Origin of the sequence: Actinomyces sp. oral taxon 448 str. F0400 (assembly GCF_000220835.1) — a bacterium.
GTDB lineage: Bacteria > Actinomycetota > Actinomycetes > Actinomycetales > Actinomycetaceae > Actinomyces.
This window is the reverse complement of record NZ_GL985606.1, coordinates 2355480-2413150: the sequence shown is the minus strand read 5'-3', so window position 1 is coordinate 2413150 and position 57671 is coordinate 2355480. Positions and strand designations below refer to the sequence as shown.

41 protein-coding genes, 1 CRISPR repeat array and 1 riboswitch (1 of these 43 only partly in view) are annotated in these 57671 nt (G+C 69.1%); of the genes, 20 read left to right on the top strand and 21 right to left on the bottom strand.

Annotated elements, in window-relative coordinates; genetic code table 11:
• From sucC to HMPREF9062_RS10180, 8 genes are all read left to right on the top strand, one after another.
• Positions 1 to 1066, top strand: partial view of an ADP-forming succinate--CoA ligase subunit beta gene (sucC, locus tag HMPREF9062_RS10215; protein ID WP_034254175.1) — the 3' portion only. It extends 128 nt beyond the left edge of the window; 1066 of the gene's 1194 nt are visible here — the last part of the coding sequence; its start codon lies off the left edge, out of view; its stop codon occupies positions 1064 to 1066.
• A 3-nt stretch (positions 1067 to 1069) separates the two neighbouring features.
• Positions 1070 to 2020, top strand: coding sequence for a succinate--CoA ligase subunit alpha (gene sucD / locus HMPREF9062_RS10210; protein WP_009750055.1), 951 nt, complete (start codon positions 1070 to 1072; stop codon positions 2018 to 2020).
• Positions 2017 to 3654: a cell division protein PerM gene (locus HMPREF9062_RS10205; RefSeq protein WP_216584418.1), complete on the top strand. Its 1638-nt coding sequence runs from the start codon at positions 2017 to 2019 to the stop codon at positions 3652 to 3654. Before sucD ends, HMPREF9062_RS10205 begins: the two co-directional genes overlap by 4 nt.
• A 90-nt stretch (positions 3655 to 3744) precedes the next feature.
• A riboswitch (ZMP/ZTP riboswitch) is annotated at positions 3745 to 3844 on the top strand.
• Positions 3814 to 5622, top strand: coding sequence for a bifunctional phosphoribosylaminoimidazolecarboxamide formyltransferase/IMP cyclohydrolase (purH, locus tag HMPREF9062_RS10200; RefSeq protein WP_009750053.1), 1809 nt, complete (start codon positions 3814 to 3816; stop codon positions 5620 to 5622). Its footprint overlaps the riboswitch before it by 31 nt.
• Positions 5623 to 5682: 60 nt before the next feature.
• Positions 5683 to 6075, top strand: coding sequence for a DUF3017 domain-containing protein (locus HMPREF9062_RS10195; protein ID WP_009750052.1), 393 nt, complete (start codon positions 5683 to 5685; stop codon positions 6073 to 6075).
• A 116-nt stretch (positions 6076 to 6191) separates the two neighbouring features.
• Entirely contained in the window at positions 6192 to 7532 is a 1341-nt protein-coding gene (locus HMPREF9062_RS10190; RefSeq protein WP_009750051.1) for a dicarboxylate/amino acid:cation symporter, read from the top strand.
• A 178-nt stretch (positions 7533 to 7710) separates the two neighbouring features.
• The gene (locus tag HMPREF9062_RS10185) at positions 7711 to 8700 is read left to right on the top strand and encodes a malate dehydrogenase (protein WP_009750050.1); all 990 of its coding nucleotides are present in this window, start codon (positions 7711 to 7713) and stop codon (positions 8698 to 8700) included.
• A gap of 173 nt (positions 8701 to 8873) precedes the next feature.
• Positions 8874 to 9164 carry a hypothetical protein gene (locus HMPREF9062_RS10180; protein WP_050795346.1) on the top strand — a complete coding sequence of 97 codons (291 nt, stop codon included), beginning with the start codon at positions 8874 to 8876 and terminating at the stop codon, positions 9162 to 9164.
• Between the two features lie 56 nt (positions 9165 to 9220).
• Here the strand turns inward: HMPREF9062_RS10180 and HMPREF9062_RS10175 are convergent, their stop codons facing one another.
• Positions 9221 to 9718, bottom strand: coding sequence for a hypothetical protein (locus HMPREF9062_RS10175; RefSeq protein ID WP_009750048.1), 498 nt, complete (start codon positions 9716 to 9718; stop codon positions 9221 to 9223).
• A 61-nt stretch (positions 9719 to 9779) separates the two neighbouring features.
• Between HMPREF9062_RS10175 and HMPREF9062_RS10170 the strand changes: the two genes are divergently transcribed.
• Positions 9780 to 10142 carry a GntR family transcriptional regulator gene (locus HMPREF9062_RS10170; RefSeq protein WP_034254169.1) on the top strand — a complete coding sequence of 121 codons (363 nt, stop codon included), beginning with the start codon at positions 9780 to 9782 and terminating at the stop codon, positions 10140 to 10142.
• A 17-nt stretch (positions 10143 to 10159) separates the two neighbouring features.
• On the opposite strand, the gene HMPREF9062_RS10165 is transcribed toward HMPREF9062_RS10170, so the two are convergent.
• On the bottom strand, positions 10160 to 11677 hold the full coding sequence (locus tag HMPREF9062_RS10165) for a hypothetical protein (protein ID WP_009750046.1): 1518 nt from the start codon (positions 11675 to 11677) through the stop codon (positions 10160 to 10162).
• A 339-nt stretch (positions 11678 to 12016) separates the two neighbouring features.
• On the opposite strand from HMPREF9062_RS10165, the gene HMPREF9062_RS10160 reads away from it, so the two are divergent.
• From HMPREF9062_RS10160 to HMPREF9062_RS10150, 3 genes are all read left to right on the top strand, one after another.
• Positions 12017 to 13453, top strand: a complete 1437-nt coding sequence (locus HMPREF9062_RS10160) for a hypothetical protein (RefSeq protein ID WP_009750045.1) — start codon at positions 12017 to 12019, stop codon at positions 13451 to 13453.
• Complete coding sequence (locus tag HMPREF9062_RS10155) at positions 13450 to 14457, top strand: hypothetical protein (protein ID WP_009750044.1); 1008 nt, start codon at positions 13450 to 13452, stop codon at positions 14455 to 14457. Before HMPREF9062_RS10160 ends, HMPREF9062_RS10155 begins: the two co-directional genes overlap by 4 nt.
• A gap of 114 nt (positions 14458 to 14571) precedes the next feature.
• Positions 14572 to 15519 carry a tetratricopeptide repeat protein gene (locus tag HMPREF9062_RS10150; protein WP_009750043.1) on the top strand — a complete coding sequence of 316 codons (948 nt, stop codon included), beginning with the start codon at positions 14572 to 14574 and terminating at the stop codon, positions 15517 to 15519.
• A gap of 117 nt (positions 15520 to 15636) precedes the next feature.
• Here the strand turns inward: HMPREF9062_RS10150 and HMPREF9062_RS10145 are convergent, their stop codons facing one another.
• From HMPREF9062_RS10145 to trpS, 7 genes are all read right to left on the bottom strand, one after another.
• Positions 15637 to 16722, bottom strand: a complete 1086-nt coding sequence (locus HMPREF9062_RS10145; protein ID WP_009750042.1) for a type IV toxin-antitoxin system AbiEi family antitoxin domain-containing protein — start codon at positions 16720 to 16722, stop codon at positions 15637 to 15639.
• Positions 16723 to 16967: 245 nt separating this feature from the next.
• A complete protein-coding gene (locus tag HMPREF9062_RS10140) occupies positions 16968 to 19343 on the bottom strand; it encodes a glycogen/starch/alpha-glucan phosphorylase (protein WP_034254165.1) in 2376 nt (791 codons plus the stop codon).
• 1105 nt (positions 19344 to 20448) lie between these two features.
• The gene (gene glgB, locus HMPREF9062_RS10135; protein WP_172634843.1) at positions 20449 to 22662 is read right to left on the bottom strand and encodes a 1,4-alpha-glucan branching protein GlgB; all 2214 of its coding nucleotides are present in this window, start codon (positions 22660 to 22662) and stop codon (positions 20449 to 20451) included.
• 96 nt (positions 22663 to 22758) lie between these two features.
• Positions 22759 to 24312: a 1,4-alpha-glucan-branching protein gene (locus HMPREF9062_RS10130; RefSeq protein WP_009750039.1), complete on the bottom strand. Its 1554-nt coding sequence runs from the start codon at positions 24310 to 24312 to the stop codon at positions 22759 to 22761.
• 10 nt (positions 24313 to 24322) lie between these two features.
• Complete coding sequence (gene treS, locus HMPREF9062_RS10125; protein ID WP_009750038.1) at positions 24323 to 26170, bottom strand: maltose alpha-D-glucosyltransferase; 1848 nt, start codon at positions 26168 to 26170, stop codon at positions 24323 to 24325.
• 108 nt (positions 26171 to 26278) lie between these two features.
• A complete protein-coding gene (locus tag HMPREF9062_RS10120) occupies positions 26279 to 28366 on the bottom strand; it encodes an alpha-1,4-glucan--maltose-1-phosphate maltosyltransferase (RefSeq protein WP_034254960.1) in 2088 nt (695 codons plus the stop codon).
• Positions 28367 to 28714: 348 nt separating this feature from the next.
• Positions 28715 to 29863: a tryptophan--tRNA ligase gene (trpS, locus tag HMPREF9062_RS10115; RefSeq protein ID WP_009750035.1), complete on the bottom strand. Its 1149-nt coding sequence runs from the start codon at positions 29861 to 29863 to the stop codon at positions 28715 to 28717.
• A gap of 146 nt (positions 29864 to 30009) precedes the next feature.
• Between trpS and HMPREF9062_RS10110 the strand changes: the two genes are divergently transcribed.
• Both HMPREF9062_RS10110 and HMPREF9062_RS10105 read left to right on the top strand, forming a co-directional pair.
• On the top strand, positions 30010 to 30918 hold the full coding sequence (locus tag HMPREF9062_RS10110) for an ABC transporter ATP-binding protein (protein WP_156790021.1): 909 nt from the start codon (positions 30010 to 30012) through the stop codon (positions 30916 to 30918).
• Positions 30915 to 33530 (top strand): ABC transporter permease, encoded by a 2616-nt coding sequence (locus tag HMPREF9062_RS10105; protein ID WP_009750033.1) that lies wholly within the window; start codon positions 30915 to 30917, stop codon positions 33528 to 33530. Before HMPREF9062_RS10110 ends, HMPREF9062_RS10105 begins: the two co-directional genes overlap by 4 nt.
• Before the next feature lie 41 nt (positions 33531 to 33571).
• On the opposite strand, the gene glgX is transcribed toward HMPREF9062_RS10105, so the two are convergent.
• Positions 33572 to 35893 (bottom strand): glycogen debranching protein GlgX, encoded by a 2322-nt coding sequence (gene glgX / locus HMPREF9062_RS10100; RefSeq protein WP_034254160.1) that lies wholly within the window; start codon positions 35891 to 35893, stop codon positions 33572 to 33574.
• Positions 35894 to 36077: 184 nt separating this feature from the next.
• Between glgX and HMPREF9062_RS10095 the strand changes: the two genes are divergently transcribed.
• The 3 genes from HMPREF9062_RS10095 to HMPREF9062_RS10085 all read left to right on the top strand — a co-directional run bounded on the left by HMPREF9062_RS10095 (position 36078) and on the right by HMPREF9062_RS10085 (position 38918).
• The gene (locus tag HMPREF9062_RS10095) at positions 36078 to 36863 is read left to right on the top strand and encodes an electron transfer flavoprotein subunit beta/FixA family protein (RefSeq protein ID WP_034254156.1); all 786 of its coding nucleotides are present in this window, start codon (positions 36078 to 36080) and stop codon (positions 36861 to 36863) included.
• A gap of 47 nt (positions 36864 to 36910) precedes the next feature.
• A complete protein-coding gene (locus tag HMPREF9062_RS10090) occupies positions 36911 to 37897 on the top strand; it encodes an electron transfer flavoprotein subunit alpha/FixB family protein (RefSeq protein ID WP_009750030.1) in 987 nt (328 codons plus the stop codon).
• 139 nt (positions 37898 to 38036) lie between these two features.
• Positions 38037 to 38918 carry a hypothetical protein gene (locus tag HMPREF9062_RS10085; RefSeq protein ID WP_009750029.1) on the top strand — a complete coding sequence of 294 codons (882 nt, stop codon included), beginning with the start codon at positions 38037 to 38039 and terminating at the stop codon, positions 38916 to 38918.
• Between the two features lie 102 nt (positions 38919 to 39020).
• On the opposite strand, the gene HMPREF9062_RS10080 is transcribed toward HMPREF9062_RS10085, so the two are convergent.
• On the bottom strand, positions 39021 to 39302 hold the full coding sequence (locus tag HMPREF9062_RS10080; protein WP_009750028.1) for a DUF1540 domain-containing protein: 282 nt from the start codon (positions 39300 to 39302) through the stop codon (positions 39021 to 39023).
• 484 nt (positions 39303 to 39786) lie between these two features.
• Between HMPREF9062_RS10080 and HMPREF9062_RS10075 the strand changes: the two genes are divergently transcribed.
• The 3 genes from HMPREF9062_RS10075 to HMPREF9062_RS10065 are packed head-to-tail and all read left to right on the top strand — an operon-like array spanning position 39787 to position 41767.
• A complete protein-coding gene (locus HMPREF9062_RS10075; RefSeq protein ID WP_009750027.1) occupies positions 39787 to 40173 on the top strand; it encodes a GntR family transcriptional regulator in 387 nt (128 codons plus the stop codon).
• Complete coding sequence (locus tag HMPREF9062_RS10070) at positions 40170 to 40946, top strand: ABC transporter ATP-binding protein (protein WP_009750026.1); 777 nt, start codon at positions 40170 to 40172, stop codon at positions 40944 to 40946. Before HMPREF9062_RS10075 ends, HMPREF9062_RS10070 begins: the two co-directional genes overlap by 4 nt.
• Entirely contained in the window at positions 40946 to 41767 is an 822-nt protein-coding gene (locus HMPREF9062_RS10065; RefSeq protein ID WP_009750025.1) for a hypothetical protein, read from the top strand. Before HMPREF9062_RS10070 ends, HMPREF9062_RS10065 begins: the two co-directional genes overlap by 1 nt.
• A 20-nt stretch (positions 41768 to 41787) precedes the next feature.
• On the opposite strand, the gene mnmA is transcribed toward HMPREF9062_RS10065, so the two are convergent.
• The 10 genes from mnmA to HMPREF9062_RS10015 all read right to left on the bottom strand — a co-directional run bounded on the left by mnmA (position 41788) and on the right by HMPREF9062_RS10015 (position 57669).
• Entirely contained in the window at positions 41788 to 42930 is a 1143-nt protein-coding gene (gene mnmA / locus HMPREF9062_RS10060; RefSeq protein WP_009750024.1) for a tRNA 2-thiouridine(34) synthase MnmA, read from the bottom strand.
• A gap of 488 nt (positions 42931 to 43418) precedes the next feature.
• Positions 43419 to 47171: a CRISPR direct-repeat array (repeat unit 28 nt; unit sequence GGATCATCCCCGCTCGCGCGGGGTTTAC).
• A gap of 56 nt (positions 47172 to 47227) precedes the next feature.
• Positions 47228 to 47626, bottom strand: coding sequence for a type I-E CRISPR-associated endoribonuclease Cas2e (gene cas2e, locus HMPREF9062_RS10055; protein ID WP_034254153.1), 399 nt, complete (start codon positions 47624 to 47626; stop codon positions 47228 to 47230).
• Positions 47620 to 48558 carry a type I-E CRISPR-associated endonuclease Cas1e gene (gene cas1e, locus HMPREF9062_RS10050; protein WP_009750019.1) on the bottom strand — a complete coding sequence of 313 codons (939 nt, stop codon included), beginning with the start codon at positions 48556 to 48558 and terminating at the stop codon, positions 47620 to 47622. Before cas1e ends, cas2e begins: the two co-directional genes overlap by 7 nt.
• A gap of 3 nt (positions 48559 to 48561) precedes the next feature.
• Positions 48562 to 49281, bottom strand: coding sequence for a type I-E CRISPR-associated protein Cas6/Cse3/CasE (locus HMPREF9062_RS10045; protein ID WP_009750018.1), 720 nt, complete (start codon positions 49279 to 49281; stop codon positions 48562 to 48564).
• Positions 49272 to 49994, bottom strand: a complete 723-nt coding sequence (gene cas5e / locus HMPREF9062_RS10040; RefSeq protein WP_009750017.1) for a type I-E CRISPR-associated protein Cas5/CasD — start codon at positions 49992 to 49994, stop codon at positions 49272 to 49274. Before cas5e ends, HMPREF9062_RS10045 begins: the two co-directional genes overlap by 10 nt.
• Positions 49994 to 51124, bottom strand: a complete 1131-nt coding sequence (gene cas7e / locus HMPREF9062_RS10035; protein WP_009750016.1) for a type I-E CRISPR-associated protein Cas7/Cse4/CasC — start codon at positions 51122 to 51124, stop codon at positions 49994 to 49996. Before cas7e ends, cas5e begins: the two co-directional genes overlap by 1 nt.
• A gap of 3 nt (positions 51125 to 51127) precedes the next feature.
• On the bottom strand, positions 51128 to 51826 hold the full coding sequence (gene casB / locus HMPREF9062_RS10030; protein ID WP_009750015.1) for a type I-E CRISPR-associated protein Cse2/CasB: 699 nt from the start codon (positions 51824 to 51826) through the stop codon (positions 51128 to 51130).
• Between the two features lie 40 nt (positions 51827 to 51866).
• Positions 51867 to 53501 carry a type I-E CRISPR-associated protein Cse1/CasA gene (gene casA, locus HMPREF9062_RS10025; protein WP_009750014.1) on the bottom strand — a complete coding sequence of 545 codons (1635 nt, stop codon included), beginning with the start codon at positions 53499 to 53501 and terminating at the stop codon, positions 51867 to 51869.
• Positions 53498 to 56485 carry a CRISPR-associated helicase/endonuclease Cas3 gene (locus HMPREF9062_RS10020; RefSeq protein ID WP_009750013.1) on the bottom strand — a complete coding sequence of 996 codons (2988 nt, stop codon included), beginning with the start codon at positions 56483 to 56485 and terminating at the stop codon, positions 53498 to 53500. The genes casA and HMPREF9062_RS10020 overlap by 4 nt, the downstream gene beginning before the upstream one ends.
• A 125-nt stretch (positions 56486 to 56610) precedes the next feature.
• Positions 56611 to 57669, bottom strand: coding sequence for a cysteine desulfurase family protein (locus tag HMPREF9062_RS10015; protein ID WP_009750012.1), 1059 nt, complete (start codon positions 57667 to 57669; stop codon positions 56611 to 56613).
• Positions 57670 to 57671 lie beyond the last annotated feature (2 nt).

Here is a 57671-nt window from a genome sequence, read left to right as displayed (position 1 = left end):
GTCGCTGGTCGTCGTCAAAGCCCAGGTCAAGACGGGCGGCCGCGGCAAGGCCGGCGGAGTCAAGCTCGCCCGCAGCGCCCTCGAGGCCGAGCGGCGGGCCCGCGAGATCCTCGGAATGAACATCAAAGGTCATACGGTGCGTACGGTCCTGATCTGCGCCGGCGCCGACATCGATTCCGAATTCTACGTCTCCATTCTCCTGGACCGCGCCGAGCGCCGCTATCTGGCCATGTGCTCGCGCGAAGGCGGCATGGACATCGAAACCCTCGCCGAGGAGCGTCCCGAGGCGCTCGCCCGCATCGCCGTCGACCCCCTGACCGGCATAACGGACGAAGTCGCCGCGGGCATCGTCGAGGCGGCCGGCTTCGAGCCCGGGCTCACCGCCGCCCGCATCGCCGACGTCATCACCCGGCTGTGGGAGGTCTTCACCGCCGAGGACGCCACCTTGGTGGAAGTCAACCCGCTGGCCGCCGCCGACGGCGCCATCCTGGCTCTGGACGGCAAGGTCTCTCTGGACGACAACGCCGCCTTCCGCCATCCCGAGCACGCCGCATTCAGAGACATCGCCGATGCGGATCCGCTGGAGGCCCGGGCCAGGGACGCGGGCCTGAACTACGTCCGCCTCGAGGGGCAGGTCGGGGTGCTCGGAAACGGTGCGGGACTGGTCATGTCCACTCTCGACGTCATCGCCGACGCCGGCGAGCACCACGGCGGCATGCGACCGGCCAACTTCCTCGACCTGGGCGGGGGGTCCTCCGCCCAGGTCATGGCCACCGGCCTGGAGGTGGTTGCCTCCGACCCGCAGGTGCACGCCATCCTCGTCAACGTCTTCGGCGGCATCACCTCCTGCGACACCGTCGCCGAGGGCATCGTCACCGCCGTCGACTCCCTGGAGGACGTCGACAAGCCCATCGTCGTGCGCCTGGACGGCAACAATGCCGATCTGGCCCGCCGGATCCTCGCGGAGGCGGCCCTGCCCGGCGTCACCGTCGTGGAGTCCATGGACGGCGCCGCCGACGTCGTCACCGAGATCGCCCACGACATCGTCACGAAGCTGGGAGCCTGAACCATGAGCATCTTCCTGACCGAGAACGACCGCGTCATCGTCCAGGGCATGACCGGTTCCGAAGGCCGCAGGCACACTCGGCGCATGCTCGGCGCCGGCACGAAGATCGTCGGCGGCGTCAACCCGCGCAAGGCCGGCACGAGTGTCGCCTTCGACGTCGAGCCCGCCGGCCCCGGGGCGCAGACCCTCGGCGTCGTCCCGGGCGCGGTCGAGGTCTCCGTCTACGGGACCGTCGCCGAAGCGGAGGAGGCCACCGGCGCTACCGTCTCGGTCCTCTTCGTCCCCCCGGCCTTCGCCAAGGACGCCATCATCGAGGCCGTTGACGCGCGGCTGCGCCTGGTCGTCGTCATCACCGAGGGAATCCCGGTGGCGGACACCGCTCGCGCGTGCGCCTACGCCGCCTCCCGCGGCGTGCGGGTCATCGGCCCCAACTGCCCCGGCATCATCTCCCCAGCCCGTTCCAACGTCGGCATCACCCCGCCTGACATCACCGGCCCCGGCCCCATCGGCCTGGTTTCGAAATCGGGCACGCTGACCTACCAGCTCATGCACGAGTTGCGCGACCTCGGCTTCACCACCTGCGTCGGCATCGGCGGCGATCCGATCGTCGGCACCACCCATATCGACGCCCTCGCCGCCTTCGAGGCGGACCCGGACACCGAGCTGGTCGTCATGATCGGGGAGATCGGGGGAGATGCGGAGGAGCGCGCCGCCGCCTACATCCGTTCCTCCGTGACCAAACCCGTCGTGGCCTACGTGGCCGGTTTCACCGCCCCGGAGGGGAGGACCATGGGGCACGCCGGCGCCATCGTCTCCGGATCTTCCGGCACCGCCCGGGCCAAGAAGGCGGCCCTGGAGGCCGCGGGCGTTCGCGTTGGACGCACACCCGCTGAGACCGCCTCCCTCGCCCGCGGGCTGTACCGGGAGATTGCCGGCGCGGCGGAGCGGGCGTGAGCACAGGCGGTAACCCGGCACGGCTGAGACGAGTGGTCTCGGCCTCGGAGGGCGGTCCCCCCGCCCGTACCGGCAGGCGGTACCGGGCGGTTCCCACCGACTGGCCCTTCGCCGTACGCGCCGGGGTCGAGTCCGTTCTGGCGGGCTGGCTCCTCGTCGTCGTCCCGACTCTCGCCGTCTATGTCTCGACCTCCTCCATGGACGCCGCCGCGGCCCTGTCGGTGGGCGCCGCTGTGCGCGCCGGCACCGCCCTGTGGGCTCTGGGGCTGGGAGGGACCTGGGGGAGCGCGGCGAGCCCCGACGGTGTCCTCGGGTTGCCGCTGCTGGGACTGACCGTCCTCCAGGCACTCATCACCCGGTGGTCGGTGCGTCGTTCGCGGCTCGCCGGCCTGCTGTCGGGCCTATGGACGGTCCTGGCCGCGGTGGTGACCGCCGCTCTCGTTGTCGTGGCCGCCGGGCCGCCGGGCTCCCGCCTGTGGACGGCCGTGCTCGGTCTTGGCGGGCTAACGGCGTTCATCGCCGTCGGCCGCCTTCAGCGCTCGGGACGGGGTCGGCGGGATGTGGACCGGTGGTGGGCGCGCCGCCCGTGCTGGACGGACCCCGCGCTCGCACTCGTGCGCAGCACTTTCCTCGCCCTGGTCGTGCTGGTCGCCGCCGTCACCGTGGTCGCCGTCGTCGAAGGCGCGGGACGCGTCGGACGACTTCACGACGCACTGTCGGCCGGAGGGATTCTGGCGTCTCTCGGGCTCATCGCACTGCAGGCCTGCTGGGCGCCGACCATGCTCGTATGGGCGCTGGCGTGGCTCGCCGGTCCCGGCTTCGCAGTGGGCGCCGGCACCCTGTTCTCGCCCGACTCCGTTGTGACGGGGCCGGTCCCCGCCATGCCGCTGCTGGGTTTGCTGCCCACCGCGCCGCTGGGGACCGTCGGCCTCTACCTGCCCCTGGTCATCACGGCCGGCACCATGGTCGCCTCCTGGCCCCGGCGCCGGCGTCTGGCCGTGCTCGGGCTTGGCGAGGCCGTTATCGCCGCGCTCGTCGCGACCGCAGTGGTGACGCTGGGCTGCTTGGCGCTGGCGCTGGCGGCGTCCGGGCCTGTCGGCCCGGGCCGGATGACGCAGGTCGGTCCTCACTGGGGGCATCTGTGCCTCTTCATCGCTCTGGAGATCGGTGTCGGGCTCGTCGCCGTCGCGGTGATCTCCCACCCGGGCACCCGTCGGTTGGCCGTTCGAGGGACCCGGGCGAGTGCCGGCGTCGCCCGCGGTCTGCATGAGGACGCCGGGGATGCCGGGGCCGGTGCGAAAGCCCGTGGCGACACCGACCGGTGGGAGACGACCGATCGCGAGCGGAACGGACGGGGCGAGCCCACTGAGCGGAACGGACAGCAGAGGGAGAACGTCGGCCATCGGGTGCCGCGGCGCGGGACGGAAGCCGGAACAGCTCCGCTCGCCCGGGACTCCGGCGTCGAACCGGCACCGGTGACCGAGGAGGTGTCCGCGCCCGAGTCGATTCCCGCCGGTTCCGCCGCCGGGCGGGGGCTCTTCGTCGGCTGGCGTGAGCGCGCCTCCCGCGAGCGGGCCGAGGATGAGGCGTCGGATGCGCCCGGCGCCTGCGACGCCCCCGATCGGGAGGATTGACGGGGGAGCGGCCGCCCGGCCGGAGGAGCTGACGGTTCGGATCTGACAGCGCGGCCCGCGCCTCCCGACGACGCAGGCCGCGGCTACACTGGAGGCGGTCGCGACTGGCGAGGGTGGGCAACCACCGGGGAGCGGCCACGGATCATGAACAGGTCATGAATGAGGGACGTCGCCCGCCTGGGCGTCCCCGGACCGATCGCATCAGGAGCGCCAGTGGCCACCCAGACCCAGTTCGCCGTCCCCGCCCAGCACGTTTCCACCGAGGGACTGACCGGCCCCGACCGGGTCGCCGTGCACCGGGCGCTGATCTCCGTCTATGACAAGACCGGGTTGATCGACCTGGCCCGCTCCCTCGTCGACGCCGGTGTCGAGATCATCTCCACCGGTTCAACCGCCGCCGCCATCACGGCCGCGGACCTGCCGGTCACCTCTGTGGAGGAGGTCACCGGTTTCCCCGAGTGCCTCGAGGGGCGTGTCAAGACCCTCCATCCTCGCATCCACGCCGGGATTCTCGCCGATCGTCGCAAGGCCGAGCACATGAGCCGGCTCGCCGAGCTGGACGCGCCCCCGATCGACCTCGTCGTCGTCAACCTCTACCCCTTCGCCGATACGGTCGCTTCCAGTGCCCCCTTCGACGCCTGCATCGAGCAGATCGACATTGGCGGGCCCTCCATGGTCCGGGCGGCCGCTAAGAATCACCCGGCAGTGGCCGTCGTCACCGATCCGGATGCCTACGACGAGGTCGCCGGGGCCGTCGCCGCCGGCGGCTTCACCCTCGCCCAGCGCCGCGCCCTGGCCGCCCGGGCCTTCGCCCGCACCGCCGCCTACGACGCTGCAGTGGCCACCTGGTTCGCCGGCCAGATCGAGGAGGATGATGCGGCCGGCGCCGGGGAGGCCGGGGCCGACCGGGCCGCGCCGCCCGTCTACGTCGGCGTCGGCTACGAACGCCTGGCCGGCCTGCGCTACGGGGAGAACCCCCACCAGGCCGCCGCCGTCTACACGACTTACGGGCGGAGCGGGGGGGTGGCGAACGCCCGGCAGCTGCACGGCAAAGCCATGAGTTACAACAACTACACCGACACCGACGCCGCGCTCCGGGCCGCCTACGACCACGGTGACGCGGTGACGGTCGCCGTCGTCAAGCACGCCAACCCGTGCGGGATCGCCGTGGCCGCCTGCGGGGACGTCGCCGAGGCCCACCGTAAGGCTCATGCCTGCGATCCCGTGTCCGCCTACGGCGGCGTCATCGCCACCAACGCGACGGTGACGGCGGCCATGGCCCGTCAGATCGAGTCGATCTTCACCGAGGTCGTCGCCGCCCCGGCCTTCGATGACGAGGCCGTGGAGATCCTGTCCGCCAAGAAGAATCTGCGCCTGCTCCTCGTTGATCCTCCGAGTGCGGGCGGCTACGAGATCAGGCAGGTGACCGGCGGCGCCGTCATCCAGGAGCGCGACGCCTACCAGGCCGGCGACGCTGACCCCGCCACCTGGCGGCTGGTCTCCGGCCGGGCCGCGGACGCGAGGACCCTGGCGGATCTGCGCTTCGCCTGGCTGTCCGTGCGCGCCGTCCGTTCGAACGCCGTCCTGCTCGCCTCCGACGGTGCGACCGTGGGCGTCGGCATGGGGCAGGTCAACCGCGTCGACTCCTGCCGGCTGGCCGTCGAACGGGCCAACACCCTGGGACTGCGCTCGGCGGGCGACGCCTCCGACGCCGGCGGGCAGCAGGAGGACGAGGGCGCCGACGCCGGCGAGCTCCTCCCCGCCGCACCGCCCGAGCGGGCGCGTGGCGCCGTGGCCGCCTCCGATGCCTTCTTCCCCTTCGCCGATGGTCTGCAGGTCCTCGTCGACGCGGGCGTCAGGGCCGTCGTTCAGCCCGGCGGCTCCATCCGCGACGGCGAGGTCATCGAAGCGGCGAAGTCCGGTGGAATGACCATGTACTTGACCGGCAACCGCCACTTCGCCCATTGATCCGACATTCGGCTGATCCCGCCGTCGGCGGCGCCCTGCGACCGCTCGCGGCCCGCTACGATGACGGTCGTGAGTCAGGATCAGACCGTGCGGGGGACCCGGGGCGAGAGCCAGCACGAGGTGCGAACTCCGCCGCACGGCGCCTGGGTCCAGCCGGGGCTCGTGGGGGCTCGCCCCGCACCCGAGCACAAGGAGCCCTACCGAACGCTCTCAGTCCTGAGCGTGGCAGTCGGGCTGATCGTGGTGCCCGTGATCTCCCTGCTGGGCCACCGGCGTCTGGCGATCATCTGCCTCGGCACCGGTGTGCTGCTGCTCGCACTCCTGCGCCTGCAACGGCCCGACGGCACTTGGATAGCGGCTCGCGGGCGATTCTTCGACGTCGTCTTCGGCACTCTGCTCGCCGTCGCCCTATTCGCCTTGACCTACTACGCGGACCTGCCGCGGGTCGTCTGAGAGCCGGCTCGCGGGTCGGCTCTTGATACGTCAGCCGCTCGTCATCCGTCCTATGGCATGCTGCGGCGCAGTGGGCGGTACCCAGCCGCCCGCCCTCCGGGCCGAAAGGCAGTTCTGTGTCACACCTCCGCAAGGCGCTCTCAGCCAGCGGCATCCTCGTGTGGGTGCTCGCCGCGATCATTCTCGCTCTCGTCCTGGGCAGCACCAGGATCGGTGGAAGTCCTCTCGTCCCGCAGGCCGTCGGCCGCATCTTCGCCACCTTCTCGGGCCTGTTCAGCCAGTTCCTGTCCTTCTCCATCCCGTTGATCATCATCGGTCTGGTGACTCCGGCCATCGCCGACCTCGGCCGGGGCGCGGGAAGGTGGCTCGGAATCACTACCGCCATCGCTTACGCGTCGACGCTCTTCTCCGGCTTCCTCACTTACGGCGTGTGCGCCGCGCTCCTGCCCGATCTTCTCTCGGGCACGGCCCTGTCCGACGTCGAGAAGCCGGGCAGCGCGTTGGAGACGTACTTCAGTATCGAGATGCCGGCGCCGGTGGAGGTCATGACGGCTCTGCTGCTGTCCTTCATCCTCGGTATCGGCCTGTCGATGGTGCCCCGCGGGGTCCTGCGCAAGGGGTTCGTCGAGTTCCGCGCGATCATCACCAGACTCATCGAGCGAATCATCATCCCTCTGCTGCCGCTGCACATCTTCGGCATCTTCCTCAACCTCACGTACACGGGCGAGGCCTGGTCGGTGATGCACGCCCTCCTGCGAGTGGTGGTCGTCGTCCTGGTTCTGGAAGTCGTCATCCTCTCGGTCCAGTACGTCGTGGCCGGTATGGTCGGTGGCAGGAATCCCGTCAGGGCGCTGGTCACCATGGCGCCCGCCTACCTGACCGCGTTGGGCACGTCCTCGTCCGCCGCGACGATTCCCGTGACGCTGGCGCAGACCAGAAGGAACGGCGTGTCGGAGGCGGTCGCCTCCTTCACCGTCCCGCTGTGCGCCACCATCCACCTGGCCGGCTCGACCTCGAAGATCTTCTCCTTTGCCTTCGCGATCGTGCTCACCCAGGAACTGTCCGTCTCGACCGTGCAGTGGGTCGGTTTCATCTTCATGCTCGGCATCACCATGGTCGCTGCCCCGGGCGTTCCCGGCGGGGCCATCATGGCGGCCACGGGCCTGTTGTCGTCCATGCTCGGTTTCGACGACGCTCAGGTCGCCCTCATGATCGCCACCTACATCGCCATGGACTCCTTCGGCACCGCCACCAATGTCACCGGCGATGGAGCCATCGCTATCATCATCGATCGTCTCGCGGGCGGGCGGCTCGGTGCCGACGGCGATCCGGAGAACGCCCGCGAGCTGTCCTTCGACGGCATGGCGTATCTCGACCGGGTCGGTGTCGACGGTCTTGTGAGCCCCGAGGAGCTGACCGCCTCCGCCGAGTCCGCCGGTTCCGAGGCTGCGAGCTGAGCGCGGGGCTCCGGCGAGCGGGGGACGGGCCCCGCCCGACCGCACGATCGCTCTATGATGCGTATTACATCAATGACGAACCCATCGTCCCGGGTCGTCACCGGCCCCTCGCCGTAGGCTCGTCCCATGGGCTGCACCGCTCGCGGTCCCATTGACACGTCGTCCCGAAGGAGACTCCATGGCCAACGCCCCCGTCACCGTCACCGTCACCGGTGCCGCCGGCAATATCGGTTACGCACTGCTCTTCCGCATCGCCTCGGGCTCCCTGCTCGGGCCGGACCAGAGGATCAATCTGCGTCTGCTTGAGATCCCGCAGGCCGTCAAGGCAGCCGAGGGCACCGCCATGGAGCTGTTCGACTCCGCCTTCCCGACCTTGGGCGGCGTCGACATCTTCGACGATCCCGAGCGGGCCTTCGAAGGTGCCAATATCGCCTTCCTCGTCGGCTCGATGCCTCGCAAGGCCGGTATGGAGCGCTCCGACCTGCTGAGCGCTAATGGCGGTATCTTCGGCCCTCAGGGCGAGGCCATCAACGCCGCCGCCGCGGACGACATCAAGGTTCTCGTCGTCGGCAACCCTGCCAATACGAACGCGCTCATCGCCGCGTCGCATGCGGGGGACGTCCCGGCTTCCCGTTTCAGCGCGATGACCCGCCTGGACCACAACCGCGCTCTGGCTCAGCTCGCCGCCAAGGCCGGCTGCCACGTCACCGACATTGACAAGGTCACCGTGTGGGGCAATCACTCCTCCACCCAGTACCCCGACCTCACGCAGGCCACCGTCAACGGGGCTCCCATCCCCGAGATCCTCGCCGACAGGACCTGGGTCGAGGAGGACTTCATCCCCACGGTCGCGGGGCGCGGCGCCGCCGTCATCGCCGCTCGCGGTGCGTCGTCGGCCGCCTCGGCCGCTTCGGCCGCCGTCGACCATGTCCGTGACTGGTGCCTCGGCGTCAAGGGCAGCACGTGGACGTCGGCCTCCATCATGTCTGACGGCTCCTACGGGGTGCCCGAAGGCATCATCTCCTCCTTCCCCTGCACCTGCGAGGGCGGGGAGTGGAGGATTGTCCAGGGCCTGGATATCGACGACTTCTCCCGCGCCAGGATCGACGCCTCCGCGGCCGAGCTCCTGGAGGAGAGGAAGACCGTGGCCGGGATGGGTCTGATCTAGGGCCCTGGGATCCCGTACCGCCCGCGCCCGCAGTCATCGGCCTGCGCCGTCGCGGGGGTGCTGGCCTCCGGTGCTGACGAGCTCGGATGCGTGAGGCTTCCTCCGGGGAGCTCCGGGGAAGCCTGACGTTCCGGCTGCGTCCTGCCGCCGGCCGGCGACGATACAGTCTGCTCATGGCACGACGCAGTTCCAAACGTCCCTACAGCGCTGCGCACCGCCCGCTTGACCTGGGACGGCTGAGCTCGGTGCCGCGAACCCAGACCGGTCCGGGCGGAGCCGACTTCACCGTGCGGCGCCTGCGCGGCGGAGCCAAGACGTACACCTGTCCGGGGTGCAATCGGAGCATTCCGCCGGGTACGCCGCACGTTGTCGCCTGGTCCAACGAGTCGCTCTTCGGGGCGGACCGCGGCCTGGAGGATCGCCGCCACTGGCACACCTCCTGCTGGGAGCGTCGCTTGTGGTGACCGCGAGGACGAGCCCCGTGCGCTGTCGAGTGCGCGCCACCGGGCGAAGCCTCCATCTACACGAGGGGCGCGGGCGAACGCTCCTCCCAGCCCGGCAGCAGCCGGTCCAATGCGGAGCGCAGTGGGAGGACGTCGCCATCCCGCCCGCCCTCACCGATCGTCATGGGGACGGGCTCGCTGGGCGGGGTCGTCCCCCTCAGCCGCTCCTTGAGCCCCAGTGGCTGCGATAGCACGTAGAACCCGCCTTCAACATCGATGGCGACGGTCTTATCGGCACGCAAGTACCACCCGCGCAGCGGTGTGCGCGCGCTGCCGCCGCCATAACCTTGGACGCGCAGAGGCACCGGCGCCAGCCCTTCAGCACGGGCCACCCGGATGAAGAGCCTGACGATGCGCTCTGCGCGCCGATGCTCGGCCTCCTGCTTCTCATGCAGGAGCCGCGCTCGCTCGGCGGCGGCCTCCCGGCGCCGGACGGCCCAGTCGTCGGCGCCGGGGAAGGGCGGCGACGAGCGGGAGACGGCCGGTGGATCGGGCGACTGAGACGACGCGGACATGGACTCAGCCTGCGGTCCGTCTCAAGATGCGGGAATGAGTGATGGGGAGCACACTAGAGACATGTCCGTCCCCATTCGTCCGCGCATCAATCTGGACTCCGATTCGGCCAGACCGGTCTTCGCCCAGATCTGCGCAGCGATCCGTGAGGACGTCACCTCGGGACGATTGGCCGCGGGCGCGCGCCTGCCGACGACACGCGCCCTGGCAGCCGATCTCGACGTCGCCGTCAACACAGTGGCCAAGGCCTATCGCGAGCTGGAGCTCGAAGGAGTGCTCGAAGGACGTGGTCGCCACGGCACTTACGTCATGGATCTCGCTGACACTGCGGCCAAGAGGGAGACTGTGCGCTTCGTGGCGACTATGCGCAACCTGGGCATGACCCGGGGCGAGACACTCGCGCTCGTGCGTCGCGCCTGGTCGTAGCCGACGGAGCCGACGATTCACCGGCGGTTGCGGCCGCCCAGACTGAGCAGATTCTCCTCGGCGGGCTGCTGCTCGGAGTTGTCGCCGGCGTCCTTCACCTCCTCCGGGCTGACGGGGCTGGCGGCCTCCTCCGCACTCTGCGCTCTCGCGGGCGAGTCCGCACTGCCGGCGCTGCCGGCACTGTCCGCGCTGCCGGAGGAGGCGGCCTCGGGCAGGCCGGCGGCCTGCGGCACACCGGTCGCCAGCGCCGCGTTGATGACGTCGGAGAACTCGGGAGCCTGCGGTATGACGTTGCCGAGCACGCCGCGCATCTCCTCCAGGTAGCTGGCCACGGAGTCCCGCTGCCGCTCGAGCTCCTTGATCTGACGGGCGATCGTGGTCTTCTCGACCTCGGCGTCGGCACGAGCGTCCTCGACGAGAGCACTCGCCTCGAGACGAGCCTGGTTCACAGTGTCCTCGGCCAGCCGCGTGGCCTCGTCCTGGCGAGCGCGTGCCGCCTCGTCCGTCTCGGCGCGAACCGTCTCAGCGCGGGCCAGGGCCTCTTCGAGGCGGGCTTCGGCCTGCTCGGCCTGCTCCTGGGCCTGCCGGTTCATCTCCTCGATCCGCTGACGTGCGGCCTCATGGGCGGCCGAATCCTCCTCAGCGGCCGTCTCGTGGGCGGCGGCGATCTCGAGAAGCGCCTGCTGCCGCAGCTCCGTGGCCTCCGCTCGCGCCGCCTCGGCCTCGGCCGTGCTCGAGCGCCGCAGGGACTCCGCCTCGTCGCGAGCCGCCGACAGCAGGGTCTCCGCTTCCGTGCGGGCTTTCTCCACTGCGACGCGAGCCTCTTCGGCGGCCGTCGCCGTCACCGAGTCGGCCTGCTCCCGGGAGGAGCGCCGCAGGGCCTCGGCCTCCTCCGCGGCGGCCTCCTTGGTGGTGTTCGCCTCCCGCTCGGCGGTCACGGTGAGTTCCACGGCGGTTTTCTTGGCGGTGGCCACGGTCAGTTGCGCCTCGCGTTCCGCGGCCGAGCGAGCCTCGGTCATGCTCGCGTTCGCGTCGGAGGTGATCTGCTCCGCCTTGCGCTGGGCGGAGGAGATGAGCTCGTCCGCCCGGGCCTGCGCATTGGCCAGGAGCGTGGAGGCCTCGGACTCCGAGTGGGAGCGCAGCTCGGCGGCCTCCCGTCGAGCGTCGGCGACCATCGTGGCGGCCTCGGAGGAGCTGCGTTCGGACAGGTGGGTGGCGTTGGCCCGCGTGCGGGCCAGGAGCGCGTCGGCCTCCGCGTTGGCCTTGGACAGCACGGAGGTGCTCTGCTCCTCCGCGCTGCGCAGAAGCTGCTCGATGCGCGAGCCGAGCCCGGCGTAGGTGGGTTTGTCGGCCTCGCGCAGACGACGCTGGGCGTCGGCGAGCTCGCCGGCGAGCGTCATCGCCCGCTGGTCGAGGCTGGCGACCTCACGGCGGGCGTCTCCCAGCTGGCGGGTTAGGGCCTTGATGCGCTGATCGACTTGGGTGCGATCGTATCCTCGCATGGTGATGGCGAACTCGTCGGATCCCTCAGCCACGTCTCTCCTCCTTCTGGCGGGCCGCTGCGGCCCGCAGTGGGACAAGAGTATCCGCGACAGCCCCTTTCGCGCCTGGGTCCTGAGGGCCTGATGACGGGGAAGCAGCGGGAGGAGGCGCTGAGCATATGCGGTCGACGACGTCGCAGCGGCGCGCCGCGCCGGGATGTGGTTCTTCCGCTCAGGGCGCAGGACCTGTGATATTCGACGGGGCCGCTCGCACGGATCGGACGGGCGTGCGATTCTGGGCGGTACACGCGTCTGGCCGCCGTGGAGTGCGGCGTCGGTCGCGTCAGCCGGTGACAGCGGCGCCATGTCCACGATCTTGAGGAGAGTCACGTCGTGAACCGACGGATCCTGAGTGCGATTATCGCCGTTCTCGGCCTGATCGTCATCGCTCTGGCAGTCTGCTCCGCCACCGTGTGGCGGCCCAGCTCGACCGCCCAGGCGACCCTCCCCGCGAAGCCCGAGCAGAACTACGTCGTCACGCGACCAGGCGTTCTCGGCCTGGTCGACTCCGATGTCACGATCACCGCGACGGCCGGCGACGCCGATCCCGTGTTCATCGCGGTGGGTCATTCGTCCGATGTCTCGGCGTGGCTGGCCAACGACCCTTACGTGTCCGTCACCGGCCTGACCGATTGGGACACGCTGGAGGCCTCCGATGTTACGACCAGGTGCGGTGACGAGGCTGAGCCGACGACGTCGCCCGCCCCCGGCGGATCGGCCGAGCCCACCGTCGCACCGAGCACGGACGCGAACGGCTGCACCGTTCTGGAGGCGTCCAACGCCGATCCGACCAGTTCCGACTTGTGGCTGACCACGGCGTCGGGCACCGGATCGACGACTCTCGACCTGAACACCGCGGATCCGGACCTGGTTGTCCTGGCCGCCACCGACGGGTCCTCGCCCGCCCCCGACCTCTCGATGTCCTGGCCGCGCACGGTCTCCACCCCGCGGCTCGTCCCCGGGCTGATCGGCGGCGGCGTCCTGCTGCTCATCGGCGTCTTCCTCTTCCTCATTGACATTCAGATGCGCCGGGCGGATCAGCAGAGGCGCGCTCGCTCCGCCGAGCGGGCCGCGCGGCTGGCGCAGGCCGACGGAGTCGTCACCGCCGGATTCCCGCAGATCAGCGATCCGAATCGCGCGCTCTCACGCCGGGAGATGCGGGAGAAGGAACGGGCCGAGGCCGCCGGGGAGGAGTGGGTCGACCCACGCACGGGCCGGGTCTACCTCGACGGCGTCGAGGCCCCCGATGTGCCGCAGGCGCCCGCCTCCGATCAGGCGGGGGAGTACCCCGATATGGGCTATAACGGGTATTCCTCCGGGTATTCCGACGATCCGAACGGCGCATCCGGTGAGACCGAGGCATTCTATGGCGCCGCCGCGCCCGAATCGGCAGCCTACTGGACGACGCAGGGGGCGCAGGACGTGTCCCCCTATGCGCCTGCCGAACAGGAGACGCAAACGTTCTCGAATTTCGCTTATTCGGGCTACGACTACGGTTACGGGGACGGTCAGGTCCAGGCCGGTTACGGGGACGGCCAGGGTGAGGATCGGCAGGATGAGACGCAGGCGTTGTCCGGGCCGGCCTATTCCGAATCGGCCTATTCGGGTTACGGAGACGGAGACGGACAGGCCCAGCAGGAGCAGGCCTTCTCCCTCCCGGCCCGGGCGCAGAATTGGACGGTGGAGCCCCAGCGACAGTCCGACGAGCAAGGGGCCGACGATGTGAGCGACGACGCGTCCACGAGTCCCGATGACGAGGAGCACGCATGATGACCAGCCGCCGAGCCCTTCTCACCTCTGCTGCGGCGACCGCCGTCAGCGCCGCCCTCGCCGCGTGTTCGCGGGACGCCCCCCCGTCGCTCGAGGCCACCGGGACCTCGACGGCTCAGCCGGTCCTGGACAGCGAACGTCTCACGGCCGTCCTCGAGCGGATTCAGAGCGGCATGGACGCGGCCGATGCCCAGAAGAAGACCGAACTGTTGAACGGGTATCTCACCGGGCCGGCCGCTCGCGTGCGGACCGAGGAGTACGCAGTCGCCACAGCGACTAACGACGACACCGAGATCGACCACTTCACGACCGACAGCCAGGCCGGAACCGTGGGCCTGACCACCGATTTCCCGCGCATCGCCCTGACGCTCACCGAGGCCGACGAGACCAACGTGCCCTATCTGCTGGCTCTGACCCAGGGCACTGCGCGCGAGAACTTCGAGCTGTGGGCCTGGGTGCGGCTGTTCCCCGGCGTCGAGGTGCCCTCCACGAATACGGCCTCGGTGGGCAGCGCGCAGGTCGACGCCGATGCCGACGGGCTGGTCGCCACGCCGCAGGAAGTTCTGAATGCTTACATCGACGCCCTGAACAATCCCGACGGGGACAACGGCAAAGCGTTCGCGGATGAGGAGCTGCGCCGATACATCGCCGCACGCCGTAGCCTGGACGTCTCCGCCGCCGGCGAGGTGTCGGTGACCGCTAGCCCCGGCGGTGACGGCTTCCGCGGACTGCGGACGACTGACAACGGGGCCATCGTGTTCACGACGCTCACTTTCGACGTCCTGTACAAGCGCACGGTCGCCCGTTCCAAGTACAATGTGCAGGAGCAGGTCGCCGCCATGCTGGGGGAGAACACCGACGTTGTCGGCACAGTCACAGCCTCCCACGAGGCTGTTGTCGCATTCTCGATTCCGGTCGCCGCCTCCGGCTCCCAGGCAGTCACCCTGGGCACGGTGCACGTGCTGACGTCGGTCACCCGGGACGATTCCCAGTCGCCGGACTGAATTCCGCGGGCCTCACCGGCCGGGCCTCGCCAGCGCCCCCGGTACGCTTCATCTCGCCCCGTATTCGTCACCACTTCGATCCACCATCGGGCTTCTGCCCGGGAAAGGCACCTCATGAGCATGTTCGGCGCCGTGGACCTGTCCACACTCGCACCTCGGAAGGATGCTGCCGCGGGAGGCGCATCGGGTTCTGGAACGGGAGCGGGAGAGACGGCGGCCTCCGGCTCGGCAGCGGGATCCGTCGTTTCGGCGCCGCTGGTCGTTGACGTCGACGCCGCGTCACTGCGCGATGTCGCCGAGCTCTCCACCCGAGTACCGGTCGTGGTCGTTCTTCACACGTCGCGCTCCCAGGCCTCCACGGAGCTCGCCGGGCAGCTTGAGACCCTCGCTCGGGAGTATGCGGGCCGTTTCGAGCTGGCACGTGTGGACGTCGATGCCGCCGCCGAGGTCGCCCAGGCTCTTCAGGCCGCGGCAGTACCGACGGTTATCGCTCTGATCGCGGGGCAGCCGGTGCCGCTGTTCCAGGGGTCGGTTCCCGTCGACCAGCTGCGCCAGCTGCTCGACCAGGTGCTCGAGTTGGCCGCCCGCAACGGCGTTTCCGGGCGCCTCGCGTCGGAGGTCGAGTCGGAGCCGGACGAACCCGAGGAGGAGACCGAGGTGGAGCGCCAGGCCCGTGAGGCCATGGAGCGAGGCGACTACGCCGCCGCCGAGGAGGTCTACGACCACGCCATCGCGCAGAGTCCGGCGGATGCCGACCTCAAGGCGGCTCGCAACCAGATCCGTATGCTCGGACGCATGGATGGTGAGGACCCCCGCGCCCTGCTCGCCGCCGCGGACGCACCGGATGCGAGCGTTGAGGAGCAGGTGGCGGGGGCGGATGCGGCCCTGGCGCTCGGGGACGTCAACGCTGCGCTGGGCCGTGGTCTGGAAGCCGTCCGCTCTCACGCCGGCGAGGAGCGGGAGACCGCGCGCATGCGGCTGCTCGAGCTCTTCGACGTCATCGGCTCCTCCACCCCCGAGGTGGCGAGAGCCCGCCGGCAGCTGGCGGCGTTGCTCTTCTGACCGGCGACGGCGCCGGACGAGCGCTCGCCCGGCGCCGTCGCCGACGGGGCGGTCCGGGCGCGCGATGCGACCGACCCGAATGTGCAACGGCGTCGGCGGGGGGGGGGAAGGGCCAGGTCAGGGGCGCGAGGTGCGCTTCTCGCGTCTGGTTCGCAGGACGGTGACCGGCCTGGTTTCACAAACTGATTGCGGCAGGGCTTCACGCAGGTGCTCGGCTAGAACACCGGGCGCGCGGAGCTCGTCCGGTGCGACGCGGGAAATGGAGAAGCCGACATCGCGGATCGCATCCTCGCGCCCGCCCTGCTGCTGCAGGATCGTTTCGGAATTCATGCGGTACTTCATCGTGTCGTCGACCTCGAGGATGTGCCTGGCGGTCAGCCAGCCCAGATCGGCGTAGAAGCGCACTCCCATCGCGTCGACGGGCAGCTGCGGCGCCATGGCGCCGATTCCGCCGACCAGGCACTGCCTGCGCGCTTCACTCTCCCACGGGGACTGACTCCAGGGCGTCGCCGCCGCCAGGATCGCGCGTGCGCGCCGAAGGCCGCGCTCCCTGCGTCGTCCATCCAGCCGCTCCAGGACGAGCTCGCGCGTGGCGGCGGCCAGACCATCGATCTGCTCGCGTCGGTCCCACGGCCTGGCGCTCGCACTGGCTCCGACGGCGACCGCGATCAGTGAATCCACCACTGCCAGACCACGATCGGGCTCCAGGAACCGTGCGCAGTCCTCCATCGTGCGCTCGAGGCTGGTCACGCGCATGCCGCGGATCTCGACGATGTCGGCCTGCGGCACCGGGTACCTGTGACGTGCGACGGCGCGCTGGGCGAGCCTGCGGCGACGATCGACTCTACCGGGAGCGTCGAACGGCGGCTGGTCGGCCTCACCCAGCTTCATCCCGCCCGCGTTCCACCCCACGACGAGATGAACCGTGCGGTGCGGAGTCAACGGCGTGGCGCCATGCAGGACAGCGGCGGATTCCAGACACACGACGCCGTTGATGGATTCGCTGCGCAGCTGATCGAGAAGCGCGCGGTGGGCCTCGCTGACGAAGGCCCGGGCCTCGATGCCGTCGGGACGCGGCAGGTAGAGGTTGCGGCGCACCCGGACGATGCGCCCGCTGTCCAGTGCGGCGCGCAGCTCGGCGGGGGTGAGGTCGGTGCCTCGGATCCAAGGATGCTGTGGATGTGATGGCGTCGGGTCATCCATGGCGCCAGAGTGCGTCGAGATCAGGAGTTAATGCCAGAGATAGAGACCCTTGTGGATAAAATATCCGCCTCAGTGAGGAGTATACGCCAGTTTCTACCGATCTCGGTGAATTTTTCACCCGATCTCGATGGCGGCGAGAGATGGGGAAAGAAGAACTGAATGTGTGCGGGAGTGCAGACGTCGGCGGCCCGGTCCCGAGCTGGGACCGGGCCGCCGACGCGAGCCGTGAACCGAGTGCGGTCGGGTCAGGCGATCGGTTCGGGTCGGATATTCCAGACCCTCGCGTAGTCGTTGATCGTGCGGTCGGAGGAGAAGCGGCCCGAGCCGGTGATGTTGACCCACACCTTGCGCTGCCAGGCGCGCTGGTCGGCGTAGTCGGCGGCCATCCGGTCCCTGGTCTCGCGGTAGGCGGCGAAGTCGCCCAGCACGTAGTAGACGTCGGCGGGTTCGTGGGTCGTCTCCAGGAGGCTGCGGCGCAGGTCGGCGAACCAGCCGGAGCCGTTGTCGTCCAGGGTGCCGTCGGTGAAGGCGTCCAGGACGCGTCTGAGACCGGGGACGGTCTCGTAGGCGGCACGTGGGTCATAGGTCGCGCGCAGGGCGGGGAGCTCGTCCTCGGTGGCGCCGAAAATGTAGGCGTTCTCGGACCCCACGGCGTCGAGGATCTCGACGTTCGCACCGTCGAGCGTGCCCAGGGTCAGGGCGCCGTTCATCATGAATTTCATGTTGGACGTGCCCGAGGCCTCCTTGCCGGCCATCGAGATCTGCTCGGAGATGTCGGCGGCCGGGATGATGTGCTCGGCGGGGGAGACGTTGTAGTTATGGACGAAGACAACCTTGAGCGTCCTGGAGACCACCGGATCGTTGTTGACCAGCTCGGCCACCGTGTTGATCAGTTTGATGATCGCCTTGGCGCGAATGTACCCGGGGGCGGCTTTAGCACCGAAAATGAAAACGCGCGGCGGGACCTCCAGCGACGGGTCGTCCTTCATCCGGAAGTACAGGTCCAGGATGTAGATCGCGTTGAGCAGTTGGCGCTTGTACTCATGAAGGCGCTTGATCTGGACGTCGAAAATCGCGTCGGGGCTGATCTCGATGCCCTCGCGCTCGGCCGTCCAGGCGGCGAAGTCGACCTTGTTGGCGTGCTTGACCTCTGTCAGGCGGTCCAGGAGAACAGCGCCGTCAGCGCCGTCGACGGCGCCGGTGAAGTCTCCGAGCACGGTCAGGTCGCGCACCCAGGCGTCCGAACCGGTGACGTCGTCGAGCAGGGCGGACAGCCGCGGGTTGCACTGACGCAGCCAGCGGCGCGGGGTCACGCCGTTGGTCTTGTTGTTGAAGCGCTCGGGCCAGATGGCGTACCAGTCCTTGAGGGTGTCGCGCTTGAGGATATCAGTGTGCAGAGCCGCGACTCCGTTGATCGAGTAGGAGGCGTAGCAGGCGATCCAGGCCATACGGACCTTGTCGCCGCTGATGGGGGCGATGTAGTCGATAACGTCCTGCCCGATGCCGCGCTCGGTCAGCTCGAGGCGGAAGCGGCGGTCGATCTCGCGGACGATCTCCAGGATGCGCGGGAAGAGGCGTTCGAAAATCGACACCTCCCAGGTCTCCAGGGCCTCGGCGAGCACCGTGTGATTGGTGTAGGCGAAAGTCTTGGAGACCACCGCCCAGGCGTCCTCCCACCCCAGGCCGTGCTCGTCCATGAGCAGGCGCATGAGTTCGGGGATGGCGAGCACCGGGTGGGTGTCGTTGAGTTGGACGGAGTTGAAGTCGGCGAAGCCGGTGAGATCCTCGCCATGGTGGGCGACATAGTTGTCGATGATCTCTTGCAGAGAGGCCGAGCAGAAGAAGTACTGCTGACGCACCCGCAACACTTTTCCCTCGTAGGTGGTGTCGTTGGGGTAGAGGACGCGGGAGATGTCCGCGGTGCGCTCGCGCTCGACGATGGCGTCGGTGAAGTGCTGGGAGTTGAAGGCGTCGTAGTCGAACTCCTCGACGCTCTCGGCCCTCCACAGGCGCAGCGTGTTGACGTTGCGCGTGCCGTAGCCGGTGATCGGCATGTCGTAGGGGATGGCGCGCACGATCAGGTCGTTGTAGCGGACGAGCCGCTGGGCCTCCTCGCGGCGGATGACGAAGGGGTAGCCCTCCTCCATCCACGGGTCCGGGTGCTCGGTCTGGAAGCCGTTCTCGAACAGCTGCTTGAACAGGCCGTAGCGGTAGAGGATGCCGTAGCCGGCGACCGGCAGCTCAAGGGTGGCGCATGAATCCAGGAAGCAGGCGGCCAGGCGTCCGAGGCCGCCGTTGCCCAGAGCGGCGTCTGGCTCCTGCTCGAGAATGTCGGTGAGATTCTGGCCGAAGGCGTTCACCGCCTGGCGGGCCTGCTCGACCAGGCCGAGGTTGGTGAGGTTGTTCAGAAGTGCGCGTCCCATGAGGAATTCGGCGGAGAAATAGTGCTCCATCCGGCCCGCGCGGTACTTCTGCTCGGTGGCGTGCCAATTATCGGCAACGGCGTCGACGACGGCCGCGGACAGGCCCTGCCACACCTCCATCTCGGTGGAGGCCGCGGCGGAGCGGCCGGAGACCGCCCGCACCTGGGAGGGTACGGTGGAAACCAGGTTCTGCGTCATTCTTCTTCCCCTGTCGGGCTTCGGAGCGGCGTGCAAGATCTTGCACAGGATTTCGGCGGGCATTCGGGAAGACGGGGCGCGAAACTGGGCGTCGAACCCGTCTGCCCCAGTGCGTACACTGCGAGGATACCCAAGCCCGTGGTGCGGCGCCTGGGGAGCGGATGTCGCACACGGCACGATTCGGTGTTCATGCGCTCCGACGGAGGTCGGCGGGGGCGCGGCGGGCGGGCACGGGCATCGATGTCGCCCCTCGTCGCCCGCTGGTTCGGAGGCGGGTCGGCCCGAGTTCGGAGGCGGTGCGGACGAAGTGGACCAGGCGGCGCTGCCGGGCCGCCTCGAAAAGGACGGCCCGGACCCGGCGCAGATGCCGGAGTGGACGACATCGGTGACCGATACCATGCCGGTGAGGTCGCTCGGTGGGAGCACCTTTACTCCGCGCCCGCAGGGGGAGCGCGGATGCGTCCGTCGAGTCCGTGGCCCGGGCGACCCCGGGCCCGTGTTCGAATCTCCCGGCGGCCTCGGCCGGAGCCCGACCGACAGCCGCATCGCCGTGCCAGGGCTCGCCTCGTGGCGTCCGTCGCCATGGAACCGCCTGCTGTCACCGCGGAGTCCCCAGTGATGTAAGTGATGTGACGGCCGCCCGCAGACTGGCCTGCACCGAAGCCTGGAACGACCCGATTCGGGATAATGCGCGCCTTGTACCAGGACGCCGACGATCAGGGCGACTTTGAGGACTTGATTCCGGCCAGTACGGATGACAGTATCTCTGCAACGAGCACGGCTACATTGAATGCAGCTCATCTCAAATACAGCCGGTGAGCGCCTGTACGAACCTGATTCCTTCACTAGAAACCGTGAGAATTGCAGTGGAGGCCGGTCGGGTCCTGGCGATGATCCGGGACTTCCTGAAAATCGATGAGAGGTTCGACTTCTTCGACTTCCTGGCGGTCACCCCGATGGGGATCCAGGGGTGACTCCTACGCGGGCGCGCAGGCCGAGGCGGCGGGCTCCCTGCACAAGGCCGAGTTCATCCGCATCGAGAAACCCCGGCAGGACGCATCGACTGAGCCCGTCGCTTCGCGGCCCGAGTGGCCTCCGGCCCGCCTCAGTCCTGAGAGGGGCGCAGGAAGACGGCGCCGAGCGGGGGCACGCGCAGCCGCACCGAAGCCGGGCGGCCGTTCCACGGCAGCTCCTCGGCTTCGACGTGCCCCAGATTGACCACGCCGGAGCCGCCGTACTCGGGGGCGTCGGTGTTGATGACCTCGTCCCAACCGCCGGCGAACGGCAGGCCGACCCGGTATCCCTCATGCGGAGTGCCGGCGAAGTTAATGACCGCGACCATCAAGTCGGCGCGTCCGTCGGGGCCGGTGCCCTTGCGCAAGTAGGACAGGACGTTGTGATCGCCGTCGCCCGCCTCGATCCATTCGAAGCCCCGATGGGAGAAATCGTCCGCCCACAGTGCCGGGGACTCGGTGTAGAAGCGGTTGAGGTCACTGACCAGCTTGAGCAACTCCTGATGGCCCGGGTCATCCAGGATCCACCAGTCCAGCGAGTTCTCCGCATTCCACTCGGCGCCCTGGCCGAACTCCTGACCCATGAACAGCAGCTGCTTGCCCGGGTGAGACCACTGGTAGGCGTACAGGGCGCGCAGCCCCGCCAGCTCCTGCCAGGGGTCGCCGGGCATCTTCGACAGCAGGGACCCCTTGCCGTGGACGACCTCGTCGTGGCTCATCGGCAGGACGAACTGTTCGGAGAAGGCGTACACCAGGGAGAAGGTCAACTCCCCGTGGTGATAGCGGCGGTTGATGGGCTCTTCCGCCAGGTAGCGCAGGGTGTCATTCATCCACCCCATGTTCCACTTCAATCCGAAACCGAGGCCGCCGTACTCGGTGGGAGCCGTCACGCCCGGCCAGGCGGTGGACTCTTCGGCGATCATGACCGTGCCCGGATTCTTCCGGTAGGCCGTCGCCGTGGCCTCCTGGAGGAAGCTGATCGCCTCGAGATTCTCCCGGCCTCCGAACTGGTTGGGATGCCACTGACCCTCCTCGCGCGAGTAGTCCAGGTAGAGCATGGAGGCGACGGCGTCCACGCGCAGGCCGTCGGCATGGAACTCCCCCATCCAGTACAGGGCGTTGGCCACCAGGAAATTGCGCACCTCGTTGCGGCCGAAGTTGAAGACGTAGGTGCCCCAATCCGGGTGTTCGCCGCGCTGGGGGTCCGGATCCTCGTACAGGGCGGTGCCGTCGAACCGGGCCAGGGCCCAGTCGTCCTTGGGGAAGTGAGCCGGCACCCAGTCCAGGATGACACCGATGCCCGCCTGGTGGAGCTGATCCACCAAGTACCTGAAATCGTCGGGGGTGCCGAAGCGCGCCGTGGGCGCGTAGTAGCCGGTGATCTGATATCCCCAGGACCCGCCGAAGGGGTGCTCGGCCACCGGCAGGAACTCCACGTGAGTGAAGCCGGCCTCTTTGACGTAGGGGACGAGCTCGTCGGCCAGACCGCGGTAGCCCAGGCCCTGCCGCCATGACCCGACGTGCACCTCGTAGATGCTCATGGGGCCCGAATGCGGGTCGGTGATGGCGCGCTTGGCCATCCAGTCGGCGTCGCCCCACTCGTGGAAGCGGTCGGTCACCACGCTCGCCGTGGCCGGGGGCACCTCGGTGGCGCGGGCCAGCGGGTCGGCCTTCTGGTGCCAGGATCCGTCGGAGAAGCACAGCTCGAACTTGTAGCGGGCGCCCACGCCCACGCCCGGCACGAACAGCTCCCACACGCCCGAGGCGCCCAGGGAGCGCATAGCCGACGCGGTACCGTCCCAGTAGTTGAAGTCGCCGACGACGCGCACCGCACGGGCGTTGGGGGCCCAGACGGCGAAGGCGACGCCCTCCACCTCGCCCATGGGGCCGGAATAGTGCTTGAGGTGAGCGCCGAGAACCTCCCACAGACCCTCGTGGCGGCCCTCGGAGATGAGGTAGGTGTCCATCTCGCCCAGGGTCGGCAGGAAACGGTACGGGTCGTCAACCGTCGTGGTCTCCTCCCCGTAAGTCACCTCGATGCGATAGTCGGGCACGGTCTGGCCGGGAACGACCGCCACCCATACACCATCCTGCTCGTGCTCGGCGGGGAAGACGCCCTCGGCGGTGACGACGGCCACGGCGTCGGCCAGGTGCCGCACCGTGCGGATCGTGACACCGTCCTCCCCGACGTGCGCACCGAGGACCTCGTGTGGGTTGTGGTATCGCGCGTAGGCGACGTCGGCGAGAATCCATGGGTCCACATGGACGGGCGTGCGGGCGGGCTCAGGTGTGGCAACGTCGGTCATGGTCACACTCTTCCATGCGGGAGGCGGGTGATGGGGGGACTTTATACCAGGATATCGGATGTATCGGAACGAGATGATGAGTCCGGGCCTCCTCGTTCAGGCGGAGGCCTCCGCGGTGAGGATACGACGCAGCCCTCGCAGGGGGATCTCAATCCAATCGGGGCGATTGCGCGCTTCGTAGACGGCCTCGTAGAGGGCTTTGTCCAGCTCGAGCGCGGTCAGCAGGACGCCGCGGGCCCGCGCGTCGGCCTCCTCCCGCCCGGGGGACGCCTCCCGGCGGGTCCCCCCGCCGGTCCTCTCGCAGTTCTCATAGGCGGTGTAGGCGGTGCGATAGGCGTCGCGCACGGCGTCGAGCCAGCCGGGGTCATCGGCCCCGCCGACGGCCGCGGCGTAATCGAAGGACCGTAGCATCCCGGCGACGTCCCGCAGCGGCTGATCCGGCTTCCTGCGCTCGGCCAGGGGCCGCAGCGGCTCGCCCTCGAAATCGAGGATGAACCAACGGCCCTCACCCGCCTCCGGTTCGACGATTTCGTGGAGGGTCTGCCCGAGGTGGTAGTCGCCGTGGATGCGTGTGGCCGGGGCGAGCCGCTCCAGAGCGGCCAGTCGGGAGAGGACCCGTTCGATCGTGCCGTCCAGACCGGGCAGGCGGTCAGCCACGGTCGGGACCTCCCGGAGGGCCCAGGCGGCGCGATCACGCAGGGCCTGCGCCAGCTCGGCCGCCGCCGGCGGCTCGCTGACGCCCAGCGCGCGGGCCAGATGGTGATGCATCTGGGCGGTCGTGACCCCCAGGTCCGCGGCCAGGGCCAGCGTGCGGGTGCGGATCGGGCCGCGCGGTCCGTCGTCGTCGGCGGCCAGGGAGCAGAACAGCTCGAAGCCGTCGTCGGCGCGCGGGATGAAGGAGCAGGCCACCGCCGCATCGGCCACGGTCTCGACGCCGGTGAGCGGGTCGGCCCAGGTCAACGTCGACCAGGCCACCGGCGTGCGCACCCGGTCCCAGCCGTCGCCGGCCAGCGCCACCGAGACCTCGACGTCGGGGTTGCGGCCGGGCGCCAGCACTCGGAAGAGTTTGACGATCAGATCGCCGGCCGCCGCATCCTCCTCGCCGCCCGCCCGCTGCCCGGGCGTCGGGGCGGGCAGGACCACGCTGGTGTTGGACTGCTCGCCCGTGGTCACTCGCAGTCGCTCGGCGCGCTGGACGATCGCCCGGGCGCCGGGGCCGTCCAGGGTGGTGCCCGCGGCCGCGGCCGCTCGGGCCCAGGCCCGCCAGAAAGCGGGGTGGTGCGGCCCGTCGACCAGGGCGACTGCGACGCCGTCGGAGCCCGTGGCGAGGAGCCCTTCGCCTCCCGGGGTCTCGCCGCGGACCCGGTGGGCCTCCAGGGCGCCGGGGGGCTCGAGCACGAGCGGGACGTGGACCAGCACGCGCGAGCCCTCCGGGCGGGGGACGGCGACGAGCAGGTCGCGCACGCCCGGCGCCAGATCCCACGAGCCGACGAGACTCAGCGATCCGGGGGCCGGAGCGGCGTCCCCCTTGAGCGGGTACCAACGTCGCTCAGCCATCCACGGGGCCAGGGCCGCCAGGAGCGCCCCGTCGTCGGGCCAGGCCGGCTGCCGGCCTCCCACCGCATCCGCGGGGCATGGGCGCATTGTCATTTCAAGCCTCCTATTCCAGTGTCGGTCCGACGGACAACCAGTAGTAGCCTCGGGCGCCCAGCGTAAGCGTCAGGCGCCCGTCGCACCCGATGTCGGGGAAGACAGCCCCGCCCAGGACGTCGGTGGTTCTCCGGCCTGCCAGGTCCGGTAGCTCGACGCTCACGCAGCGGGGCGAATCGGCCAGGTTGGCCACGCACAACAGCGTTTCCCCCGGCTCCCCGCCGGGACCCAGGGCCTCATGACGCGTGTGGGCCAGCACGGCATCGTCCGATGTGTCCCGCAAGAGGAACTGGCCGCGGCCCAGCACGGGGTGGGCCCGGCGCACATGGAGCATGCGGCGGGTCCAGTGCAGCAGGGAATCGGGGCGCCGCAGCTCGGTGGAGACCGTCATGTGCCGGTAGCCGGGCACCTGAATGATGGGCAGGGTCAGCGCACCCGGATCGGGCGCGGTGGAGAATCCCATGTTCGGCGACTCGTCCCACTGCATGGGGGTGCGCACGGCGTCGCGGTCCTCCAGCCAGATGTTCTCACCCATCCCGATCTCGTCGCCGTAGTACAGGCAGGGCGAGCCCGGCAGGGAGAGCAGTAGCGCCATGGCGAGCTCGGTCTCGGTGCGCGAGGCGTCCAGCAGGGGCGCCAGACGCCGCCGGATGCCGATGTTGGCGCGCATGCGATCCTCGGGGGCGTACCACCGATACATCATGGTGCGCTCGTCGTCGGTGACCATCTCCAGGGTCAGTTCGTCGTGGTTGCGCAGGAACGTGCCCCACTGGCCGTGCGCCGGGATCGCCGGAGTGCGCTCGAGCACCCAGCGGATGGCGGTCGCCGACCCCTGACGCAGGGCGTAGTAGATGCGCGGCATGACCGGGAAGTGGAAGCACATCGTGCACTCGGGGGTCTCGGGGGTACCGAAATACTCCACGACGTCGGCCGGCCACTGGTTGGCCTCGGCGATCGTGATCGTGCCCGGGAACTCCTGGTCGAGCATCCTGCGGATACCCGCGATGACGTCGTGCGTGCCCGGCAGGTTCTCGCAGTTGGTGCCCTCCTCCTCGGCCAGGTAGGGGATGGCGTCCAGGCGGAACCCGTCGACGCCGGTACGCGCCCAGAAGCGGATGACGTCGTGGATGGCCTCGACCACGGCCGGATTGTTGTAGTTGAGATCGGGCTGGTGGGAGAAGAACCGGTGCCAGAAGAACTGACCGCGCTCGACATCGTAGGACCAGTTCGACTCCTCAGAATCCACGAAGATGATCCGGGTGCCGGCGTAGCCGGAATCGTCGTCGGCCCACACGTAGAAATCACCGAAGGGTCCGTCGGGGTCCGAGCGCGAGGCCTGGAACCAGGGGTGGACGTCGGAGGTGTGGTTGAGGACCATGTCGATGACGACGCGGATGCCGCGCTCATGGGCCTGGTGGACCAGGTCGCGGAAGTCCTCCATGGTGCCGTAGCGCGGGTCGATGCCCGTGTAGTCGGAGATGTCGTAGCCGCCGTCGCGCATGGGGGAGGGATAGAAGGGCGGAATCCACAGCGCATTCACGCCCAGCCACGCCAGGTAGTCCAGACGGGAGGCCAGCCCCCGGAAGTCACCGACCCCGTCGCCGTCGGAGTCCGCGAAGGAGCGCAGCAGCGCCTCGTAGAACACGGCTGTGCGGAACCACTGCGGATCCGACGACAGGCCCGGCCGCGGCTGGATCGGCAGGTTGGGGACGCCCGGGATGAACATCCTGGACTCGAAGGACCGCCCCGCGATTGCGGACCCGCTCGGCGTGGCCGGCAGGAGCGCCGGATACGCGTCGAGGGCGGGGACGGCGACGGACGCCGGGAGGGCGGGTGCCGACGGGAAGGGAACGGACACGATGACCTTTCGAGGACGAGCGGCGAGGGGATGTGCGGCGGAGGAGGAGGGACCGTGGCACGCGGTCGGGACGATGGGGACCACCCCGCCCCGACCGCGCGCCGGGCCTCACAAAGGTTCGACGCGCAGGACGTGCGCCACCTGGCCGCCGAAGGGATCCAGACGCACGTAATTGGTACCGCTCCACTCGAACTCGTCGCCGGTCAGCTCGTCGGTCACCCGCAGCACCGGGCGCGAGCCGTCGGTGCCCGCGGGCAGGCCCAACTGCTCGAGGTTGAGGTAGACCTCGCCCTCGCGAGCCCCGTGCGGATCCAAGTTGACGACGGTGAGCACGACGTCGTCCTCCCCCGTGGGGCAGTGGGCGGCGTCGATCCGTTTGGAGTAGGCGATCAGGGCGTCGTCGCTCGTGCCGTGGAACCACACGTCGCGCAGCTGGCGCAGAGCCGGGTGGGCGACGCGAGCGGCATTCAGACGCGTGAGCAGTTCCTCGATGCCATTGATACGCGCAGCGGCGAAATCTCGCCGCTTGAACTCGTACTTCTCGTTGTTGAGCTGCTCCTCGAATCCGGGGCGCGGAACCGACTCGGCCAGCTCGTAGCCCGAGTAGATGCCCCATGTCGGCGACATGGTCGCGGCCAGGACGGCACGCAGCTTGAAGGCCGGGACCTTGCCGTTGGTCATGAAGGGAGTGAGGATGTCGTGGGTGGTCGGCCAGAACGCGGGGCGCAGGATATGGGCCGTGTCCTGGGAGAGCTCGACCATGTAGTCGGTCAGCTCCTCCTTGGTGTTGCGCCAGGCGAAGTAGGTGTAGGACTGGTGGAAGCCGATCTCCCCCAAGGTGCGCATCATCGCCGGGCGGGTGAAGGCCTCGGCCAGGAACAGCACCTCGGGGTTGGTCGAGCGGACCTCGCGCAGCAGACGCTGCCAGAAGGTCAGCGGCTTGGTGTGTGGATTGTCCACTCGGAAGATCGTCACACCGTGATCGATCCAGGTGCGCACGACCTGAAGAATCGCGGCGTAAATGCCCTCGGGGTCGTTGTCGAAATTCAGGGGGTAGATATCCTGATACTTCTTGGGCGGATTCTCCGCGTAGGCGATCGAGCCGTCGGCCAGAATCGTGAACCACTCCGGGTGCTCACTCACCCACGGGTGGTCCGGGGAGCACTGGAGGGCCAGGTCCAGGGCCACCTCCATACCGAGGTCGCGTGCGCGCGCGACCAGGGCGTCGAAGTCGACGAAGGTGCCCAGGTCCGGGTGGATCGCATCGTGACCGCCGGCGGGTGAGCCGATGCCGTAGGGCGAGCCCGGGTCGTCCTCGCGCGCGTTGAGGGTGTTGTTGCGGCCCTTGCGGTTGGTGGCGCCGATGGGGGAGATCGGGGTGAGGTAGAGGACGTCGAATCCCATGGCCGCGATGCGATCCAGATGCGTGGTGGCGCTGCGCAGCGTGCCGGTGCGCCAATGGCCGCGGGCGTCGGTGGTCGCACCCAGTGATCGCGGGAAGATCTCGTACCAGGATCCGGCCAGGGCCCGCTCGCGATCCACCTGGAGGGGGTAGGTGGGACTCGGCGAGACGTGGTCGCGCAGGGGCAGGCGGCTCAGGGCGGCGATCACGGCCTCGGACATGCCCGCGGCCAGCCGCTCGTCGTCGGAGCGGGTCTGATCGCGTAGACGCCCTGCGGCTGATTGCAGGGCGTCGACGTCGTCGACCTGCCGGCCGGGGACCTCGGCGGCGCGCTGAAGCACGCGCGCGCCCTCCTCGAGCATGAGGGCGACATCGATGCCGGCGGGCACCTTGATGCCGGCCGCGTGCGCCCACGTGGCGTAGGGGTCCGACCAGCCCTCGACCCGCAACCCCCAGTCACCGGGGGTGTCGGGCGCCAGACGGGCCTCGTAGCGGTCCAGGCCGGCGGCGATCTCGTACATCCGTGCGCTGGGGCCGTCGGTGCCGTCGGGACGCACGAGAACGGCGGTGGCGCCGAAGCGGTCATGGCCCTCTCGGAAGACGGTGGCGCGGATCGGGATGACCTCACCGGGTACGGCCTTGGCCGGCCAGCGCCCGTCCTCGACGACGGGGAAGACCTCGATGACCGGGATGCGGCCGATGGGGGAGTAGGGCGCCGGTACCGGGACGTCGGGGGCCGAGGTCGGTGGGACGGGGGGCTGGGACGCGTCACTGCGCGTGGTGTTCGCGGTCACAGACCAAGCGTACGGGGTCATGCCCATCCGCGTCATCTCCGCACCGCGTGTCCCGCCATCGCCTCCGCCTGTCCGGCGACTCCCGGCGAGGACGCCGCCCGACCAGTGCGGGCGTCCCCCTCCTCCGAGCCCTGCCGTCGGGCCGCGCCGGACGCGGGTCCCGGCCGCCTCGCCCCGACGACGATGAAGATCACGAGGATCGCGAGCACGAGGTGCTTATAGGACGCCGGGCTGCGGGAGTCGCCGACCGCAGCTGACTCCGCAATTCGGGTGAATCGAGCTCCTCGGGTTCCAGATCGCGCAGAACGATGTCGCTCATGGACGGATCCCGGCGGTCTCAGTACAGGTTCAGTAATCCATGCCCATGGCGGTGCGCACGGCCTCCAGCGTCTCATTCGCCACGGCGTTCGCCCGCTCATTGCCCGCATGGAGCACGCCGAGCAGGAACCCTTCGTCAGCCGCGAACTCGGCCCGGCGCGCGCGGATCGGGGCGAAGAACTCGTTGACCGCCTCGGTCGTGATCCTCTTGAGGGTCCCCGCCCCGCCGTCGCCGATCCGCTCCGCCAGCTCCTCGGGCGCGCCCGCCCCGCACAAGGACGCCAGCCTGAGCAGATTGGCGACCTCCGGGCGGGCGGCCGAGTCATAGGTGATGCGCCGGTCGGAGTCCGTCTTCGCCTTCCTGAGGACCTTGGCGGTCTCATCGGCGCTCATGCGCAGCGCGATGGTGTTGCCGCGCGACTTGCTCATCTTCTCCCCGTCCAGGCCCAGGAGCAGCGGCGCCTCGGAGAGGAGAGCCTCCGGGCGGCGGAAGACCGGGTGCTTCTTGACGGCGCGCCCGTAGCGCTTATCGAAGCGTTGGGCGATCAGCCGGGCCTGCTCCAGATGCGGGAGCTGATCCTTGCCGACCGGCACGAGATTGGCCTGGCAGAAGAGGATGTCGGCCGCCTGGTGCACCGGGTAGGTCAGCAGCAGCCCGCTCATGGCGCGCCCGTTGGTGGCTTCCAGCTCCGCCTTGACGGTGGGGTTGCGGTGCAGTTCGGCCTCGGTGACCAGCGACAGGAAGGGCAGCATGAGCTGGTTGGCCGCGGGCACGGCCGAGTGGGTGAAGATCGTCGAGCGGTCCGGGTCCACGCCCACGGCCAGGGTGTCGGCCACCAGCGACAGGACGCGCTCGCGGATGGGGCCCACGCCGTCGCGGTCGGTGATGACCTGGTAGTCGGCGATGAGAATCCAGGTGTCGACGCCGCGGTCCTGGATCGGCTTCCACGCGTGCATGGTGCCGAAGTAGTGACCCAGGTGCATATTGCCCGTGGGGCGCACGCCGGTGAGCATGCGGTAGCGGTCCGGGTTGACGTCCAGGTCGGCCTCGATCTGGGCGGACCGAGTCACCGAGTGCGCCAGCGAGGCGGCGTCGGTGCTGGTGGCCAAGGCCTCCTCGGCGGCCGAGAGGGCGGGGGACACGGGGGACGTGGCGGGGTCGACCGGGGTCTGCGTCATAGCGCCATCCTAGAGGCGGCCGAGCGCCGCGGGGACGGGGCCCCACCATGCGGATCCAGGGCGGGGTGATGGGGGATGTCCCCCATGCGCGGATAGGAGGTGTCCCCGATGGGCACCACGAACCGCCGCTGCCATACTTACGCCCCATGAGTCAGCAGAGCAACGAGCACGATCGAGGCGCCTCGCGTCCTGACGGGACGGATCCGGCGCGGCACGACGAGGACCGGAGCGGAGACGGGCAGCCGCGCCCTCGTGAGGGGTCCGGTCTCCTCACGCACCGTGTGGTCGAGGATCCCGTCGTCACCGCCCGTGCCCTGACCAAGATCTACGGGCGCGGGGAGAACGCGGTGACTGCCCTGGATCAGGTGGACGTGTCCGTTGCGCGTGCTCGGTTCACCGCCGTCATGGGGCCCTCCGGCTCGGGCAAGTCCACGCTCATGCACTGCCTGGCCGGCCTGGAGTCCGCCACCTCCGGGTCGATCGACCTCGATGGCCAGAAGATCACCTCGATGAGCCAAAGACGCCTGACCAAGCTGCGGCGAGAGCGCATCGGCTTCATCTTCCAGTCCTTCAACCTGGTGCCCTCCCTGACCGCGGGGGAGAACATCACCCTGCCCATGGACATCGCCCGCCGGAAGGTCGAGCGCAGCCGCTTCGATCAGGTCGTCGAGGCGGTCGGGCTCGCGGACCGGCTCTCCCACCGACCCGCCGAGCTGTCCGGCGGCCAGGTCCAACGCACCGCCTGCGCCCGCTCCCTCGTGGGGCGGCCCGCGGTCGTCTTCGCCGATGAGCCCACCGGCAACCTCGACTCACGGACCACCGAGCAGGTTCTGGCCGTCCTGCGCTCGGCTGTCGACGACTTCGCCCAGAGCGTCGTCATGGTGACTCACGAGGCGGATGCCGCCGCCTGGGCGGACACCGTCCTCTTCCTGCGCGACGGGCGCCTCGTGGCCCAGATGGATGCCCCGGACCGCGACCGGATTCTCGCGGCCCTGCACGACCTGGGATCCGCCGGAGGCTGGGGCTCCGCTGCACGGAAGGAGGCCCTCTCGTGACCCGTGTCGCCCTGCGTTCGGTGCGCACCCATATCGGGCAGTTCCTCCTGACGGTCCTCGCCGTCGTCCTCGGCGTGACCTTCCTGTCCGGCACCCTCGCCCTGCGCGGGGTCCTGTCGGACACCTTCTCAGCGCTGACGTCCTCGACCATGACGGCCGACCTGTACGTGACGGGCCAGCCGATCCGCGGGCAGTCCAACAATGACGGCAGCATCATGACCGAGCGGATCGACGCCTCCCTCGCGGAGACGATCGCGGGGGTCGACGGCGTTGAGTCCGCCCACCCTTACAGTTCGGCGCCCGCCACTCTCGTCGGGTCCGACGACACGCCGGTGACCTCCACCGGCGCTCCGACCATGGTCCTGCCCTTCTACTCCGGTGAGCCCGGCAGAACGATAGTCGCGGGCACCGCGCCGACCGGCCGCGACCAGATCGTCCTGGAGTCGGACGCGCTCAAGCGCTCGGGTCTGAGCGTCGGCGACACGACCCACCTCGTGCTCAACGGCGTACCGACCGAAGTCAGGGTCGTCGGCGAGTTCACCTACGGCACGTCCATGGCGGGCGCCACGATCGTGGGCATCGACCCGACCTGGTTCATGGAGGGGACCGCGGCGGGCTCCGCGAGTGCCGCGGGTGCGGCCGACGCCGTCGGTTCGGCCGGACCGAAGGTGACTTCCATCGCCGTCTACCTCGCCGACGGGGCCGACACCGCCGCCGTCCGCCACCAGATCTCGACCCTGCTGCCCGATGGGGCGCGCCTTCAGACCCGCGCCGAGCGCCTCGACGAGCAGAACGAATACATCGAGTCGATCCTCGGTTACGTTCAGACCTTCCTGCTGGTCTTCGTGGTCCTGGCGATGTTCGTCGGTTCGTTCATCATCATGAACACTTTCGCCATGAGCGTGCGCCAGCGGCAGAAGGAGTTCGCCCTGCTGCGGGCGGTCGGCGCCTCACCCACCTCCGTGTTCGCCACGGTGCTCCTCCAGGCCGTCGTCGTCGGGCTGGCCGGATCGCTCATCGGCGTCGCGGGCGGGGCCGGCCTGACCCGCCTGCTCGTGATCGGCCTGGAGGCCTACGGAATGCCCCTGCCCGGAGGGGTGCCCGTGACCGCCGGCGTAGTCGCCGTCTCCATGGTCGTCGGTCTGCTCGTGACCATCATCGGCGCCCTCCTGCCGGCGCGCGACGCCGCCCTCACCCCGCCGGTGGAGGCCATGCGGGGAACCTCGGGGGCGCGGGAGAAGCCTCTGCGTCTGCGCGGGACGCTCGGGATGCTCATGGCGGCCGCGGGCCTGGCCGGCGCGATAGCCGCCTGGGTTCGGGCGGACCTGCCTCACCGGAGCGCCGTGCTGGGCATCGGCGCAGGGGCCCTCGTTCTCGGCCTGCTCGTCGCCTCCCCGGTGCTCGCTCGGCGGACCATCGCCGTTCTGGCAATACCGCTGCGCCTCGTGCGGCCCGTCGGCCGGCTGGCGGCGCGCAACCTCGCGGCGGCGCCCCGCAGGACGGCGGCGACGTCGGCGGCCCTGGTCGTCGGCATGGCCCTGGTGTGCGCGGGGGCGATCATCGCCTCCTCCATGCGGGCCTCGATCTCCGATATCGTCAACGATTCCATGCACGCCGACCTCATGGTCCGCACACCCGTGAACTCGACCCAGCTCGTGCCCCTGCCCGCCGATATGACCGAGAGGATCGGCGAGCTCGACGGCGTCGAGGCCACCACCGGCTACACCGCCTACACGGACACCGTGACCAAGCCGGACGGCAGCGAGGACACGGGGTACGTGGTCGCCGTTGACCCGCAGCGCTACCCCGAGTTCTACGATCCGAACGTGACCGCCGGCTCCTTCGACTCGCTCGACGCCACCCATGTCGCGGCCTTCGCGAACTCCGGCCTCCAGCTCGGCGACGAGGTCACCGTCACCGGGCCGACGGGGTCGGTGACGGCCACCGTTTCGGCGATCGCCGATTCCAAGGGGATCGTCGGCACCCTCTACACCACCCCGCAGCTGGCGGCCGCTGTGGGTTCGTGGTCCACTCGAACGACTGGCGACCCGGAGCAGGTCCTGGCCTCTCCGCTGGGCGTGTTCGTCCACGTGCGCGATGGAGCCGACATCGACGCCGTCAAGTCCGAGATCCAGCGGATCATCGCCCCGACGTACGTCTTCGAGGTCGTGGACGCCGGAGAATTGTCCGACCAGGTCGGCCAGAGAGCCGATACCATGCTCGCCGTGCTCTACGCGCTGCTGGGCCTGTCCCTGGTCATCGCCGTGCTCGGCATCGTCAACACCCTCGTCCTGTCGGTGTCGGAGCGGACCCGCGAGATCGGGCTCATGCGCGCCGTCGGCCTGGGACGGGCGCAGGTGTCGGGCGAGATCATATGCGAGTCCGTGCTCACCGCCGTCTACGGCACGGTGCTGGGCGGCGGCGTCGGCGTGCTGCTCGCCGGGGCCCTGCGTTCGGTCCTGGCCGATCAGGGGCTCGCCAGGCTCGTCATCCCCTGGTCCCAGCTGGCGGTCATGCTCGCCAGCGCCATCGTCGTCGGGGTTCTGGCCGCCCTGTGGCCCGCGGCTCGGGCCGTCCGGCTGCCGGTCCTGGAGGCGATCGCCTCCGAGTGAGCGCCGCAGTGCGCGTGCGCGGGGTCCGCAGACCGACGGCTTCAGGACTTCCGGGCTTCCAGCACCTCACCCGACAGGTAGATCCGCATGCTCAGCGCATCCAGGGTCGTCGTGTCGCCGGGCCGGTCATGCCGGCAGTCGGCCGAGCGCCACGGTCTGTCCTGGGAGGGCCGGATGACACGGGTGCGGGCCGCGCCGCGTCTGACCCTGTGAGCCAGCGCGAAGGCGGAGGTGTGCGGGCGCGGCACCGCCCACGTCGAATCCCACATCAGATGCCAGTCCGTGCCGTGCCCGTCGGGCAGCGTGACGTCGACCTGGTCGAGCCAGCCGTTGATGACCACCAGCAGGTCCCTGTCCGCCACAGGTCCGCCATTGCGCAGCATCTGGATCACACGCGTCCACGGTCCGTGCCAGGCCTCCGGGCCCATGGGGACGCCGTCGGCGCGGAACCAGGATAGATCCGGCATCGTATCCCCTTCCGGGGCGGCGCCGGTGGCGAAGACCTCGGGGCGCAGCACGGGGTGGGCCTCTCGCAGACCCACGAGGAACCGGGCGGTGGCCAGCAGGTCGCACTGCCATGGAGCCAGCTTCCAGTCGTACCAGGAGATCGGGGAGTCCTGGCAGTAGGAGTTGTTGTTGCCGTCCTGGGTGCGACCCATTTCGTCGCCGCCCAGCAGCATCGGCGTACCGGCGCTGACGAACAGTGTGGCCAGCACGTTGCGGGACGAGCGGCGCCGCAGCATTTCAATGGGTCCCCCGCCCATGCCCTCGGGCAGCGGCCCCTCGAAGCCGTGGTTCCACGAGCGGTTGTCGTCGGTGCCGTCGCGGTTGTCCTCGCCGTTGGCGAGGTTGTGCTTGTAGTCGTAGGAGACCAGGTCGCGCAGAGTGAACCCGTCGTGGGCGGTCACGAAGTTGACGCTGCCCAGAGGGCCGCGCCCGCCGGGCAGCTCCCCGTAGCTGAAGATGTCGGCGCTGCCCGACAGGCGCGTGGCCAGATCCCGCAGATCGGAGCCCAGACGCCCTTTGGATATTTCAGAGGCGTCGCGCAGCCAGAAGGAGCGCACCGTACCGCGGTACCGATCGTTCCAGTCGTGGAAGGGCAAAGGGAACTGGCCGGTGCGCCAGCCGCCCGGGCCGATGTCCCACGGTTCGGCGATGAGCTTGACGCCGCGCAGGATCGGGTCGGTGGACATGCCGATGAGCAGGGGATGGCGGGGATGGAACTCCGAGGCGTCGCGCCCCAGGGTGACCGCCAGGTCGAATCGGAAGCCGTCAACGCCCACGTCCCCGGCCCAGTAGCGCAGGGAGTCGAGCACCAGCTGGACGGCGCGCGTGGAGCGGAAGTCGACCGTGTTGCCGGTGCCCGTGACATCGATGTACTGGGCCGGCTGATGCGGGGCGTGGAGGTAGTACTCCCGGTTGTCCAGGCCGCGCAGGGACAGGGTCGGCCCGTCCGCCCCCGACTCGCATGTGTGGTTGTAGACCACGTCCATGATCACTTCGAGGCCCGCCTCGTGCAGCAGCGAAACCATGCCGCGCAGTTCGTCGAGGACGGCCTGGGGGCCGGCCGCCTGAGCTGTGGCGGTGGCGTAGGACGGCTCCGGGGCGAAGTAGGACAGGGTCGAGTACCCCCAGTAGTTGGTGCGCCCCCGTTGGAGGAGGAAGGCCTCGGAGAAGGCGGCGTGGATGGGCAGCAGCTCGACGGTGGTCACGCCCAGGGAGCGCAGATGCTCGATGGAGGCGGGGTGGGCCAGACCCGCGTAAGTGCCGCGCAGCTCGGGGGGTACGCCGGGCATGGTGCGGGTGAAGCCCTTGACGTGCGTTTCGTAGACGACGGTGCGCCCGTCGGGCACCTTGGGGCCGGGCACGACCGCGAACTGCTCGCCAGTAACCACGCCCAGAGCGACGTGCCCGGCTGAGTCGAGCTCGGAGGGGACGAAGGGCACGAAGGTGGGGGACAGATCCTCCTCGACGGCATGCGCGTACAGTTCGGGGCCCAACTGCGGCGCGCCGTCGATGGCGCGCGCATAGGGGTCGAGCAGAAGCTTGCGGGGGTTGAACAGCATGCCCTCGGAGGGGTCCCACGGTCCGTGGACCCGGTATCCGTAGCGCTGGCCCGCGCGCACGCCGGGAACGTGGGCGCTCCACACCCCGAGTCTGGGGCCGTGCAGGCCCACCCGGCGTTCGGCGATGACGTCCCCGGCGTCGTCGGTGTCGATCAGGCACAGGTCGACGGCGGCGGCGCGCGGTGCGACGACGACGAAGTCGGCACCGTCCCAGGTCAGGCAGACGCCCAGACGGGTGCGGTCCGCCGCGTCGGAGGCGGCAAGGGCAGCCGGTTGTGGCTCTGGCGAGAGGGACATGAGACTCATTGTCGGTGCACGCGTGCGGGTCAGCCACTCGAGGAGGCGTGGGACACGCCTCGACCGGTTCGGGTCAGGACGGTCGACCGGACCGGGCGGGGGGCCGCCGGATCCCCCCGGCCGGAACGGTCACGTGACTCAGCGCTCATCGGCGCGGGCGCCCGGATATGGCAATCTTGTGAGCATGAAAATCGTGGTCTGCATCAAGCACGTCCCTGACGTGCAGTCCGAACGCCGCCTGGAGGACGCCCGCCTCGTCCGCGGCGAGGACGATGTCCTCAACGAGCTCGACGAGAATGCGGTCGAGGCCGCCGTCGGCCTCGTCGAGGAGCTGGGGGGCGAGGTCGTGGCCCTGACCATGGGTCCCGAGGATTCCGAGGAGGCCGTCCGCCGCGCCCTGCAGATGGGCGCCGACTCCGGCGTCGTGGTGAGCGATGACGACCTGGCCGGCGCCGACGTCGTGGTCACCGCGCATGCGCTCGCGGCCGCCGTCGGACGCATCGGCGGGGTGGAGTCCGGTGCGGGCGTGGGTGATGTCGACCTGGTCGTCACCGGCATGGCCGCCCTGGACGCCATGACCTCCATGCTGCCGGGGGCGCTCGCCGCGGCCCTGCACGTGCCCGCCCTGACCCTGGCGAGCTCCTTCGAGGCGAGTACGGAGGACATCACGGTCACCCGCACCACCGGCACGTTGACCGAGGTCCTGTCCGCCCCGCTGCCCGCACTCGTATCCGTGACCGATCAGGCCAACGAGCCGCGCTATCCCAACTTCGCCGCCATGCGCGCCGCCAAGAAGAAGCCCGTGGACACCTGGGATCTGGCGGTCCTGGGGATCCAGCCGCGCCGGTCCGGCGTCGACGTGGTCGAGGCCAGAGCCAGGCCCGCCCGCCAGGCCGGCATCATCCGCACCGACGCCGGGGAGGCCGGGCGCGAGCTCGCCGCCTGGCTCGTGGACAACAGGCTCGTCTAAGCGCGGGCGAAGACGCGCAGGCAAGACACAGGGAAGACAAGAAGATCATGACTGAGACCCTCGACGCACCCGTCCTCGTGCTCGTCGACGTCGACGGCGCGCGCCCCACCGGCCCCGCCCTCGAGCTCGCCACCGCCGCCCGCACTCTGACCGCCGGCGACGTCGTCGCCCTGGCCACGGGGCCGGTGGACGACGACGCCCGCGCCGCCCTGGCCGCCGCCGGAGCCACTCGTCTGCTGGAGGCCGATCTGGGCGGGGAGCGTACGCAGGCCGGCGTTGCAGCCGACGCCCTCGCCGCCGCCGTCACCCTGGTCGTCCCCGGGGCGGTGCTGGTGACCAGCGATTACCGCGGCAAGGAGGTCGCCGCCCGCACTGCCGTTCTTCTGGACTCGGCCTGCACCGGTGACGTCGCCGACCTGCACGTGGCGGGCGGCCATCTGCGCGCCTCCAAGCTGGTTCTGTCCGGCTCCTGGTCGACCACCGTGAGCGTGGCCGCGGACGTCGAGCATCCGCCGGTCGTGGCCGTGCGGCCCGGGTCCGTTGAGGTCGCCGTCGGAGGCGCCGCACCCCTGCCGGTCGAGACTCTTGAGGTCTCGGTGAGCGAGGAGGCGGCCGCCGTACGGCTGGTCTCTCGGGAGCGCACCGCCGCGGCCGCCGGGCCGGATCTGGCCGAGGCGCGCATCGTCGTAGTGGGCGGGCGCGGTGTGGACGGTGACTTCGAGCTGGTGCATTCGCTGGCCGACCCGCTGGGCGCGGCCGTGGGCGCCACGCGAGTGGCCTGCGACGAGGGGTGGATCGGACGGTCCGCCCAGATCGGGCAGACCGGTGTTTCGATTGCTCCGCGCCTGTACATCGGATTGGGCGTGTCCGGGGCGGTCCACCACACCAGCGGCATCCAGGGCGCCGGTACCGTCGTGGCCGTGTGCGACGACTCCGAGGCTCCGATCTTCGAGATGGCTGATTTCGGGGTCGTCGGTGATGTCGTCGAGGTCGTTCCCCAACTGGTCGATGAGCTGAAGCGGCTGCGCGCTTAACCGAGCGTGACCCGTGCCGGGCCCGCTTATACGCCCCTGCGACGGGACGGCGTCCGGTGGGCGGCCGACTGTTCGCTTGGAGGGGCTGACGAGGCTAGCCTTACCCTCAACAGTCCCAACGACCGGGAATTGAGGAACCGTGACGTCCATCAGCGGGGACCGCACGCCGCAGACCACCATCGCGTCGCGTCGCATGGCGCGACGCCTCCTATCCGGAGCGGGCTGCGCCACTCTGACCGCCTACCGGCTCGACGCCGGTGCGCCCTCTCAGCTCGTCCTCCACGCGCTCGACGTGACCGGCAGCATCATTGTGGCCGCCCATCCGGCAGTCGGGCATCCGATGGTCTCCGTGCCGAATGAGTCCCCGGTGGAGGTGCGCCTCGACGTCACCCTTGAGGCGGCCGAGCCCGGCCTGCGCATCACCACTGCGACCGTCCACCTCCTGGGCATGCTCACCTGGCTCGACGATGTCCAGTGCGACGCCGTCCTGTCCGGATCCGTGGCCGGCTGCCACTGCTCGATCACCGGCGAGGATCCGTTGACGGATCTGGCCGCTCTCGCCAGCGCCCCGGGCGGACGTCTGGGCGTCATCGAGAGCGGTCGGATCATGGTCCATGACGCCATGGGCATCAGCGGTCACACGATCGAGGAGGTGCTCGACCCCGACGCCAAGGGCGTTCGCCCCCTGCTGTGGTCCGCCTTCGAGACCTTCAGTGCCCAGGACGAGGTCAAGGCCCTCGGCGAGGAGGCGCTCGGGGTGTTGTGCGAGGGGGTCGAGCAGGGCACCATCCCCGGTGTCGTCTGCTCCAGGCGGTCGACCGAGGGACTGTGCACCGCTCTGCTGGGGCGGGTGCTGTGCGTGGACGTCTCCCCGCATGCCGTCACTCTCCTGCGGTTGCAACGCGAGGGCGCCGACACCATCCAGATCCTCCTGCCTCCGGGAACGACCTGCGCTCATGAGGCCGGACGGCGGCTGCGCAGCCTGGTTCAAGATGCCCTAGTCGGCGGTCTGCTCCCGTAGCGGAGCCCGGGCGGTGGACACGACGGTGGGCAGACCCGTCACGGGTCTGCCCACCGTCGTCTTATTGCTCCTCGGGTGCCCCGGGGAATCGGATATCCGGTGTCAGCGAGCCTTATAGGACTGGCAGGTGGCGGTGTCGGCGCCAATGGTGATGGCGTCGGCGGTGCACATGAGATCGGTGTTGTGGATGCACTCCAGGCGCTGGCAGGCGCCTACGTGACCCTCGGCCACCGGCAGGCCGCCGCGGGCGTCGAGGCTGACGAAGGTGGAGCAGGCCGGGTCGGTGGAGTCGCCGCCGACCGTAATGGCGAAGGCGGTGCAGCCTCCGTGGTTGTAGGCGCAGGCGGTGGTGGCGCAGGACTTGATGGCGGTGACGGTCGACATAATGGGTCCTCCCCTGAGGCGATCGGTGGTGCTCGGTTGATGACGTAATTCAAGGTAGAGGTGTGTCCGGCGGTCGGCAACGTCATCGTGGGACGTTGCGTGAACGGTTTTTCAGAACGTTGGTATCCCGGGGATTACTAAGGGTGTCGACGAGTGATCGGGTACGGCGCTCGGGCGGGGCCGGGCGCGTTCTTGTGCACGTTCGGAATTCGCATAACAGGTGAGTCTTTCCTGGTTTCGGCCTCCGCGACTCTTCCGCGGACGGGGGAGATGACGTGAGCGTCCGAACACGTCGAACCGATGGTGCAGGGCGTTCCGGGGGTGGGGCGGGGCGACTTCGCAGGCAGGTGCAGGCGGCGGCCGGACGGGTTGACGGCCCTGCTCGTCTGTGTCACTATATTAATGCAGTCATACAGATGGTCTGACGAGGCCGTCCGGCTGTGCTCATGAGCCGTGTCCTATCCATCCGACCCGAGGAGGGCCCGTGCCGATCGACGATTCCCGTCCGATCTGGATTCAGCTGGTCGACGACTTCCGCCTGCGAATCGTCACCGGCGCATGGGTTCCCGGGACCCGGATCCCCAGTGTGCGTGACCTCGCTGCGGATACCGGAGTCAATCCCAACACCGTCCAGCGAGCCCTGGCCGAGCTCGACCGCTCCGGCCTGACGACGGCCGAGCGTACGGCCGGGCGCTTCGTCACCGCGGATACCGGGGTGCTCGATGCCACCCGCCGCGAGCTCGCCGTCGGCGCCGCGGACACCTTCATCACCGCTGTCACCGCCATCGGTATGGATCTCGCTCAGGCGGGCGAGGTGCTGACCGAACGGTGGCCGGATCATCCCATTCAGGAATCAGGAGAGACCTCATGAGTACGTCACCGACGGCCGCGTCGCTGGATGCCGAGCGCCCCGATGCCCCTCCCGGTGTCATCGCCTCCTTGGACGGGGCCCCGCCGCTGGTCACCGTGCGTCGCCTGACCAAGACCTACCGCGGACGGTCCGCCCTGAACGATCTGAGCCTGGCCCTGCCTGCCGGACGCATCGTCGGTCTCATGGGTCCCAACGGCTGCGGCAAGACCACCCTGCTCAAGATCCTCGCCGGGGTTCTGGCCGACTACGAGGGCGAGGTGCTTCTCGGCGGACACGCCCCGGGACCGCAGTCCAAGGACTTCGTGTCCTTCCTGCCTGATGCTGAGTTCTTGTCCACGCGCATGACGCCGCCGCGGGCGATCGCCCAGTTCTCCCGCCTGTTCGCCGACTTCGATGCCGATAAGGCCCATCGTCTTGTCGACTTCTTCGCATTGCCCGTCGATCGTTCCATCAAGGAGATGAGCAAGGGCATGGGGGAGAAGCTGCGCATCGCCCTGGCCATGAGCCGGCGTGCCCGCGTCTACCTGCTCGACGAACCCATCTCCGGTGTGGATCCCACCGCCCGCGAGATCGTCCTCGACGGCGTCCTGCGTGATTTCGACCCGCATGCTCTCATGCTCATCTCCACTCATCTGATCGCCGACGTCGAGCCGATCGTCGACTCGGTCGTCTTCCTCAAGGACGGGCACCTGCTGCTGGCCGGCGACGCCGACGACCTGCGTCAGGCTCACTCCATGAGCCTGGACGCCCTGTTCCGGAAGGAGTACCGCTGATGCTTCGCACGCTCTTCGCCGAGGAGATCCGCACCCAAGTGGGGCGCAATGCGGCCACGCTCGGGGTCTGTATCGTCGTTCTGGTCGGGTTCCTCGGGCTGTGGTGGTTGCTGGCCGATGTCGACAGCCTGGCGGCGCTCATGCAGATTGCCGCCTCCCTGGTGCTCGTGGCGATGCCGGTCGTCGTTCTGGTTCAGATCGCGGTCGAGTACTGGCAGTCCATGTACGGTCAGCGCGGTTATCTCACCCAGGCGGTACCGGTGCGCGGCCGGGTGCACGTGACCGCCAAGCTCCTCTACGCCTGCCTCATGGGGCTGATGTCGGTTGCGTTCGCCCTGGTCGGTCTCGTCGGCTGGTGCGCCGCGCTGGCGCACAGTAAGGGGGTCGGTCTTAGCGAGATCCTGGAGTCGGTGCGCACGGCTGCCGATGCTGCGGGTCCGGGCCTGACGACGTTCCTCATCGTCTCCGTTCTGATCGGTTTCGCGGCGCTCATCGTTGAGGTCGCCGCTGTTATGAGCATCGGTGCCCAGGGGCGTTACAGCCATGCCGGTTTCGGGGCGCCGCTGATCGGTTTCGTCGTGCTGTACGTGGTCAACCAGCTGCTCGGTCTGGTGTCGACCCTTTTCCTGCCCCTCAGCATCGACGTGGGCACCGGAGATCTCACGACCCGCATGATGTGGCCCGAGTTCCTTGAATCGGTCGGCGGGGACACTGATCCCGCGATCGTGGGTGCGGGAAGTGTCATCGTGAGCCCGCTACTCGCCGTGGTGCTGGTCTGGTGGGCGGTGCGTGCGATCGAGCGGCACATGTCCTTGCGCTGACCGCCCTCCGATCTGCTATGTCAGCGAGATTGGGAGACGGTGGCCTGGGCGAGCGCCCGTTCGCCGCCCGAGCCGGCGTCCGCGGGGCCGTAGATGACGATGGACTGCCCCGCCGCCAGTCCCCGCAGTGGCTGGCGCAGATCCGCCCGCAGGGTTCGAGCCACCGGGTCGACGGCGACGTCGGCCGGTACGGACCGTCCGTGAGCGCGCACCTGCACGGTCACGTCCCGCCAGCCGACGGCGCCCTCGCCGAGGGGGTTCGGCTCAGCCAGCAGGACGAGCTCCTGGCCGTCGACGGCGCTGCGGTGCAGGAGTTCTGCAGGACCGACGACCACCTCGTTGGTGGCGGGTCGAGTTTCGATGACGTAGCGGGGGCGTCCGTCCGGGGCCGGGCGGGTCAATCCCAGCCCTCGACGCTGACCGACAGTGAAGCCGAAGTATCCGGAGTGCGTACCCAGAATCTTGCCGTCGGGGGAGACGAGGGCCCCCTTGCTCGTGCCGAGGCTGCGGGTGAGAAATCCGCGAGTGTCGCCATCGGCGATGAAGCAGATGTCGTAGGAGTCGGGTTTGGCGGCCACCGGCAGGCCGCGGCGCTCGGCCTCGGCGCGCACAGCCGCTTTGGAGGGGGCGTCGCCGAGGGGGAAGAGAGCGCGGGATAGTCCTTCGCGTCCGGAGATGGCGAGCACGTAGGACTGGTCCTTAGCGGCGTCGACGGCGCGGCGCAGCTCCAGGCCAGCGGTCCTGCCGGGGTGGCCGGTGGCGGCGCCCCCGGTCAGTCGGGCGTAGTGGCCGGTGGCGACGGCGTCGAAGCCGAGGGCGAGGGCCCGTTCGAGCAGGGCGTCGAACTTGACGCGCTCGTTGCAGCGCACGCAGGGGTTGGGAGTGCGGCCCGCACGGTACTCGGCGAGGAAATCGGCGACGACCCGCTCCTCGAACTGCTCGGACAAGTCCCACACGTAGAAGGGGATGCCGAGGATCTCGGCTGCCCAGCGGGCATCGGAGGCGTCCTCGATGGAGCAGCAGCCACGCGAGCCCGAGCGGGTGGCGGCGCGGTTGCGGGTCAGGGCCATGTGCACTCCGACGACGTCGTGCCCGGCGTCCAGAACGCGGGCAGCGGCCACAGCGGAGTCGACTCCGCCGGACAGTGCCGCGAGTACGCGCATGGGGTCTCCTGTGGTCGGGTGATAGCGGTTGGTGGTGCGTCGAGGGCGGTAGCCAGGCTACTGCGTGCAGTAGGTGGTCGTGAGGTTCGGGATCCGAGGGGGCTGCGCCGTCGTGCTGTGGAAGAGGGGCGGGAAGGCCTCGGGCGGAGCATCGCCTGAAGAGCGATGCTCCGCGGAGGCGCAGGCTGCCGTCTTGCCCGTATTTCTTGCTGCGGATGATGCCCGAGAAGAAATGGAGCACATGGGGCATTGAGCTCGGGAGCCGAGCGGTGACGTGGTTGTCGACGGCGCGCGTCGGTTCGTCGCCGCGGCGTCTATTGGCCGGGCCGACTCTGCTGGTATCCGGGACCCGGCAGGGCCTGCGCACGCACGAGAAGAGATCATGAGGCGAGAGGGGTGCTCGTGTGGTTCGCGTTGATCGGGAAGAATAATCACTGGTGTGATTGTGGGGAGGCTGAGATGGTCGGGCGAGGGCTGAGGGGTGATGAGTAATTGCCCCGCTCGCGCGGGGTTTACCGGCGGCTTCGACCCGCAGCGATGACCTGTTGGGGATCATCCCCGCTCGCGCGGGGTTTACGGCGATCATCTGCGCGCCCCGATCAGGATGTCGGGATCATCCCCGCTCGCGCGGGGTTTACCTTCAGGTTGCGTCCCATGCTGCGCACAGCTCCGGATCATCCCCGCTCGCGCGGGGTTTACCGAAGATGTCCTCCCTGGACGGGAAGGTCACGAGGATCATCCCCGCTCGCGCGGGGTTTACGCGACCGTGTCCGCGAAGGACATGCTCCTCGACGGATCATCCCCGCTCGCGCGGGGTTTACTGTCCTGTGTTGCGTCCCTTGTCGGCCTGTTGGGGATCATCCCCGCTCGCGCGGGGTTTACAGCTGAAAGGAACCGTCGTGACCCTCGAAGACAGGATCATCCCCGCTCGCGCGGGGTTTACTGAATACCTTCGCCGCCTTCGTTGTACAGCACGGGATCATCCCCGCTCGCGCGGGGTTTACTACGTAGAGGGTGCGGGTCATGGGGCGGTCTCCGGATCATCCCCGCTCGCGCGGGGTTTACCGGGTGGGGTGAGGGTGGTGGTGGGGTGAAGCCGGATCATCCCCGCTCGCGCGGGGTTTACCTTCTCGTTGGAAGACTCGAGCTGCTCGCGCAGGGATCATCCCCGCTCGCGCGGGGTTTACGTCGTGCGTTCCAGACCGGTGGATCGTGAGGTGGGATCATCCCCGCTCGCGCGGGGTTTACGCGACGAAGGCGGTCAGGAGCGCGCGCTCGGCCGGATCATCCCCGCTCGCGCGGGGTTTACGCCGTCCCACGGGAGGATGACGAGGATATTGCCGGATCATCCCCGCTCGCGCGGGGTTTACACCATCACGCCGACTCCGATCGTGGTCCCGTCGGGATCATCCCCGCTCGCGCGGGGTTTACACCGGGATGCCCGCGGCAGCGGCGAGGGTGTTGGGATCATCCCCGCTCGCGCGGGGTTTACGCCGAAGCAAAAGCAGTCACAGTCCGCTCCCCGGGATCATCCCCGCTCGCGCGGGGTTTACGCGGCGGCACGTATGGCGGTGTGGCGGCGGGTGGGATCATCCCCGCTCGCGCGGGGTTTACCATCTCGCCCCGCCAATCAGCCAGATGCGCCAAGGATCATCCCCGCTCGCGCGGGGTTTACGACACCTACTCGTTCAGTGATGATATCGGTAAGGGATCATCCCCGCTCGCGCGGGGTTTACGCCGTCCTAATCTGATCCGTCAAACTAAGGTCGGGATCATCCCCGCTCGCGCGGGGTTTACCAAATCAATCTTCTTCTTCGACTCCCTGTGCTCGGATCATCCCCGCTCGCGCGGGGTTTACCCGCCACCACGGGATGTACCGAAAATAGCAACGGGATCATCCCCGCTCGCGCGGGGTTTACCGTGGCCTGCGTGCTACCGTCAAGCTCGCCAAGCGGATCATCCCCGCTCGCGCGGGGTTTACACCTCATCACCCGTAGCGAACGGCATGTCCGGCGGATCATCCCCGCTCGCGCGGGGTTTACCCCGGTTGCGGTGGTGTGACCCGTGTGGTAGGGGGATCATCCCCGCTCGCGCGGGGTTTACGTCGTCGGGGATCGGAATGTAGTCCGGCTCCTGGGATCATCCCCGCTCGCGCGGGGTTTACGGCTTCGGAGACGACTCCGGCGGGGGTCATCAGGGATCATCCCCGCTCGCGCGGGGTTTACCTGGCGAAGCTGCGTGTCCACCTGGTCAAAATGGGGATCATCCCCGCTCGCGCGGGGTTTACCGCGGAGCATTCAACGTAAGCTTTGCCGGCGCTGGATCATCCCCGCTCGCGCGGGGTTTACGATGCGGTCCATTAGAGGGTTCCTTTCATTACTGGGATCATCCCCGCTCGCGCGGGGTTTACGGTGACGGTCTCAACGGCCATTGGAGGGGTCCTGGATCATCCCCGCTCGCGCGGGGTTTACCGACCCCAACGAAGTCTTCACGTCCGCCATCGCGGATCATCCCCGCTCGCGCGGGGTTTACTCTCGCAGGGTCATCGTGCCGGTGACGGTGACCGGATCATCCCCGCTCGCGCGGGGTTTACCTGCGGGAAACCGACGCCGACGACTGGACCCTGGGATCATCCCCGCTCGCGCGGGGTTTACGGGCCAGCGCTAGGCCGGCCCCCACCGCGGCTGGGATCATCCCCGCTCGCGCGGGGTTTACTTCCCGTTCGACAACCACAAGCCGACGTGCACGGGATCATCCCCGCTCGCGCGGGGTTTACCCGTATGCGGATCGGACCTACAACACGCTGAACGGATCATCCCCGCTCGCGCGGGGTTTACTGAGCAGCATCAGCATGCCCGCCTTGTCCACGTGGATCATCCCCGCTCGCGCGGGGTTTACCCGCTGCCGCCGCGTGCAGCCATGCCGCGCGGGGGATCATCCCCGCTCGCGCGGGGTTTACCGAGGTCAGGTTCTTGTCGAGCCTCATGGTCACGGATCATCCCCGCTCGCGCGGGGTTTACCACAGGCCGTACTCAGAGCGCCCCGCACCCCGAGGATCATCCCCGCTCGCGCGGGGTTTACGATCACCCACAGACCCGTCTGCTGCGTCGTGACGGATCATCCCCGCTCGCGCGGGGTTTACTTACCGCCAACCAGATCAGCCACGTGCGAGTCAAGGATCATCCCCGCTCGCGCGGGGTTTACTTAGTCATCCTCGTGCTGTCGATCATCAGCTCGGGATCATCCCCGCTCGCGCGGGGTTTACAGCCCAGACGAGGCGCACCGACTCGGGGTCGAGGGATCATCCCCGCTCGCGCGGGGTTTACCCTGCTCATTGTTCTCGATGCTCCTTGTCAGAGGGATCATCCCCGCTCGCGCGGGGTTTACACACGCGCTGCATGTCGAGAGGCGTTGTCTGGGGGATCATCCCCGCTCGCGCGGGGTTTACTGTCAGAGCAGCGCGCGACGCAGCGCGTGCGCGGGATCATCCCCGCTCGCGCGGGGTTTACTCCTGTCTGTTGCGCCCCGTCGGGTCGGGGCGGGGATCATCCCCGCTCGCGCGGGGTTTACAGGTGTTTCGGTTGGAGGAGTACGCGACGGAGCGGATCATCCCCGCTCGCGCGGGGTTTACCCTGCACCGTCCGTCCGATCCGTGTGGTTGCCGGGATCATCCCCGCTCGCGCGGGGTTTACAGGTTGGTGTCGCGGACCTGTCCTTGTCTGACGGGATCATCCCCGCTCGCGCGGGGTTTACCGACGCTGACACGGCCAAGCCTGCAACCGCCCCGGATCATCCCCGCTCGCGCGGGGTTTACCAAGGACAAAGCAAACGGATCCTACTACTTCGGGGATCATCCCCGCTCGCGCGGGGTTTACTCGTCCAGGCGTTCGTAGTTCCATGACTCCGGGGGATCATCCCCGCTCGCGCGGGGTTTACCTGACACGTCCGCGATCACCGACGCCGCCCCAGGGATCATCCCCGCTCGCGCGGGGTTTACTCGATCTGCCACAGGAGTTCCGCCTTGATAGGCGGATCATCCCCGCTCGCGCGGGGTTTACTCCCTGCGCGGCTTGGAATAAGTGGCAGTCCCGGGATCATCCCCGCTCGCGCGGGGTTTACGTGCCCAGCCGTTCAGATCGCATGCCGTGACCCGGATCATCCCCGCTCGCGCGGGGTTTACGCCACTGCGCCGCTGTCGCCTTCGTCGTATCTGGGATCATCCCCGCTCGCGCGGGGTTTACACTTGGCGATCGGCGTGATTCCAACGGTGGGCCACCCTACCAGGGGGCGTTCGCCTTCACTGGTGACCTAGGGACCGCTCGGCTGAGTTGCGGAAGCGTCGTCGCCGGGCAGCGATCGACCACGACTCCTTCGCCGGTTTAACGGCGCCGGGTAGGGCCTGCGACGACGACCCTTCGATCTGCCGGTAGGGGGTACGCATGACGAGGCAGCCTTCGACGTCCAGTGGCTCCCGGTCGTATCCCAGCGAGGCCACGGTGAAGTGCTGCTCGGAGCGCACCGACCAGATCAGGAGCGCGCGCCCGTCGCCTATGTACGCTCGGACCAGTTCCCACAGTTGCTCGCGGACGCGAGCCGAGAGGTGGCCGACGAAGACTCCGGGGGAGACCTCGAGCAGCCATCGCGTCATGGCCCCGCGCAGTGAGGCCGGGGCTGCTGACAGAATCAGCACTACCATCCTCCCGCGTCCTCTCCGGCGTAGTTCGATCCACCGGTGACGGCACGCCGCTGGTAGTCCCATAGCGAGACGACGTTGATGCTCATATCCTCCTGCTCGTCGACTCCGAGCAGTTGATAGATGTCCCTGACCGTTCGCTCTATGACCTTCAGCTCGAAGATCCTGTCTCGAACGCGCCGTCGAGTCGTGCCGGTGAGGTCGTCCATTCCCTCGGCGACCACGTCGAAGGAGATCGGGATCGTCGTCTCGGCCTTATACAGGTCTGCGACGTCGTACACGAAGGATCGTTCGTGTCCGGTGTGGACAAAACCGAGCCCCGGTGAGCAGCCCAGTGACACGATGACGCCGTGAACGACTCCGTACAGCGCGGCGTGCGCCGCTGAGAGGGCCTGATTGATCGGGTCCGATGCCTCGAAATCGTCGGGCCGATACTCCCTGCGGGTCCATGGCACACCGGTTCGTCGCGAGTTCTCCCGATACACCTCACGGATCCGGGCGCCTTCGCGACCTCGCAGTTGCTGCATGGTGAGACCGTCGACGTCCTCGCCGTGAAAACGCATGCAGTACATTTCACGCGCTACACGCAGACGTTTTTGAGGCGAGGAAACGCGGGTCGCCTGCTCCATCAGAAGCCGGGTGGACGTCGCCAGCGAGCGACCGTGCGCATAATAGCGAACTCCGCGCTCACCGACCCAGACCGCCGTCGTTCCGCATTCACCGAGCAGACTCATCGCCTGATGACTGACCGACGTTCCCGGGCCGAAGAGGACAGCCACCAGGGAGGCGGCGGGGACATGGATGGTGCCCTGGTCGTTACGGGCGGTCAGGGCACCATCCTGCCGGTGCACGACGCAGTGCTCCAGGTAGAGGAAAGACATCCGATCCTGCACACGGGGGAGCGCCGTCACGGGAACCGGCAGCATCCTGGCCATTCCTCAGCCTCGTCTCACTCGTGCGAGAGTCAGGAGCCCGCACCCGTAGGCCTTGGAGCGACCGATCCCTGTTACGAGGACATGACGCAGAGCCTGCGGATCGGTGACGTGCATAATTCCCTCGTAGACGGTCCGGTTGATCGTGACGCGGTCATGCGTCTTTGAGCCCGGCCGTCGTCGTGAGAAAATGGGCCTCTCCCGGCGCACGACCACAAGGTTCGCCGATTCGTCAGCGTCCTCGACCCGCTCAGCGCTCTCCCTCCCGGCGACCGCGGGCACGAGTTCGAAACCGTATCCCGGGGCGCGTGAGAGGAGCCATTGCCTCTGCTGCTCGACGGTGACATGCCCGAACCGCTTCCCGCGCATGCCCGGCCCCCGAGAGGCCGAGTAGGACGGGTTCGCCGCCAGACGGAAGGCCCATAGCTGGTCGGCGTCGAGGCGCTCCAGGAACGGGGAGTAGTCGAGGGTCCGGGCCGGCACGCCTGCCGCCCCTGCTTCGGTCACGATCTGCGAGCAGTCGGGCTCCGAGGGCGAGAGCAGGTACAACGTCGTCATCGCGCCCCGGTCCACCCGCCACAGAACACGGCCGGATCCGTCGTCCGTCTCGCCCCCGCCACTGTCTCCGGCGGCGCCCAGAACGACGGCGTGCATGACCTGCGGCGAGCCCAGGTACTTGCGTGCCAGCCGTCGTGTCGGATCCAGCTCGATCTTCGTCAGGAACACCGTCCCGCCTCCTCCACATCGATCATGGGGTCGTGCAGGTCCACCGCGGGGGCTTCCACAGTCACCAGCAGTCGTTCGACCTGGCGGAGCCCGTAGTCGCGACGCCGCGGATCGAAGGAGATGGGCACATCGCGGCTGCTTCGGACAGTGCCTCGCTCCACGGCGGGCACGGCCTCCTGGTCGACGAGCAGCTCCGCGTCGAAGGGGGTGCGACGCCGGCGGAACCGCTGTTGGAACCACTCGGAGGCCTGCCATCGCTCCTTTCTGAGAGCGTCGAGCAGCGGTGCCTCGCGCAGACCCAACGAGATCGGGGGCGTCGGCGGACATGATCGCCTCCCGAGGTACAGCGGGAACACCGGGTGCCCGAGCGCTTCGTCAATGCCCTCCAGGAGCGCCCCGTCCCCCTCGATGCCCGCCAGGAAGATGGCGTCGGCGAGGTAGTAGCGGTTCGATAGGGGCATGGAGTCCCCGCCGTCGAGGGGTCTCGCCGTGTGGAAGTCGCGGATCACGGTGCCCGGCTGGTCTTTGCGCACGCCGAAACGCAGCGAGAGAAAGTCCTCGATCGGATCCGTTCGGCGCCGTCCGACAGCGGCCGCCAGCATGCCGATGATCCCGCTCTTGGTCGGGGCGAGCTCCGTGGCGCGGATCGTGAAGCGGGATTTCACCCCCCATGCCTGCAACGGGCCCGCGAGTCGTAGGAGGAGAACGGTCATCAGGCCCGCTCCTGACCGGGTACGCGCGGGGCCACGATGTCGCGGACCCGTCCGGGCAGGTCCGCGAAGGACACGCGTTCCCCGACAGACGAGACGGCCTCGGAATCCTGGAGGGCGACGACGAGACTGGCGAGCGGCCGCAGCCCGTAGTTCTCCTCGATCGTCGAGGAGTACCGGACCAGACTCTCCACCGAGCGGTCGACGTAGCCGCGATCGGCGTCCTGCGGAATCGGCTTCTCGAACGCTCCCACGAGGGAGACCGGCTGGTCCTCGCGGACTGAGACGACCACCGTCTCGGGCACGGTCCGGTTGGCGAAGGTGTTCTGCTTGCCGGTCGGCATGGACAGGCAGAATCCCTTGATGAAAACCTCCAGCGCCCGCAGCGCCGCCTCACCGTCCCCGAGATTCTTAACCAGCATGTCGAGGTTGACGGTAGCGTAGCGGTACATCGTGGCCGAGGAGAACTCGACCGTCCCCATCATACCCGCTCCCGCATCCTCCTCCTCTTCCGAACGGCTCTTCTCATCGTCGACGGCGGTGAAGAAGTCGTACTCGTTCTCAGCGGCGTGCGTGGAGATGGCGTGAGCCACCTGGCAGGCGGCGTCGACGTTGAGATCGGTGTCATCGGCGACCATGCGGCCGAAGAGCGCGATATCGACGGCGTGAGCCTCCTTGAAGATCTTCTTGATCGTCCGAGCGTCGAGCGCCTCGCCACCGCGGGCCGAGGTAATAGCGAGCTCAGCGAGGCGTCCGATCTGTCCGGCGGACAGGAACATCAGGTATCCCGATTCCTGAGGCGCATTCTTCTTACCGCGCGGAGGCGAGAGCTTGATCTTGGCCGTCTTGAAAACCCCCTCCGCCAAGGAGAGGGCGCTCTCCGTGAGTTCCGGTGCGTCCTCGGCGATTTTCGCGGCGAGCACCCCGGCGACCCGCTTGGTGCGCACACCGACGTCGGAGGCGTCCAGCAGGTCGTCGAAGTACAGACGCGCCGCCCGCTTCCAGGACTGGCTGGAGACACGCAGCCGCCTCACCCCGCCGTAGATGGCGGACTTCGGCGATCCCGAGTCGTCCCGATTGACGCAGGACGGCGGAAGATTCTGGATGATGTGGATGTCGACGTAGGTGCTCATTGATCAGTTCTCCAAGGTGGATGCGTGGTTGGTGGAGGTGGTGTCGTGGTCGATGCCGGGGGCCGAGACGGCGCCGTCGGCGGGCAGTGAGTAGTACTGGCGGGCCCAGGCCAGGCGGACGCTCTTAGCTCCGCCCGGGCGCTGGAAGCGGACGATATCGTCGGCGAGCATGGCGTGGTCCAACGCAATACCTCGGGATCTCAGCAGCGAGACGAGGTTCCGCAGGTGGTGGCGCAGCTCCGCCACGGTCGTCGAGGTGACCAGGGCGTTGAAGCGGGCCCGGGCGGAGGGATTCTCCTCGTCCGTGCCCACCAGCTCGTGAGCGGCGCGTCCGAGGCCTCTTCCGGGCACGAACATGCACTCGGACCGCGACTGCTGGTGGACGGCGTAGAGCGTCATAGCCGTGTGAACGGCGATCTCCTCCCGGGTCGGAGCGTCGCCGGCGCCGTCGGGGACCTCGACGCGGGTGAGCTCCCAGATCTCGGGCAGCTCACCGGGAGCCCTGTTCGCGCCCTTGCGCAGGGCGGCAACCTCGGCGCGCCCCAGTGACTCGTTGTCGAGGTAGCGTTTCTGCAAGCCGTGCGCGCCGCCGATGCGCTGGTTCACCAGGAGGCCGATCCTCCCGAGGCGGCGGGCTCGTCGGGCATCGGGCGGGGCCCCGCCCGACACCTCTGCGGGTGTGCTGGTATCCGACACTGTCATGCCGGTGTCCTTTCTGCGTTCTTACTGTTCTCACTTGTTCTCACTGGGCGTCCTGCCGGGCGGGTGCGGGCACCGCCGCGTTCAGAGCGCGGCGGAAGAAGAACAGCGCCTTGCCGACGTCCATCCGTCCCTTTCCCTCCCCGCGTCCGGCGAAGGTAGTGCCGGGCACGGCGGAGGCGAGCTCCTCCTGCTGCCTCCAGGCCTCGGTGCGCAAGAGGCCGCGCCACTGGTCGCGGGCGACGTGCGGGTCTGCTCCGTCGAGGGAGGCGAGCCAGCGGGGGAAGCGCTCATCGATGACCTGGTAGAAGTCCGCGCCGGCGCGCGTGCGCGCGGCCGAGGCGGTCTCCGGGCTCCCGCCGTGAGCCCGGTCCAGATTCCCGGCCAGGCTTCTCAGCGCCGCAGCCACCTGCTCGGTCTGCTCCATTGTGTCGTGGACGACGGCGACCAGGCGCTTGCTCTCAGGATCGAGCAGGCCGGCGGGCAGCGTCAGGACGTCGTCGACGAGTTCGGTGACTGTCGCCTCCTGAGACCCGTATTCGAGGCCGACGGCGTGCAGGGGGATGAGGCCGCCCGCGGGCACGATCCTGCGGCGCATGAGTTCCTGGTAGAAGGAGACGACGCCGGGGGAACGGTATCGGGTCACATCCCCGGCGTCCTTGACCGTGATCTTCGGGCTCAACTGAGCCACGAGGGTCGACAGCCCCCGCCAGAACGCCCGGTCCGCCGGCAGCTTGCGCGGCATGTAGACGGGCGACTTCAGCTTCTTGCTCTGAGGCTCGGAGAAGCGCCATGCGGTCATGGGCTCCACCAGATAGCGGTTCTGGGGCGTCGTCTTGTCACCGTTGCCGAGGAACAGTCCGGTGACGCGCTCGTCGTCGCCGTGGAGGAGGATGCGGCGCGTCTGCCACGTGTAGCAGGACACGGGCCCCGTGGGCTCCAGGGCGGGCGAGCCCGCCGGACCGTCGGCCTCACGCTCCCACGGGGCGAGATCGCGTGCAGGATCGACACCGTCGAGGCCGGCTGTCTTCCCGTCGCAGACCACGGTGTTGAGGAGCAGCGTTCGCTCCAGCGTTCCGCCCACCACGCTCACGGTGCCGATCCGCCCCGTCCACCCCGGCCCGATCGGATAGCCTCTTCCTCCCTTGACCTGCGGGTCGCCGACGGCGCCGGTGCGGATACCGGAGGGGTCGAAGGCATGGGCGTGCACCAGCCACCGGGCCGCTTCCGCCCAGCCAATGGAATTCAAGCCCTCGGCGATGCGGGTGGTGAAGAACTGGTTGCCGTTGGGAACGTCCACGATGAGGGATTCCAGGTCCGAGATCTTCCCCGACGCCGCATGAATCCCCGCCACCTGGAAGAAGGGACGCTCCGGGTCGCGCAGATCGAAACGGTCGCGGTGCCTCTCCAGGTAGGCGGCGGCGTCCCGCCCCAGGAGCTCGGGTTCCTGCCAGTACTCCCTCCACCTGTCCAGATCCTCCGGCCCGTCCATGGTCCGGTGGCAGATCGCCAGGAGCAGGCGCAGGACGGCGATGTCCTGGCTGGCGACCTCGCCGTAGATGCTCTTAATATCCGTGGCATCCTGGAAAAGAGTGAGAAGAGAGACCTCGTTGGCCTCGCCGTTGAGCCGGATCACTCGGATCCACGGCTCGTCGAGAAGATTGAAAGTCGAAGTCATTCGGGACGGACCTCCTTCAGTCCGGTGGATGGGGAGTACTCGAGCGTTGCACCGGCCAGCTGTGCCCGGCTTTCCTCCAGGAGGAGGAACAGCTGCCCGCGCAGCTGCGGATCGTCCTGCCAGGGGGGCACGACACGTTTCTCGAGCTCGTCGATGGCGTCGTCGAGCCTGCTGCCCTTCGTCATGCCGGCGGGCAGTCTCACGGCGGACAGGGCCATGGCGCGCACGACCTTCCGGTCCGGAACGCGATCGGTGGGGATCAGGGCTCCCGGGGACTCCGGTGCGTGCGGCAGGGTGCGTATTTCCTCCTGGCCGCCGATCCAGCGCCGGTCCAGGAGAATGACCTCCAGGGAGTCCTCGCCGTCGCGCACCTGGGCGTGCCCCTCATCCTCGTCGTCGGAGGCCGTCGTATGCAGCCAGCCGACCAGGGAGGAGCTCGCCCCGCTCCGCTCGGGCTCGCTCAGCAGGAAGCCCTGAGCGGAGTCGTGCTTCGCGCGGTTCTTCCGCGCATACGCCTCACGGGCGTGCTCCACGGCCTCGTGCCACAGCGGTGGCCCTTGGACGTCGGCCCCGTAGACCGCCTCGATGAGCTCGTGCACGTCGTCGGGGATCGTGATCGTGCCCGAGTCGTCGACGACCCGGTTCAGGGCGGCCGCGCTCAGGAGCATGTCCTGCTCGCCGTAGATCGCCTTGGCGCCCGGCTCCAGCGAAGGGTCGGGGGATGACGTCGACGGCAACCAATCGATGTAGCAGGTGGGGGCGGACACCCAGGGCGGCCGCGGCCGCTCATGGCGGTGCAGACGGCCCATCCGCTGGAGAATCAGGTCGATGGGCGCCAGGTCCGTCACCAGCAGGTCGAAATCGACGTCCAGGGACTGCTCGACCACCTGCGTGGCCACGACAATGGCCCGGTGCGGGCGCGTCGGGCCGCTGCGCGGAGGTCCGAAGCGGCGCAGAAGATCCTCGTCCTTCGCCAACCGGTCGCCGATGGTGAAGCGGGCGTGGGTGAGGCTCACCTCCTGGCCGAATCGCTCCCGCAGCAGCTCATAGGTCTCCTGTGCGCGTCGCACCGTGTTGCGGACGATGAGCGCACAGCCGCCATCGGTCAGCCTCTCCTCCAGCAGCGGGACCAGGGCGTCCTTCATGAGCCGCTTAAGGCGGATCGTGCTACGTCGCCCCGCCGACGTCGGGACGACCTCGATCCGCTCTCCGCCGGCGGTGACCAGGCAGGGGAAGGGGGTGCGCACGGTCTCGAGGTCGGGGCGTGTGGGGACTCGTTCTCCAGCCGACAGACGCAGGCCCCGTCGATAGGCGTCGACCATGGCGGTGCACCGCGCCTCGGACAGCGTCGCCGACAGGAGCACCACCGGCACTCCGTAGGCGGCGAGCCAGGTCAGGATCCGATCCAGGTAGACATTCATATAGGTGGAGTAGGAGTGCACCTCGTCGACGATGACGACTTTGCGGGACAGTCCCAGGTGCCGCATGGCCAGGTGCGGGGAGCGCATCGCCCCGAAGAGCAGGTGGTCCACGGTGGTGACGACGAAGTCCGACAGCATCGACTTCTTGCGTCCGCTGAACCAGGCCAGGATCGCCAGGTCGGCCTGACGGCGGGCCGCATCGCCTAAGGTCGCATGCGCTGATGCTGCACTGCGCGGGTTCCCAGCCGCTCTGACGGCGTCCTCGTCGCGGCCGATGTCTCCCGGGCGCGGAGTGCGCCGGGCCTCCTCGTCCTCGCCGCCGAGAGCGCCGAGGAGCCGGTCTCGGATCTCGTAGCCGCGGCGCCGCAGTCGCTGAGCCTCCTTGTTCAGCCGCGAGCGTCCGTGCAGAAGTTGAGCGGCGAAGTCCGACGGCGCGCCCTCGCCGGCGTACGCCTCCTCGATCCGCTTCAGCCAGTCGAGCTCGCGGGAGAACATGGCGTCCGTTGTCGCCTGGGTGGGCAGGGCGAAGAGCACCCCGGAGCGGCCGGTTCGGGCGGCGAGCACCTCGGCGGCCATGAGGGCCGCTTCGGTTTTACCGCCTCCCGTCGACTCCTCGACGACGAGGAGCCCCGGCAGATCCATGGTGCGGGCCGCTTGAAGCGTGCGCGTTTGAACATCGGTGGCGCGGGCGCCGGCAGGAAGACCGAAGCGCCGGGCGAGCAGGGAGTCGGGATCGGCGCCGTCGTCGCGGGGCCGCCATGGAGAGGGGACTTCCAGACGCCTCAGCCCGGCGTCGGCGCGCTCGGCGTGCGCTTCGGTGACGAGCAGGCTCGTACCGGCCTCGTCGAGGCCGAGCAGGGGGAAGTAGTCTTCGGCCGAGGAGATCCAGTCCGCTACGATGACCAGTCCCGACAGCTCGACGAGGAAGGACTGGGACCACCGCCGTTGCGCCCAGCGGGGGAGCAGAGGCTCAGCGCCGGTGCGCTGCGTGACGAGGTCGAGCAACTCGCGGCGGGCGGTATCCCACGCCTCGTCGCCGAGAAGATGCTCGTGCCCGTAGTAGTCGGTGGTGAGAGCCGCCGTCGTCGGCGGTATACCGTGATGGGCGCCGACGACGGAGGCTAGGGCTTCGGCGGATTCGAAGTCCCACCCATGATCGTTCATGAGCCAGTTCTCCAGGATCAGGTGCCCCGCCAGAGCATGAGGGACCTTGCGCCGCTCGAGGGGGTCGACCGGCTCGTGGGTCAGACCCGCCTCCTTCATCCTGTCGTCGAGCCCATCGGCCTGGACGGAGAAGGCCGGCGTGCACTTGCCGATGTCGTGGACGCCGGCGATCCAGGAGGCGAGGAGCCCGAACTCGTCCGTCGGAGCCAGCCCCGACGTCGAATCCGCGAATTCGCGTTCAATGAGGTCGCGAGTAGTGGGCGCCAGCCAATGCGTGGCGAGGTGCTCGGCCACCGCGGCGGCGTCGAGCAGGTGCAGCCAGAGCGGAAGCCAGCGGCGCCGCTCCGGGTCATAGCCGGACTTGGCCCACGCGGAGCGCGCGCGTGGTGAGAGCTCCATCGACACTCTTTCTTCGGATTCCTCGGGGACCGGGATAGGTTATTGCTCTCGTCACATTGGCGGGCCCGCCGTAACTGAATCGTTAGGCTTACAGGGCGATGGCCGGCTGCGAGGATCATCCCTGCTCAGCCCGCTCGGGCCGCCCGCCGCGCCGTCTCGAGGGCCCCGGGCAGGGCCGCGAGCAGTCGATCGACGTCGTCGGCGGTGGTGCCTCGCCCCATGGAGCACCGCAGCGTCGAGCGCGCCGGACCCTCCTCGTAGCCCATCGCCAGCATGACGTGGCTGGGCCCCGCCACCCCGGCGTGGCAGGCCGACCCGGCCGAGATGTCGATGCCCGCCATGTCGAGGCCCATGAGCAGCGCCTCGATGTCGGTGTCCTCGAACCACAGGTGGGCCGTGCCCGGCACGTGCGCCGCGTCGGCGGGCAGGGTCGCATGGGCGCCCGGCAGATCCCGCGCCCCCTCCAGCACGCGGGACCGTAGCGCCTCGAGACGCTGTCCCTCGGCTGTTTGCTCGGCCGCCGCCAGCTCAGCGGCCAGCGCCAGAGCCCTGGCCGCCACGACGTCCTGGGTGCCCGAACGCACCCCCCGCTCCTGCCGTCCGCCGCCGGTGGCCGGAACGAGCGCCAAGTCCCGCCCGGCCACGAGCGCCCCCACTCCGACGGGCGCCCCGATCTTGTGCCCGGTGACCGTCATGGCGTCCAGCCCCCAGCCGGCCAGGCTCACCGGTACCTTCCCCAGCGCCGCCACGGCGTCGGAGTGCACCGGCACGTACCCCTCACCCTGGGGCCGCCGCGTTCCCGTCGCCTCCCGCACCGCCTCCACCAGGCCGCCGACGTCCTGCACGACACCGGTCTCGTTATTGGCCGCCATGACGCTGACCAGCGCGGCCCCCGGTGCGGCCCGGCGCAGACTCTCCACCTTAACCCGCCCGGCGGCGTCGACCGCGACCTCGACGTGCTCGGCACCCAGGCGCACTGCGGCGGTGCGGGACGAATCGAGCACCGCCGGGTGCTCGAGAGGGGAGGTGACGAGCCGGGGCGTCCGCACGCCGGCGGCCCGCGCCGCCAGGACGCGCCCGCAGACCACCAGCGCGTCGGCCTCCGTGCCCCCGCCGGTGAAGAGCACCTCGTGCGGGTCGGCGTCCACCACGGCGGCCAGGCGCGCGCGGGCCTCGGCGAGCATCG

What these genes read in the sequence shown, in the direction of transcription:
- sucD (WP_009750055.1), top strand. Translation starts at nt 1,070, where the DNA reads ATGAGCATCTTCCTGACCGAGAACGACCGCGTCATCGTCCAGGGCATG.
- purH (WP_009750053.1), top strand. Translation starts at nt 3,814, where the DNA reads ATGAGGGACGTCGCCCGCCTGGGCGTCCCCGGACCGATCGCATCAGGA.
- HMPREF9062_RS10195 (WP_009750052.1), top strand. Translation starts at nt 5,683, where the DNA reads ATGACGGTCGTGAGTCAGGATCAGACCGTGCGGGGGACCCGGGGCGAG.
- HMPREF9062_RS10185 (WP_009750050.1), top strand. Translation starts at nt 7,711, where the DNA reads ATGGCCAACGCCCCCGTCACCGTCACCGTCACCGGTGCCGCCGGCAAT.
- HMPREF9062_RS10180 (WP_050795346.1), top strand. Translation starts at nt 8,874, where the DNA reads ATGGCACGACGCAGTTCCAAACGTCCCTACAGCGCTGCGCACCGCCCG.
- HMPREF9062_RS10175 (WP_009750048.1), bottom strand. Translation starts at nt 9,718, where the DNA reads ATGTCCGCGTCGTCTCAGTCGCCCGATCCACCGGCCGTCTCCCGCTCG.
- HMPREF9062_RS10170 (WP_034254169.1), top strand. Translation starts at nt 9,780, where the DNA reads ATGTCCGTCCCCATTCGTCCGCGCATCAATCTGGACTCCGATTCGGCC.
- HMPREF9062_RS10155 (WP_009750044.1), top strand. Translation starts at nt 13,450, where the DNA reads ATGATGACCAGCCGCCGAGCCCTTCTCACCTCTGCTGCGGCGACCGCC.
- HMPREF9062_RS10150 (WP_009750043.1), top strand. Translation starts at nt 14,572, where the DNA reads ATGAGCATGTTCGGCGCCGTGGACCTGTCCACACTCGCACCTCGGAAG.
- HMPREF9062_RS10145 (WP_009750042.1), bottom strand. Translation starts at nt 16,722, where the DNA reads ATGGATGACCCGACGCCATCACATCCACAGCATCCTTGGATCCGAGGC.
- HMPREF9062_RS10140 (WP_034254165.1), bottom strand. Translation starts at nt 19,343, where the DNA reads ATGACGCAGAACCTGGTTTCCACCGTACCCTCCCAGGTGCGGGCGGTC.
- glgB (WP_172634843.1), bottom strand. Translation starts at nt 22,662, where the DNA reads ATGACCGACGTTGCCACACCTGAGCCCGCCCGCACGCCCGTCCATGTG.
- HMPREF9062_RS10130 (WP_009750039.1), bottom strand. Translation starts at nt 24,312, where the DNA reads ATGACAATGCGCCCATGCCCCGCGGATGCGGTGGGAGGCCGGCAGCCG.
- trpS (WP_009750035.1), bottom strand. Translation starts at nt 29,863, where the DNA reads ATGACGCAGACCCCGGTCGACCCCGCCACGTCCCCCGTGTCCCCCGCC.
- HMPREF9062_RS10110 (WP_156790021.1), top strand. Translation starts at nt 30,010, where the DNA reads ATGAGTCAGCAGAGCAACGAGCACGATCGAGGCGCCTCGCGTCCTGAC.
- glgX (WP_034254160.1), bottom strand. Translation starts at nt 35,893, where the DNA reads ATGTCCCTCTCGCCAGAGCCACAACCGGCTGCCCTTGCCGCCTCCGAC.
- HMPREF9062_RS10095 (WP_034254156.1), top strand. Translation starts at nt 36,078, where the DNA reads ATGAAAATCGTGGTCTGCATCAAGCACGTCCCTGACGTGCAGTCCGAA.
- HMPREF9062_RS10090 (WP_009750030.1), top strand. Translation starts at nt 36,911, where the DNA reads ATGACTGAGACCCTCGACGCACCCGTCCTCGTGCTCGTCGACGTCGAC.
- HMPREF9062_RS10080 (WP_009750028.1), bottom strand. Translation starts at nt 39,302, where the DNA reads ATGTCGACCGTCACCGCCATCAAGTCCTGCGCCACCACCGCCTGCGCC.
- HMPREF9062_RS10070 (WP_009750026.1), top strand. Translation starts at nt 40,170, where the DNA reads ATGAGTACGTCACCGACGGCCGCGTCGCTGGATGCCGAGCGCCCCGAT.
- HMPREF9062_RS10065 (WP_009750025.1), top strand. Translation starts at nt 40,946, where the DNA reads ATGCTTCGCACGCTCTTCGCCGAGGAGATCCGCACCCAAGTGGGGCGC.
- mnmA (WP_009750024.1), bottom strand. Translation starts at nt 42,930, where the DNA reads ATGCGCGTACTCGCGGCACTGTCCGGCGGAGTCGACTCCGCTGTGGCC.
- cas2e (WP_034254153.1), bottom strand. Translation starts at nt 47,626, where the DNA reads ATGGTAGTGCTGATTCTGTCAGCAGCCCCGGCCTCACTGCGCGGGGCC.
- cas1e (WP_009750019.1), bottom strand. Translation starts at nt 48,558, where the DNA reads ATGGCCAGGATGCTGCCGGTTCCCGTGACGGCGCTCCCCCGTGTGCAG.
- cas5e (WP_009750017.1), bottom strand. Translation starts at nt 49,994, where the DNA reads ATGACCGTTCTCCTCCTACGACTCGCGGGCCCGTTGCAGGCATGGGGG.
- cas7e (WP_009750016.1), bottom strand. Translation starts at nt 51,124, where the DNA reads ATGAGCACCTACGTCGACATCCACATCATCCAGAATCTTCCGCCGTCC.
- casB (WP_009750015.1), bottom strand. Translation starts at nt 51,826, where the DNA reads ATGACAGTGTCGGATACCAGCACACCCGCAGAGGTGTCGGGCGGGGCC.
- casA (WP_009750014.1), bottom strand. Translation starts at nt 53,501, where the DNA reads ATGACTTCGACTTTCAATCTTCTCGACGAGCCGTGGATCCGAGTGATC.
- HMPREF9062_RS10020 (WP_009750013.1), bottom strand. Translation starts at nt 56,485, where the DNA reads ATGGAGCTCTCACCACGCGCGCGCTCCGCGTGGGCCAAGTCCGGCTAT.
- HMPREF9062_RS10015 (WP_009750012.1), bottom strand. Translation starts at nt 57,669, where the DNA reads ATGCTCGCCGAGGCCCGCGCGCGCCTGGCCGCCGTGGTGGACGCCGAC.